The organism is Cerasicoccus frondis, from assembly GCA_031296915.1.
In the GTDB taxonomy this organism is placed as follows: Bacteria; Verrucomicrobiota; Verrucomicrobiia; order Opitutales; family Cerasicoccaceae; genus Cerasicoccus; species Cerasicoccus frondis.
Map to the genome: position 1 here is coordinate 1 of JAVDPC010000002.1, position 57,671 is coordinate 57,671.

At 53.8% G+C, this 57,671-nt stretch carries 39 protein-coding genes and 1 tRNA gene (1 of these 40 running past the window's edge); 16 read left to right on the top strand and 24 right to left on the bottom strand.

Annotated elements, in window-relative coordinates; translation table 11 throughout:
• The first annotated feature begins 510 nt into the window (after positions 1-510).
• The 4 genes from RBB63_RS01535 to RBB63_RS01550 are packed head-to-tail and all read left to right on the top strand — an operon-like array spanning position 511 to position 6,414.
• Positions 511-3,435, top strand: a complete 2,925-nt coding sequence (locus RBB63_RS01535) for an ABC transporter substrate-binding protein (RefSeq protein WP_309380400.1) — start codon at positions 511-513, stop codon at positions 3,433-3,435.
• 6 nt (positions 3,436-3,441) lie between these two features.
• Entirely contained in the window at positions 3,442-4,638 is a 1,197-nt protein-coding gene (locus RBB63_RS01540; RefSeq protein WP_309380402.1) for an STAS domain-containing protein, read from the top strand.
• A 15-nt stretch (positions 4,639-4,653) separates the two neighbouring features.
• Positions 4,654-5,583: an ABC transporter permease gene (locus tag RBB63_RS01545; protein WP_309380404.1), complete on the top strand. Its 930-nt coding sequence runs from the start codon at positions 4,654-4,656 to the stop codon at positions 5,581-5,583.
• Between the two features lie 18 nt (positions 5,584-5,601).
• On the top strand, positions 5,602-6,414 hold the full coding sequence (locus RBB63_RS01550) for an ABC transporter ATP-binding protein (protein ID WP_309380406.1): 813 nt from the start codon (positions 5,602-5,604) through the stop codon (positions 6,412-6,414).
• Between the two features lie 24 nt (positions 6,415-6,438).
• On the opposite strand, the gene RBB63_RS01555 is transcribed toward RBB63_RS01550, so the two are convergent.
• Positions 6,439-8,646: an Lcl domain-containing protein gene (locus RBB63_RS01555; protein WP_309380408.1), complete on the bottom strand. Its 2,208-nt coding sequence runs from the start codon at positions 8,644-8,646 to the stop codon at positions 6,439-6,441.
• 218 nt (positions 8,647-8,864) lie between these two features.
• On the opposite strand from RBB63_RS01555, the gene RBB63_RS01560 reads away from it, so the two are divergent.
• Together RBB63_RS01560 and RBB63_RS01565 are read left to right on the top strand one after the other, a co-directional pair.
• The gene (locus tag RBB63_RS01560; RefSeq protein ID WP_309380410.1) at positions 8,865-9,521 is read left to right on the top strand and encodes a response regulator transcription factor; all 657 of its coding nucleotides are present in this window, start codon (positions 8,865-8,867) and stop codon (positions 9,519-9,521) included.
• Between the two features lie 13 nt (positions 9,522-9,534).
• Complete coding sequence (locus RBB63_RS01565) at positions 9,535-11,052, top strand: sensor histidine kinase (protein ID WP_309380412.1); 1,518 nt, start codon at positions 9,535-9,537, stop codon at positions 11,050-11,052.
• 858 nt (positions 11,053-11,910) lie between these two features.
• Here RBB63_RS01565 and RBB63_RS01570 read toward each other — a convergent pair.
• The 5 genes from RBB63_RS01570 to RBB63_RS01590 form a co-directional block, all read right to left on the bottom strand.
• Complete coding sequence (locus RBB63_RS01570) at positions 11,911-12,054, bottom strand: hypothetical protein (RefSeq protein WP_309380414.1); 144 nt, start codon at positions 12,052-12,054, stop codon at positions 11,911-11,913.
• A 209-nt stretch (positions 12,055-12,263) separates the two neighbouring features.
• Positions 12,264-13,121 (bottom strand): sugar phosphate isomerase/epimerase family protein, encoded by an 858-nt coding sequence (locus RBB63_RS01575; RefSeq protein WP_309380416.1) that lies wholly within the window; start codon positions 13,119-13,121, stop codon positions 12,264-12,266.
• Complete coding sequence (locus tag RBB63_RS01580; protein ID WP_309380418.1) at positions 13,111-13,872, bottom strand: type II secretion system protein; 762 nt, start codon at positions 13,870-13,872, stop codon at positions 13,111-13,113. Before RBB63_RS01580 ends, RBB63_RS01575 begins: the two co-directional genes overlap by 11 nt.
• Positions 13,859-15,340, bottom strand: coding sequence for a sialate O-acetylesterase (locus RBB63_RS01585; RefSeq protein ID WP_309380420.1), 1,482 nt, complete (start codon positions 15,338-15,340; stop codon positions 13,859-13,861). The genes RBB63_RS01580 and RBB63_RS01585 overlap by 14 nt, the downstream gene beginning before the upstream one ends.
• Positions 15,337-16,461: a class I mannose-6-phosphate isomerase gene (locus RBB63_RS01590; protein WP_309380422.1), complete on the bottom strand. Its 1,125-nt coding sequence runs from the start codon at positions 16,459-16,461 to the stop codon at positions 15,337-15,339. The genes RBB63_RS01585 and RBB63_RS01590 overlap by 4 nt, the downstream gene beginning before the upstream one ends.
• Positions 16,462-16,529: 68 nt before the next feature.
• Between RBB63_RS01590 and RBB63_RS01595 the strand changes: the two genes are divergently transcribed.
• Positions 16,530-18,332, top strand: coding sequence for a sodium:solute symporter family transporter (locus RBB63_RS01595; protein ID WP_309380424.1), 1,803 nt, complete (start codon positions 16,530-16,532; stop codon positions 18,330-18,332).
• Here RBB63_RS01595 and RBB63_RS01600 read toward each other — a convergent pair.
• The 3 genes from RBB63_RS01600 to RBB63_RS01610 form a co-directional block, all read right to left on the bottom strand.
• Positions 18,301-19,683 carry a polysaccharide lyase 6 family protein gene (locus RBB63_RS01600; protein ID WP_309380426.1) on the bottom strand — a complete coding sequence of 461 codons (1,383 nt, stop codon included), beginning with the start codon at positions 19,681-19,683 and terminating at the stop codon, positions 18,301-18,303. The two genes, RBB63_RS01595 and RBB63_RS01600, sit on opposite strands and share 32 nt — an antisense overlap.
• 108 nt (positions 19,684-19,791) lie before the next feature.
• On the bottom strand, positions 19,792-20,637 hold the full coding sequence (locus RBB63_RS01605; protein ID WP_309380427.1) for a PEP-CTERM sorting domain-containing protein: 846 nt from the start codon (positions 20,635-20,637) through the stop codon (positions 19,792-19,794).
• Between the two features lie 42 nt (positions 20,638-20,679).
• Positions 20,680-21,354, bottom strand: a complete 675-nt coding sequence (locus RBB63_RS01610; RefSeq protein WP_309380429.1) for a hypothetical protein — start codon at positions 21,352-21,354, stop codon at positions 20,680-20,682.
• 29 nt (positions 21,355-21,383) lie between these two features.
• Here RBB63_RS01610 and RBB63_RS01615 point away from each other — a divergent pair, with 29 nt between their 5' ends.
• From RBB63_RS01615 to RBB63_RS01630, 4 genes are read left to right on the top strand one after another with little or no spacing between them, the layout of a single operon-like run.
• A complete protein-coding gene (locus RBB63_RS01615) occupies positions 21,384-22,397 on the top strand; it encodes a hydroxyacid dehydrogenase (protein WP_309380431.1) in 1,014 nt (337 codons plus the stop codon).
• Complete coding sequence (locus RBB63_RS01620) at positions 22,381-24,240, top strand: DUF2264 domain-containing protein (protein WP_309380433.1); 1,860 nt, start codon at positions 22,381-22,383, stop codon at positions 24,238-24,240. The genes RBB63_RS01615 and RBB63_RS01620 overlap by 17 nt, the downstream gene beginning before the upstream one ends.
• Positions 24,215-26,317: a heparinase II/III domain-containing protein gene (locus tag RBB63_RS01625; protein WP_309380435.1), complete on the top strand. Its 2,103-nt coding sequence runs from the start codon at positions 24,215-24,217 to the stop codon at positions 26,315-26,317. The genes RBB63_RS01620 and RBB63_RS01625 overlap by 26 nt, the downstream gene beginning before the upstream one ends.
• A 54-nt stretch (positions 26,318-26,371) precedes the next feature.
• On the top strand, positions 26,372-27,463 hold the full coding sequence (locus RBB63_RS01630) for a LacI family DNA-binding transcriptional regulator (RefSeq protein WP_309380437.1): 1,092 nt from the start codon (positions 26,372-26,374) through the stop codon (positions 27,461-27,463).
• Positions 27,464-27,473: 10 nt separating this feature from the next.
• On the opposite strand, the gene sigJ is transcribed toward RBB63_RS01630, so the two are convergent.
• The 5 genes from sigJ to RBB63_RS01655 all read right to left on the bottom strand — a co-directional run bounded on the left by sigJ (position 27,474) and on the right by RBB63_RS01655 (position 35,313).
• Positions 27,474-28,346, bottom strand: coding sequence for an RNA polymerase sigma factor SigJ (sigJ, locus tag RBB63_RS01635; protein ID WP_309380439.1), 873 nt, complete (start codon positions 28,344-28,346; stop codon positions 27,474-27,476).
• A 4-nt stretch (positions 28,347-28,350) separates the two neighbouring features.
• The gene (locus RBB63_RS01640; protein ID WP_309380441.1) at positions 28,351-28,884 is read right to left on the bottom strand and encodes a hypothetical protein; all 534 of its coding nucleotides are present in this window, start codon (positions 28,882-28,884) and stop codon (positions 28,351-28,353) included.
• Positions 28,885-28,965: 81 nt separating this feature from the next.
• Complete coding sequence (locus tag RBB63_RS01645) at positions 28,966-29,520, bottom strand: outer membrane protein (RefSeq protein WP_309380443.1); 555 nt, start codon at positions 29,518-29,520, stop codon at positions 28,966-28,968.
• A gap of 137 nt (positions 29,521-29,657) precedes the next feature.
• On the bottom strand, positions 29,658-30,305 hold the full coding sequence (locus RBB63_RS01650) for a PEP-CTERM sorting domain-containing protein (RefSeq protein WP_309380445.1): 648 nt from the start codon (positions 30,303-30,305) through the stop codon (positions 29,658-29,660).
• Positions 30,306-30,342: 37 nt separating this feature from the next.
• Positions 30,343-35,313, bottom strand: a complete 4,971-nt coding sequence (locus RBB63_RS01655; protein WP_309380447.1) for a hypothetical protein — start codon at positions 35,311-35,313, stop codon at positions 30,343-30,345.
• A gap of 530 nt (positions 35,314-35,843) precedes the next feature.
• Here RBB63_RS01655 and RBB63_RS01660 point away from each other — a divergent pair.
• A complete protein-coding gene (locus RBB63_RS01660) occupies positions 35,844-38,180 on the top strand; it encodes an endo-1,4-beta-xylanase (protein ID WP_309380449.1) in 2,337 nt (778 codons plus the stop codon).
• 397 nt (positions 38,181-38,577) lie between these two features.
• On the opposite strand, the gene RBB63_RS01665 is transcribed toward RBB63_RS01660, so the two are convergent.
• The 3 genes from RBB63_RS01665 to RBB63_RS01675 all read right to left on the bottom strand — a co-directional run bounded on the left by RBB63_RS01665 (position 38,578) and on the right by RBB63_RS01675 (position 44,717).
• The gene (locus tag RBB63_RS01665) at positions 38,578-39,933 is read right to left on the bottom strand and encodes an acetylxylan esterase (protein ID WP_309380452.1); all 1,356 of its coding nucleotides are present in this window, start codon (positions 39,931-39,933) and stop codon (positions 38,578-38,580) included.
• A 118-nt stretch (positions 39,934-40,051) separates the two neighbouring features.
• Positions 40,052-40,726: a hypothetical protein gene (locus RBB63_RS01670; RefSeq protein ID WP_309380455.1), complete on the bottom strand. Its 675-nt coding sequence runs from the start codon at positions 40,724-40,726 to the stop codon at positions 40,052-40,054.
• A gap of 22 nt (positions 40,727-40,748) precedes the next feature.
• Positions 40,749-44,717, bottom strand: coding sequence for a hypothetical protein (locus RBB63_RS01675; protein WP_309380457.1), 3,969 nt, complete (start codon positions 44,715-44,717; stop codon positions 40,749-40,751).
• A 278-nt stretch (positions 44,718-44,995) separates the two neighbouring features.
• Between RBB63_RS01675 and RBB63_RS01680 the strand changes: the two genes are divergently transcribed.
• The 4 genes from RBB63_RS01680 to RBB63_RS01695 all read left to right on the top strand — a co-directional run bounded on the left by RBB63_RS01680 (position 44,996) and on the right by RBB63_RS01695 (position 51,610).
• On the top strand, positions 44,996-46,078 hold the full coding sequence (locus tag RBB63_RS01680; protein ID WP_309380459.1) for a LacI family DNA-binding transcriptional regulator: 1,083 nt from the start codon (positions 44,996-44,998) through the stop codon (positions 46,076-46,078).
• 157 nt (positions 46,079-46,235) lie between these two features.
• The gene (locus RBB63_RS01685; RefSeq protein ID WP_309380461.1) at positions 46,236-47,597 is read left to right on the top strand and encodes a hypothetical protein; all 1,362 of its coding nucleotides are present in this window, start codon (positions 46,236-46,238) and stop codon (positions 47,595-47,597) included.
• Positions 47,598-47,835: 238 nt separating this feature from the next.
• On the top strand, positions 47,836-50,049 hold the full coding sequence (locus tag RBB63_RS01690; RefSeq protein WP_309380463.1) for a glycosyl hydrolase family 8: 2,214 nt from the start codon (positions 47,836-47,838) through the stop codon (positions 50,047-50,049).
• A gap of 64 nt (positions 50,050-50,113) precedes the next feature.
• The gene (locus tag RBB63_RS01695; RefSeq protein WP_309380465.1) at positions 50,114-51,610 is read left to right on the top strand and encodes a sulfatase-like hydrolase/transferase; all 1,497 of its coding nucleotides are present in this window, start codon (positions 50,114-50,116) and stop codon (positions 51,608-51,610) included.
• Between the two features lie 184 nt (positions 51,611-51,794).
• On the opposite strand, the gene RBB63_RS01700 is transcribed toward RBB63_RS01695, so the two are convergent.
• The 7 genes from RBB63_RS01700 to RBB63_RS01730 form a co-directional block, all read right to left on the bottom strand.
• Positions 51,795-51,871, bottom strand: a tRNA-His gene (locus RBB63_RS01700).
• A gap of 358 nt (positions 51,872-52,229) precedes the next feature.
• Positions 52,230-52,979 (bottom strand): ParA family protein, encoded by a 750-nt coding sequence (locus tag RBB63_RS01705; RefSeq protein WP_309380467.1) that lies wholly within the window; start codon positions 52,977-52,979, stop codon positions 52,230-52,232.
• Positions 52,976-54,628: a CHAD domain-containing protein gene (locus RBB63_RS01710; protein ID WP_309380469.1), complete on the bottom strand. Its 1,653-nt coding sequence runs from the start codon at positions 54,626-54,628 to the stop codon at positions 52,976-52,978. Before RBB63_RS01710 ends, RBB63_RS01705 begins: the two co-directional genes overlap by 4 nt.
• Positions 54,625-55,110, bottom strand: coding sequence for a CYTH domain-containing protein (locus RBB63_RS01715; RefSeq protein WP_309380471.1), 486 nt, complete (start codon positions 55,108-55,110; stop codon positions 54,625-54,627). Before RBB63_RS01715 ends, RBB63_RS01710 begins: the two co-directional genes overlap by 4 nt.
• A gap of 184 nt (positions 55,111-55,294) precedes the next feature.
• The gene (locus RBB63_RS01720; RefSeq protein ID WP_425503858.1) at positions 55,295-56,470 is read right to left on the bottom strand and encodes a pyridoxal phosphate-dependent aminotransferase; all 1,176 of its coding nucleotides are present in this window, start codon (positions 56,468-56,470) and stop codon (positions 55,295-55,297) included.
• Positions 56,471-56,611: 141 nt separating this feature from the next.
• A complete protein-coding gene (locus tag RBB63_RS01725) occupies positions 56,612-57,073 on the bottom strand; it encodes a hypothetical protein (RefSeq protein WP_309380475.1) in 462 nt (153 codons plus the stop codon).
• A 468-nt stretch (positions 57,074-57,541) separates the two neighbouring features.
• Positions 57,542-57,671, bottom strand: the end of a protein-coding gene (locus tag RBB63_RS01730) for a histone deacetylase family protein (RefSeq protein WP_309380476.1). Its footprint extends 815 nt past the window's final position; the window shows 130 of its 945 coding nt (coding positions 816-945); the start codon falls outside the window, past its right edge — the gene reads right to left on this strand; it ends in the stop codon at positions 57,542-57,544.

The following is a 57,671-nucleotide window of genomic DNA, read 5'->3' on the forward strand; positions in this document are numbered from 1 at the left end:
GGCTTGTTTCATCCAGCGGGTTGACGGAGAGGCAATACCAAGCCCGGTAGGGACACCGGGCTCCACCTTTTCGAACAGAACCTAGGGCAGTTTTCAGCTTCTAGATCTACAGGAAGCATTACCTCAATGAGAGGTTCCATGCGCCCCTAATTGGCATTCAACCATACTCCCCAAAAGAAAATTTTGAAATAACTACATTTTTTTCCCGATGTTAATGCGTCGTTAACATTCAATATGCTAAAACTAATGCAGACTGTTCGACATAAGCTGAGACGAAGCGATGCATCATTTGCTAAGGATCAGTTTACAAGAATAGCTAGCAGTAGTAGGAAACACATGTCCGTAATAGCGTGACAGACGCGCCCCTTTAGCAGGGGGGCGCGTTATTTTTGCCCAAGTGCGCCGATTGGCCTCAAACACGAGCTTGCCTGATCGGCCTCATCCGTGTCTAGTCGCACGTAACTGCGCCGCAAACCACACTCGCACCTGCGGCGCCCATCCTTCTCCTAAATGCTGAAGATTATCAAAAGCCTTTGGCTCGGCTGCGCCCTGATAGTGGCGGCATCCGCGCTGCTCCTCTACTCAGACTTAGACTCCCGCGAATCCGGGGATTCCGACATTGGCGCCACAACGAAACGGGTCGCCATCCTACAGCACGCCTCTCAAGAAGTCTTAGACGACGGACGCCAGGGCATGCTCGCCGGTCTGCGCAAGCGCGGATGGATTGAAGGCGAGAACCTCGAAGTCAAAGTCTTCAACGCTCAGGGTGACATGCCCACCGCCCACACGATGGCCGCCGCGATGGTCGGTGGCGGCTACGACCTCTTGCTTTCCATCAGCACGCCATCGCTGCAAGCTGTCGCCAACGCCAACACCGATGGCGACACGCCGCATGTCTTCGGCTTGGTCACCGATCCCTCCGCCACCGGAGTGGGCATCAGCGCGGACAACCCGCTCGACCACCCCCCTTACATGGCAGGCTACGGCACGATGCAGCCGGTCGAGCGCGCCTTTGACATTGTTCGGCAAATGAACCCATCGATCAAAAGGATTGGCGTGGTTTACAACGCATCGGAAGCCAACTCCATCAAGCAAATCGAAATTGCCCGCGCCGTTTGCGATGGGCTCGGCATCAAGTTGGAAGAAGCCATGGCGGAAAACTCAACCGCCGTAGGCGAAGCGACTGCCGCTTTGGTTGCCCGCGGCGTTGAGGCAATTTGGGTTCCTGGCGATGTAACCGTGATCGTCGCCATGGACGTGCTCGTTGGGGCAGCGGGCAATGTGCCGGTCTTCACCGTCATTCCGCCAAATGTCGAGCGTGGCGCATTGTTCGACATCGGCGCCAACTACCGCATGGTTGGCGAGCACACTGGACTCCTCGCTGGCGACATTCTCAATGGCCGCGACCCCGCCTCCGTGGAGATCGTCAATTACATGCCCGAGTTGCTCATGATCAACGCACAGGCCCTGAACAAAGCCAAGGGTAAGTGGAAAATTCCCGCCGAGCTCAAAGACAATGCGCAGCTCTACATCGACAAGGACGGCAAACGCACGGAGAAACAACCCGCCGACGCCACCCAGTATTCCGCCCAACCGGGAAAACAATACAAGATCGCCCTCGCCTATTATGCGCCCGAGGAAAGTTGGGAACGTTGCGTGCATGGGCTTTTTGACGGCCTCAGGGAGCTTGGATTTGTGGAAGATAAAAACCTCGAAGTGAAGCGGGCTCACGCCCAGGCGGAGATGGTCAACATCCGCCCGATGCTCCTGAACTTCGATAGTTCAGACGTGGATGTCATCGTTACCTTCACCACGCCAGTGCTCCAGTCCGCCAGCACCGCGGTGGAAAAGCACCCAGTCGTCTTTACTTACGTAACCGATCCCATTGCCGCAGGCGCGGGCAAAAGCTTCACGGAGCATAATCCCAACCTTACGGGCGTTGGGTCCATGCCGCCGCTCGAAGACACCGTCAACCTGACCACATTGCTCCTGCCCCGCGTCAAGCGCATTGGCACGCTCTACAACAGCGGCGAAGCCAATTCCGTCAAAGAAGTCACGGTGCTCGAAGCAGAATTGAAAAAGAAGGGCATCGAGCTGGTCGCCGTCACCGCAGGCAACAGCAATGAAGTCATCCAAGCCATTCAAGCGCTCGTGGGGCGCAACATCGACGCCGTCTATTTGCCCAGCGACAACACCGTCTACCAGGCCTTTCAACCCGTCGCGGAAATCGTCGCCGAAGCCGACCTGCCCCTCATCAATGGCGACCCCAGCGTCGACGGTCCCATCCTCTCCGTCGGCCCCGGCTACTACTACAGCGGCTATGGCGCCGCGCCACTCCTGGCCCGCGTGCTGCTGGGCGAAGACCCGGCGGACATTCCCATGGAGAACATTTCCGTCAACAATGCGCGCTTCAATGAAGCCGTCGCCAAACGCCTCGGCATCCCGGTCTCCGACAAATTCCTGCAGGCGATGAAGCAAGCGCAGGCGCAGATGACTCAGGGACAGGACCAGGAATATGTGAACCCTAACCCCAGCGGCAAAAAATGGGAAATAACTATTTTCTCCTATGTTGAGTCGCCCCCATTTGAAGAGGCCTACGAGGGCATTCTCGACGCCCTGAAGCAAAGTGATCTTCAGGAAGGCAAAGACTACGAGATCACCTTTAAGTCCGCCCAGGGCGACATTGCCGCGCTCAATGGCATCGTCGACACCGCGCTCACCGACCGCGCAGATATGATTGTCGCTCTCTCCACCCCAGGTCTGCAAACCGCCATGCGCAAGACAGAAAAAACGCCCATCGTTTTTGGCGTGGTTTCTGACCCGATCATCGCTGGCGCCGGCAAGAGCTTCACTGACCACCAACCCAACGTAACGGGCGTCTCAGTCGCCCTGCCCGACCAGGAAATGCTCGATGTGCTGCAAAAATATTTTCCACAATACAAACGCATCGGCACGCTCTTCTGCCCCAACGAAGCCAACAGTGAAAACTCTAAAAGACTCTTCACCGCGGCCTGTCAGGAACGTGGACTTGAGCTGGTCACCGTCGCCGTAAACAGCTCCTCCGAACTCAGTGACGCAGCGCTCGCGCTCATGAGCAAAAAAATCGACGCCGTCGTGCAGATCCCCGACAATCTTTCCTCGGCTGGCTTCACAGCGATCTCCGCCGCAGCGCGCAAAACACAAATGCCGCTGCTCAGCATGAACAGCGTGACCGTCGAATATGGCGCCGCTTACGCCATGGGCCGTGATTACTACGAGGCTGGTTTTGAAACCGGCAAGACGATGATGCAAGTCATCGGCGGAGAAAGCACCGCCGAGATTCCCTTCCGCGTCTCACCTCAAATCGTCTCAGCCGCCAGCGAGAAAAACGCCGAACAACTCGGCATGACAATTCCCCCCGCCCTCCTGAAAACTGTCGGCAAAATTCAAGACTAACGCGCCATGCAAATTGAAACAATCAAGGACGGCAGTCTCACCCTGCTCAAACTCGATGGCCGCTTCGACGCCAGTTGGTGCGAACACTTGAGTTCCGTGTTTGACGAAACCATTCGCCGCGGCGAGCACCATGTGCAGCTGGATTTGGCGGATGTGCATTACCTGAGCTCCGCTGGCATACGCTTATTGCTCAAGACCTTCAAACAGCTCAAAGCCATCGAAGGGAGCTTTCACATCGTCAACCCTTCGGACAACGTCGCCAATGTGCTGCGCCTGGCCGGGCTCCAGCCATTACTGGCAGAGGTCGCCCAACCGCAAGCGGCTGGCGCCGCAGTCAGCAGTTGCGAGTCTGACTCCGCACAATTCGAAATACATGGCGCAACACCGCCTGCCGCCGTGAAGGTCTCTTCATTTGGCGACGAGTCAGCACTCACCGCTGGGGCTGGCCAACTGCATGATTTTGAATCACCTGCATTCCTCATTGGCGTCGGCGCCATCGGGCGTAATTCGGTGGATAACCATGATCGTCTGGGCGAGCTGATCGCGGTCGCAGGCAATGTCGCCTACCAACCGACGGATGGCGCCAAGCAACCAGACTTCATGGTGACGCATGGCGACCTAAAAGCCGACGCCCAGACAATCTCCGCCATTGCCGCCGACGCGCTGCCGACAGGTCTTGCGCGCTTCGAGGCCCAAGGCGACCATGGAGTGATCGGCATGGCCGAATTGGCCGAGCAAATACTTTGCATCGCAAAGTCAGACGCGGCGATTCTCGTTGCGATGACCGAGACCGCTGGGCTGATTGGAACGACTCTGCAAAAGTCCCCGATTGCCGCTGGCGGCGATGATCGCTTTCGTTTTCCTGCGGTTCGCGATTGGCTTTCCTTCAGCGCAGACCGCATCCACCGCGATTCGACCACACTGGTCGTTGGCGTTATCGCCCGCCCAGGCTCGCCGATTGAGCCGCTACTGCGACCGCTCGACGCCAAGAGCGCCATCCTCGGCCATTTCCATGCCGCCGTCTTCCCCTATCACCCATTGCAAAAAGGCAAAGTCGACCTGACCGACATCGTGGAAGAGGCTTTTGAAAACCGAGGCATCCAGGCCGTGCTTCACTTGCTCGCCGATTTACGCCCCGTCATCGGTGCGGGCGAAAGTCAATTCTACCGCGGCGCCTGTTGGTATGCGCCCGCACAATTTTAATTTCGCAACACCGCAATGACTCTCCTACTCGGTTCACTCACCATCGGCCTCATCCTCGCCCTGCTGGCGATGGGCGTGTATGTGTCGTTTCGTATTTTCGACATTCCGGACATCACGACGGACGGCTCCATCACCCTTGGCGCCGCCACGGCGGCGATCCTCATTGTCAATGGGACACACCCAATCCTCGCAACCCTCGCCGGCGCACTGGCAGGCGCGGCGGCGGGCGCCATAACGGGCATTCTGCACACGAAGTTTAAAATCGACGCGCTGCTTGCCGGCATCCTCGTGATGACCGCGCTTTATTCAGTCAACCTCCACGTGATGGGCCGAAGCAATGTGCCGCTCCTGCAGACGAGCAACGTCACCGATTACGGAGCGGACCTTGGCAATGCCTTAGTCGGTGAAGAAGACATGGACCTCTTCGGCTGGGAAACTGACACGGCGGATTTCTTCGTGATGGTGCTCGCTGGCGGCTTTGTTTGCTTCATCGGCGGCCTGCTTTACTGGTTCTTCCGCACCAACGTCGGCACTGCGATGCGGGCCACCGGCAACAACCCACAGATGATCCGCGCGCTGGGCGCCAATGTGGAACGTTATGTGGTGTTCGGCCTCGCCGTTTCCAACGGCCTCGTGGCGCTGGCGGGCGCCATCCTCGCCCAATACCAGGGCTTCGCCGACGCGCAAATGGGCATCGGCATGATCGTGTGGGGGCTGGCGAGTGTGATCATCGGCGAGGCGCTCGTGGGCGCACGCAGCCTGGGGCTCACCATCATTGGCGCGGTCATGGGGTCCGTGCTCTTCCGCTTACTTGTGGCCATCGCCCTACGCTGGGGCCTCAATCCCAATGACCTCAAGCTCATCACTGCGGTGTTTGTTTTCGCCGCCCTCGTGCTGCCTGGCTTCATCAAGAAGCTGAAGCCCAACAAACCATCGGCCACTTAAACTTTGCACTACAAAGCTATGCTCGAAATAAAAGGCATTCGCAAAACATTCAACGCCGGAACGGTAAACGAGGTGCGGGCGCTGCAAGGCGTTGACCTGACTATTGACGAAGGTTCCTTCGTCGTGGTCCTCGGCATGAACGGCTCTGGCAAATCAACGCTGCTCAACGCAGTGGCTGGCTCATTCTTTGTCGACCAGGGCAAGATCAGCATCGCTGGAAAAAACGTAACGAAATGGCCGGAGCATCGCCGGGCGCAACTGATTGGCCGCGTGTTTCAAAACCCCTTCAGCGGGACCGCGCCGGATATGTCGATTGCCGAGAATTTCGCCATGGCCGCCATGCGTGGCAAAAAGCGTGGTCTTGGCTGGGCGCTCTCGCCGGAGTTGATGGACACTCTGCGGGACAAAGTAATCACCTTGAAAATGGGGCTCGAAGATCGTCTTGAAAACGCCATCGGTTCCTTATCCGGCGGGCAACGCCAAGCGCTGACCTTGCTCATGGCCACCTGGCTCAAGCCATCGATGCTCCTGCTCGATGAGCACACCGCCGCCCTCGACCCCAAGAGCGCACACCAAGTCATCACCTTGACGGACGAGGTCGTGAAGCGCGATAAACTGACCACGCTCATGGTTACCCACTCCATGCAGCAGGCCGTCAACCTCGGCGACCGCATCATCATGATGAACAAAGGCAGGATCGCTTATGATTTTTCCGGCCCCGAAAAGAAACGTCTACGCACGGAAGACCTGCTCGATTGCTTCGAGGAAATTCGCCGCCGCGAACAACTAGATGAAAGCACTGCCGCCATGCTCGAAGCACAGTACGTGTAACGCAGTCCCAAGCGCGCGCAAACGCTATTCATCGGCAGGGGGCGGAGGCGACCCCGGAGCTGACACGAGTTCAACCCGATAGAATGTCGCCTCGCCATCCGGTTCGACCTCAAAGACATTGCTCGGCGGAGCGCCGGTTATCACATCTGAAATCGGCGTGAACTCCACCAAATCAGTGGATTCGAAAACGACGTAATAGCGGTCCAGCGCGGAGCGCCAACTGATCGTCGCGCCAACATCACCCAGCGTAAACCCACTGAGAGCGAAGTAGCTCTGATTGTCGTCAGGCAGCGTGCCAGCACGTAGCTCCATCAGATTGCTGAATAGATCGCCATCGTCATCGGCGTCGGCTTCCATCGAAGTCGTATCGCCCACGTAGTCATACTCGTACCAGTCGGACAAACCATCCTCATCCATATCCCGGCCAGGCGGGAGGGCGCCGCCACGCACACAACGGGCAAAATTAAAAATGCGAACCGCATCCCCCTGAGGAGCCATGGCAGAATAGTAGCCATCAGGCGCGTAATCGTAGTCGGTCAGCTCGCCCGTTTTAGGGTCGCTCCGCTGTGCGCCAGCCCCATGAACATCGAGCCAAGCGCCATTGTAATACCCCATCCCTCGACCAAAGCAGAAGTAGACTGCATTGACAGCGGGTTGCTGAGGCGATGGGACGAGAAACGTCGTGCTCGACCAATACCACGGGTAGTCTGTCTGACCTGCTTCATTGCTTATCGCGGTCGAGGTAAAGAGCGGGTCGATTGCCGGCGACCCAGTCACATCCGGCGCACGGCTATAGTCGATGATGCTCTGCAATTCCTTGGCGTTAGGCAGGCGCCAATCCCGGTAGCCCGCAGTTTCAGAGGCCATGCCATAAGCCAGGGCGTCCTCCCAAATCAGGCCGACGCCACTGTCCGCTTTTTCCCACATGAGGCCAGTCGCACGGTCCGTGATCGTGCCATCGCCGTTATCGACAAACTGATTTACACCGTATTGCGGATTACCACGCACTGGCAGCACATAGAAAGCCAAGTCCGCCGGGTAGCCCTTCACACGGCCATCCGCCAGGTTTAGTCCAAAGAACGCCTCTTCATCCTCAAAGACGGTGGATACGTATTGGGTCGCGGTCATGTATTGCGCATCGATGCGGCGTTCACCGTTGGTCTCATCCCCATAAGCAAAGGCAAAGTAATCCGTGTTGATAAACGGTCGCACGCCACCGGGCGTATCGCCGCTGGCGTCAACGCCGGTGAAATCAATCAGCGAGTAAATTTCCTTCATCGTCGGCACGCGCCAATCGCTATACCCCCCATAGACGTCGTTGTTGAGTGAGTCGATGTAAAGCGCTGCCTCCGCAATCGTGAGCTTGTCGTTGGCATTGATTTCACCATCCCGGTTGGTGTCGGTGGTCTGAAGCCAGGTCAGGCGAGTCACGTTATCGTAAACCGTTAGGCCGTCGCCGTTGAGCGAGTACAGCGGCTGATTGCCCGTAAATTGTCCATCCTGCCCTAGAAACGGGTTTCCAGGCGATGGCTGGTTAATGGGGTCCCGCTCCCCGTAGGTATCCGTTTGGTTCGTGTCGACAATGGCATAGGGCGGCAAGTATCGATCGGTGAACAAAGTCAGCACGGCAAGATTGGTCTCCACGAAGCCAAACGCATTGGTGATCACACAATAATATTGGCCACCGCTGGTTTCCTCAACGGGTTCGACAACTAGCTCAGCATTCACGGCTCCATCGATCTCATCGCCTTGGTGAAACCACTGGTAGGTGACGGCGACATTGGACGTAACGGCGCAGTTGAAGACGGCTGACCGCCCCAGTGGCGCCGTCAGCGATTGCGGGTGCTGCGTCACCACCGGCGGAGACTCCGCATCCGTCACGGTAAATACGCCGACGCCCGTGTAGGTAATCGAACCCATTGGCGTTTCGAAGGCGACCATTACGTCATACTCACCGGGTGAGATATCGTCCGGGATATCAAAAGTCGCCGCTACATGGTTTCGGTTATCCCGGTAATAATCCACCCCAACCAACTCGCCAATCGTCACGCTGAGAGGCAAATTTTCCGTTCGGGGTGGCTGAGGCGTATTCGACATAGTAATATCGACCGTCACCCCACTCACGCCGACATCGGCAGAAGCTGGCGACACGCTGGTCACCACCGGCTGGGCTACCAACCAGCTCGCGAGCGCGATATACAGGAAAAAAAAGCGAATAGTAGATTGAAACATACGCATCATGATGGAAACAAAACCTATAATACCAAAAGAATAGTTAATATTAGATTAAGAACCCTTAATGGAGCAGTGCCCTTGACATCAGCATTACGTTCGAAGAGGCCCTAAAATTATAGGGTTAATAATCCAGATAAATTCGCCGCGAACACCCAACATTAAGGAATTGTTAATCTTCCGCATGTTATTATGCTAGCATGGTAAAACTTGGGGCATTGAAAATTTTAGTTATAGAAGACGACTTCGACGTGAGGAACGGCTTGGTTCAAACTTTAACCGAGGAAAACTTCAGCGTGGACGCAGTCGATAACGGTCCTGAAGGCCTTTACCGCGCGCAGGAGTGGGATTACGACGTGGTGGTCCTCGACGTCATGCTGCCCGAAATGAGCGGCTGGAGCATTCTGGAAAAGCTGCGGCGCAAGAAGGCCACCCCGGTGCTCATGCTCACTGCGCTGGCGGACATCGACGACCGCGTCAAAGGCCTGAACAGCGGGGCCGATGATTACTTGGTCAAACCCTACAACGACCGGGAGCTGCTCGCCCGCGTCCGGGCGTTGTCCCGGCGATCCATGGGCCTGGCGGAAAACCAGATCGAGTTGGGCCGCGTGTTCATCGACATTGCTGACCAAAGCGTATTCCTCGACGGCGAGCCCATCCGCTTAACCGCAGCTCAGTATAAACTCGTGGCTTACATGGCCCGGCGCGCTGGCACCGTCGTATCCCGCAACGAGCTTTCCGAAGCCATCAGCGGCGAGAACGACGAAACCATGTCCAACGTGATCGACGTGCAGGTGCACCACGTCAGGCGCAAGCTCGGCAAAGACTTTCTCCAAAATCGCCGTGGCCTCGGCTACATAGTCCCCAAGCCCTAGCACTGCACCTCCCATGGCGATTTCGCTCAAATGGAAAATCCAGCTCTGGCATGCGCTGATTCTGGGAGTGGTGCTCATCGTGCTGGGCACTGGATTCTACTTCTACGAAAAGTCGCGCCGACAGTCCCAGATCGATCAGGAGCTCGACCAGAATGTTCCCCCTTTAATTGGAGCAGCTGCGAACGAATCTCGTGGCCCAAGAGGAGAACAGCGCATGAGAGGCGCAGACCAGAGGCCCCGCCCTTTGGCGCAGGGCCCAGCTTACCGCGAAGGCGCCTCCAACACGGAATCGCCCCCCTGGGAATCGTTGCGCAATTTTCATCTGCCCGATGGCTTCTACGCCACCCTGATTGACAGGCGCACGGGCACTGTCAGATACCAGTCGTCAAACTATCCAAGCATGCTTTTGCCGGAAGTGCCGAATGGCGGCTACGTATTTCGCACCCGAGATGGAACCAAGCGTGAGCTCTTTCATTCGCACCCGTTTTACACCGTGGTGATTGGAACCGACCTCGCCGTTTTTCATTCCGGATTGACCATGCTGATCTGGCAAATCGTCGGCGCGACCTTGCTCATTTTTGGTTTGGGCCTCGTGGTCGGGTATTTCCTGATCAACCGCGCGCTCAAACCCCTGCAGGACATCGAAGTGACCGCCGAAAAAATTGCCCGCGGCGAGCTTCATGAGCGAATCCCCACCCCCAATAAAGGGCAGTCCTCTGAAATCATTGAACTGACCAACCACCTCAATGAGACCTTTGCCCAACTCGAAGCGCTCGTCGATCGACAGGTGCGCTTCACCGCCGACGCCTCACACGAGCTGCGCACGCCACTCACCGCACTGATGGCCCAAATTGCGCTCGGACTCAAGCGCACCCGCACAACCGAAGAATACACGCGCCTCTTCGAGGTCTGCCAACGCTCCGGCCAGCGCATTCAACGCATCACCGAGCAATTAATCGAGCTGTCGAAATTTGATTCCGGCCGAGTTGATTTGGACTATGAAGAGCTGCCGCTCGGCGGCATGTTGATGGAGCTGACGGAAGAGCTGCAAGCCTACGTGAAGGACCGGGGCAGTGAACTGAAAACGGACCTCTCCGCAGGCGTCATTCGCTGCGATCCATTCCGACTGGAGCAGGTCATTACCAACCTCGTCAACAATGCGATCCAGCACAACATCCGCCCCATCACCATTACCCTGCGTGGCTGGTTCGATGGACCAACCGCGATCATCGAAGTCAGTGACGATGGCAAGGGCATCCAACCGGAAAACCTCGATAAGCTATTCGACCGATTCTTTCAGGAAAGCGTGTCTCACACCACTCGCCATAACAATGTCGGATTAGGCTTGGCCATTTCCTCAGCCATCGTCGAAGCGCATGGCGGCAGATTATCCGCCGCCAGCCAACCTGATGTAAAGACCACCTTCCGCATCACTTTGCCGCAAGTCATTCCCCCTGGTAATGTAACCCAGCAATTCCCCACCACGGCGACAATCGCCTACTCCGGCACATCTGCATCAGCGGCAACTTAGAGCACTTTTCATCTAGATTGGCCGAAAATCACTGCGGCCTGATCGGCCAATCTAGATGAAAAGTGCTCTAGGATAACTAAACCTCTTCGAGGGTGTCTTAAAATTGGATGACCGGCGCCGAGGGGGGCCGGGGGGGGTAAATCCGCCTCAAATCGATATCAAAGAACATTGCCCTACCCGCCCGCTCGCCGGGACGAGGCGCAGGTGGGACGCAGGCGGCTCAGGGGCCGCCGGCCGGAGCGATGGATGACTCCATTGCTCACACGTCGACGCAGCGCTGACCAGGCTGGCATAGGGCGTCATGCAAAGGGTGGGTCGGGAAAAGCTGGGCGTCGCGGACTGGTTGCTGTCACCAAGTCAGCCCGCGAATGAGCCCGTTAACCCGTCACACAATGCACGCGGCCCGAATGGCCCCGCATGGCGTCGACTGGGATACCTCAGCAGCGGTAGCTAAGGCGGATGTTGGGGGGAGGGGGAGTTCATGGGGTTGAAAGTTCGAATGTTTGGAGGTTTGGAGGTTCGAAAGTTGGAGGGGTAGGAATGTAGGTAATGTGAGTAAGGTGGGTAGAGTGGGTAAGGTTTGGGGAGTTGAGAGTTAAGGATTGAGGGTCAGGAGGCGTGATGAATTAGCACAGGCGTCTCGCCTGTGTCCCGATTCCCAACTTGCTGAATACACAGGCGGGACGCCTATACTACGGCGATGTGCATGGCACAGCGAGATGGGGTAGAGCACAGGCGGGACGCCTATGCTACGTCCGGGGCAACGCCTAAAAAGTGATCAATACAACACTAATCACTCAACACGCTGCGCCAAACAAAAAGTGAACACACGTGCATTTTATTAGTGAGTAGCTTTCACTAATAATCCACGCTGGTCATCAACGACTTACGCACGTAAAACTGGCGCTCCAACCAACAGCGAGGTATGCCAACCATAGCGCATTCACCGATCCGGTTCTTGGAAAACACGACCTCATGTGGCGACCACGAAGTATGGTTCATTATTCTTCCTGTTTATAGGTGGAGCCTGGTGTCCCGACCAGGCTTTATTGCCACACAGTAAACAGGATGAAACAGCCCGGTCGGGACACCGGGCTCCACCTTTTCGAACAAACTCTAGGTGCGCCTGGACATTCAGCTTTCAGAGAATTTTAGCCCAACGCCGCTAAAAACTCGCCCAGTCCAAGGGCGATTGCGTTTTGAGACACTCCCTAAACGGCGCGCTTAGCACAAGTAGAATCGCGCCGATCCACCAACAGCTTGCCCATGGCGTCCAGCGCCGCATCGAGCGACGGCATGTAGGGATGCCAAAGGCGCTCCCACTCCAAACTGACCGGCCCGGCGAAGCGATCTCGCGCCAAACGATCCAGCAACGGCATGAGCGGGAACTCTCCTTCGCCCGGCAACACATAGGTATACGGGTGCCGCGCGCTTGCCCGGCTGATGCTGTCCTTCACGTGGATATGAGTCGTCCACTGGCGGACGAACTCCCAAGTCGCCAGCGGGTCGGAGCCCGCTTTTTTCCAGGTGTGGTGTGAATCCCACAGCAGGCCAATGTGTTGGTGGCCGCGTGAAAAAAGCAGGGCAATGTTCTCCGGGCTCAGCAACGAATCATGCGTCTCAATCGCCAAGCTGAAGCACCAGTCGTTCGCTTCGCGCAGCGCCTCCCAGGCATCCAGCCAGCGCCAAACGCCATCCCAACCAACGGATGCATCCAGCGCGCCGTCAAACACGCGCAAGCTGACCGCGCCAAAGTGCTCCAACAGCGGAGCGAAGGCTGTAATTTCACGCGCCGCTTCCTCAAAAGGCTGCGAGAGCTTGGCGGAGGAATTAAAGCCCGCGATGGCCACATCATTCCCGCCCAATAGTTTCTCCGCTCGCTCATCCAGCCAGCGGGCCTCAGCAGCGTGAGCAGGTATGTCGATCTGGTCGCCCACTGCGCGCAGCTCGATCTGCCCCACGCCATGTTCACGGGCAAGCGCCGCGATTTCCGGCAAAGTCAACTCCTGGCACCCCATGCTCGAAAAACACCAGGCCAGAGGCGACACATCAGATAGCTTAGTTTTCACGACCGCTCCATTGTTGCTCAGTGATCTGCTTAACTTGGTCGAAGCTCCGCGAGTCGGTATGCCCATCCACGTAAAGGACGTTCATCAGGCTGCCCGGTTGACGAAAATCGAGATCCGCAGTGTCATCTTCCGACTGAACGGATACATTGGACTGAAACTGCGACCACACCACCGAAGACCGGCAACTGGCGTAAGTCGTGCCATTTTGTTTCGCATCCACCAACAGGTATGTATCGGCCGGAGACGCGATGGTGGATAGGCTACGTTGCACATCACTCGGTGCGCGCTTGCCATTTTGCACCCCCCACATGGCGTCGGTCGCCGCGTAGGTCAGCGACATGTCGTCGTCGTCAAACAACTCACCGCCAGAGGTGTAATACTCGGCATTCGGGCAGATGAAGACAACGTGCCCTTTCGATGTCAGGCTGCTGCCCTGCTGGGGCAGATAGTCACGCAACTGTTTGTGCCATTGCTGGTCGCCCGTCACTTGATCTTCGGGGTCAGGGTGCGCCTCATTCCAGTCGTCCTTTTTGATCGTGGCGTAGGGCAAGAAGTTATTATTTTCCGAGCGGTAGAGCGCCACCGCCGAGCCGATGCTCCGCAGGTTGCTGATGCCCTCAGCCATACGCGCTTTCTCTCGGACAGAACCAACGACTGGCACCAGGATGGCCGCCAAAATGCCAATGACCGCTACAACGGTAAGCAACTCGATCAGGGTAAAGCCGGGGTAGGTTTTTTTATAATGTTTCATTCTGTTGTGCGTTGATGGATTCCTTAAAAGGGGTAGCGGGCAGGCCAGCCTCGTTGTAAAGGTCGACCTTGGGAAACCCAGTCCAGGCGTAGCGAACAGCCGTGGCCTGATCAACGTCTGGACTGGAGATTACGACGGTATTGCCCGAAAGGCGAGCCTGACCGACATGGAAATTTCCATCAGCGCCAGCCACCTCAAAGCCCGGCAAATCGCCGCCGTCTTTATCCACAAGCTGCCCGGCGCCGGTGCCGAATTCGACAATGACTTTGCCGCCATCAGCCGTCACGCGCCTCGGCTCAGGCCCATGATAGGGAATGTCCTGCCCATAAACTTTCGCCAGAGCAACGCGCGACAAGCGCTCGCCGACCGGCTGCTTGTTGCGGGGGTGGATGTCATCGGCCTCGCCCACATCGATCGCCAGCGCCAAGCCGTTGTTGCCCTCCTGCGACACGCGGCGCTGGATTTCACGAATTTCCGGGTAGTTCTCATCGACGCCTTTCTTGCCCTCAAATCCAGCCAACTGCACAATGATGAATGGCATGTCCGGCTCATCCCAACCCGCGCGCCAATCCGCAATCAAGTCGCGTAAAAAACGGTCGTAGTCCCAATGCTTCCAGGAATCGGATTCACCCTGATACCAAATGACGCCCGCCACGGGATACTGAAAGAGCGGCGCGAGCATGGCGTTGTAATAGCCCGTGGGTTGGCGCTTCGTCGGATCGCGCGGCTTCTCCGCATCGGGGTTTGTTTTCACGGCTTCCTTGTAAGCCTTCATGAGGTCTGGGTACTCAGCTCGCTCGCGCTCATAGCGCTCGAAATAAGACTCCGATGCTGGGTTTGCTTCCAGGACTTCGCGGCTCGTCCAGTTGTTGGCCAGCGTGCCCCCAACCGTCGACATGATCAGCCCAATCGGGATGTCCGCCTTGGGTTGCAGCGCTTCACCAAAGAAATAACCGACCGCCGAGAAGCCGCCCACCGTGTAGGGATTGCAGGGCAACCAGGCGCCCTGTACGCTGTCTTGCGGTTCATCCGCCGCTGCGCGCTTAACCGTGAACAAGCGCAAGTTCTCGTTCGCGGCGTTCTTCACCTTGGCTTCGTAATCCGTGGTGCGGTTGACCGGCCAATACATATTGGACTGCCCAGTGCAAACCCACACGTCACCGACCAAGAGCTTATCAACAATCTGCGTCTCCTCGCCCGAGCGCACCGTCAGCGTGTAAGGGCCGCCAGCATCCTTGGCTGGAAACTCGATCACCCAATGGCCATCAGCGTCCGCAGTAGCGGTTAAATCTTCACCCGCAAACTCAGCATTGATCTTGGCGCCGGGGTCACTCTCGCCCCAGACCTTGATCGGCGCCTGACGCTGCAGAACGGCGTTGTCACCGATCAACGGGTTTAAGATCAGCTTAGACTCGGCGCTCACGCAGAGCAGACAAGTCAGCAACGGAAGGGATAGGATGTTTCTCATTGGGTTAAAGTTTCAGTTTCCGGCTGTGCGCCAGGAGGATAACACTCAAGCAGTTGGCACTCGTCACTCGATTCGAGGCTTAGCTCTTTCAGACCATGCGGTATCAGCACCCGGTCATATAGGCCGAGTTCCTCGGTCCAGCCATCAGGACCGCCCAAGCGGCAGGAGCCCTGCACCACAATTGCAATGCTATAGGACTCAACACTGCGCCGCACTCGACCAGACCAACTGGTTTTGCAGACCTGAAAACAGTCCGTATGCGCAGGTCCGATTAAGCGCTCACGGCGCGCTAACTTTGTCTCGCAAAGTAACTCTGCGGCGCAAAGGTAATTTTCGCGAACGTAGTCCACGCTTTTCTCGCGCAGGTCAAACATATCAAGTGCGAAGTCAAGGCCACGGCCCATAAAACGGTCCTTCTCGGGGAGAACAAAATTTCCACGCTTGAACTCAAAGCGCGCCACCCAGTCCGAAGGCTCCAGAATCTCCACCAACAGCACCCCCGCGCCCAGCGCGTGGGACACGCCGCCGGGCACCGTGATCACATCTCCCGGCTTGACCGGAATCGCGTCGAAGCAATCACGAATCGCATCGATATCCTGCCGCTCGATCATGGCCTTCAGCGCCTCCCTGGTCGGCGGGCGCTGGAAACCGACGTAAACCTCGCCCTCTGCCCCAGGCCTGACGGCGAGCACATAATAAGCCTCGAACTTGCCGTATCGGCTGTTTAGTCTTTTCAGCGAAAACTCTTTGCTTGGATGACACTGGAAATGCAAACGCTCGGCCGAATCAATGTACTTAACCAGAAATTCCGGCTGAGCGCCATAGTGCGACACATGCTCACGGCCAAAGAAAAATTCAGGAGCTCCGGCAAACAATTCATCGAGCTTGATGCACTCATCGCCGATCTGAACGGACGCAACGCCTTCGCCATCCCGCGCGTGTTCAGCAGGGTTAATCGCACGCACCGCCGAGCCAATCCAATCTTCCGGGTAGTGCGCATCGGTCGGCGTGGCAACGCCAGCCGCCTCATCCAACAAGCGTCCACCTCGATAGGAACGCCAAACACGGTTGGCTCCCAAACGAAGTGGCATGGCGGGAATCGTAATTTGTGGGGTGGACATGGGTAGTTTTCTCTTGCGCCTATGTTTTTAATATTTATTAAATCCTTCTGTCAAGCGACAAAATCCCCGTGAATTCTTCATTTTCTACCTACGACCTCATCGTCCTGGGCGCTTATTTCGCCTTCATGCTGCTGATCGGCTGGGTCTTCCGCCGAGCAGTCAACAACACCAGCGATTACTTTCGCGGCGGCGGCAGTATGCTGTGGTGGATGGCGGGCAGCTCCGCCTTTATGACGCAGTTTAGCGCATGGACATTTACCGGAGCCGCCGCCAAAGCTTACGAGGACGGCGCGATTATTCTGGCGCTCTACTTCGCCAACGGCCTTGGGTTTCTGGGCAACTATCTGGTCACCGCTGGCAAATTTCGGCAAACGCGCGTCATCACTGCGGTCGAGGCGATTCGTCGCCGCTTCGGCAAGGTGAATGAGCAGGTCTTCACGTGGCTACAGATACCACTAGGCACCATTTACGCCGGCATTTGGCTGAATGCGCTAGGCTTGTTTTTCGCCGCCGTCTTCGGGTTCGACGTGAATACGACCATAATCCTAACTGGTGCTGCAGTCTTGGCCGTAAGCCTGTTTGGCGGCGCCTGGGCAGTCTCGGCGAGTGACTTTATCCAAGTCGTGGTGCTCATGCTGATCACCGTTGTCGCGGCCATTTTCACCTTGAGCAAGCTAGGCGGGCTTGAAGGTTTTTTCGCATCGGTTCCGCTATCCGGAAAAAGTGGCGGCGTAGAAATCCGCTCCAATATTATCTATATTTGGATCATCGCCATCATCATCAAGCAGGTGGTCAACGTAAACAATCTGCTCGACTCATCCCGCTACCTCAGCGCGCGTAACACCCGAGAGGCGCGCAAGGCGGCCCTGCTGGCCACGGTGCTCTTTTTCATTGGCCCGGTCATTTGGTTTATCCCGCCGATGGCGGCATCTTCGCTCATTCCAGACATGTCCGCAGTGTTCCCCAATCTTGAGAAGCCGGACGAAGTGGCCTACGTCGCGATCTGCCTGGAAGTGCTGCCAGTCGGGATGATGGGCATGCTCGCCTCCGGCATGTTCGCCGCAACCATGTCGTCAATGGACAGCGGCCTTAATCGCAATGCAGGCATCTTCGTTCGCAATTTTTATTACTCCGTTTGTCGCCCCCATGCGGACGAGAAAGAACTGATGCTGGCGGGTAAAGTAACCACGATAACCCTGGGCATACTCATCATCCTGATCGCCCTCGGCCTGAACTTACTCAAAAGCATGTCGCTGTTCGACATCATGCTGCAATTTGGAACGTTGGTCGCCATGCCGTTGATCATCCCCGCCATGCTCGCAGTGTTCGTGCGGCGCTCGCCCGACTGGGCCGCGTGGTCCGCGATCATACTTGGCCTAGTGAATTCCCTGGCGGTGAAAATGCTCATGACCCAGCCTCGGCTTGAGCAGTTCATCGGTGGAGATCTCACCGGACGCGAAATGAGCGACATCATTCTGATTGTCGGCGTACTCAGCAACCTTGCCGTCGGCATTGGCTGGTTCTTCTTCGCCACTGCAATCGACAAACGCCTGTCCACAAAGCGCGAGCAGGAGATCCAGTCATTCTTTGAAGACGTAGACCAACCCGTACTTGAAGGCGATCGGGACGCTGGCCAGGACGACCCAAGCCTTCAAGTAAAACTCATCAGTCGGGTGGCGCTGGCCTATGGCGGATTCATGCTCGTCATGGCCTTGATTCCCAACCCCTGGACCGGCCGCCTGGCGTTTATCTTCTGCGGCGGCTCGCTCATCATAATCGCGCAACTGCTTAAGCGGGGCGCGAAGTCATTTACTTTGCAACACAAAGCGTCAACGGCAACTACCGCCACGCAGGACCAGACTTCTGCTTAATATATTCAGCACGCTCGCGGATCGCATCTGAGTCCACATTTGCGGCGTTCAATGGCTCAATGGCAAAGCCCTCAACAGATCCGGAAGCCCAGGGAATATCCACAGAAGACGCCGGAGTAAACGCCACGTTTCCTTCTAATGAAATGCCTGGCTCCGCTCCACTGAAATACTGAAACACTGGCCTATCGCCAACAATAACATTATCCGTGATGGACACCGACTGAGGCGGCACGTCATTTACTTTTCCATGCTTCGCCTTACGTCCATGCATTGCGCCAACCACCATTGGTGAACGACATCCAATGATCACGTTGGCGCGAACATGCGCATTCGTCACCGGGGTATACTCGTTAATCAGGCCACCATTCACGCCATCCGTCAGGACCACCGCGCCACGCGTGCCTTCGCCATCTAGATCGAGAAACGCATTGGCTACAACAAAGTGGTCAGGGCCAATAATGCGCACGCCACTCTCTTCCGCATCGTTGTCCGGATTTCCGATGAAGATATTATCCGCAACAAGGCAACCGAAGCCATGCCGCAATGTAAGTTGCCCGGCACACTCAACGAATGCATTGCCGAGATAGGTATTGTTGCCGGACTTGTTGGAGATGATCTCAATTTCCCCATTGCAGCGCTCAAAGTAATTACGCTCCACTCGACACAACGCACGCTGCATCGATGTTTTACTGTCGCCAATACGAATAATCTCCCAGCCGTTCGTCGTCCCTCCCGCCAAGGCGCCATCGCCGCGATTGGCAAAGTAGTTATGATCGATCTGGTGATGCGCGGGCAATGGGTTCGCCGATTCATCGAGATAAACCGTCATTAAATTATCATGAGAACGCTTTCCGGAAAAATAACAGTGATCCACGCGATTATACTGCCCGTACAACACCACCCACTTGGATTTATTGAGAACCGGAGGCCCTGCCTCAGACTCTTCGATGACGACATCTGTTAAGCGCGTAAAGTTCGCCGAGTCGTTATTGGCGCCGCGGAAAGCGATTACTTTGTCCGGCAAAGCCTCATCGCACGTCGCTTGAAAATGAAACCCGGACACCACCGCGTAGTCAGCACCGATGCGCAGTTGGCTTCCGCCCGTAAAAACAACGCCTCCAGCAGTCTCCGCGCGAAAAGTCACCACTTGCCCGGGACGGCCATCAACACCGGTTAGATCGATGCTCACCTTGGCGTATTCGCCATTACTCCAAACGATTTCATCGCCGGGGGCGACTGCATCGGCAGCGATCAGTTGCGCCAGTTCACCCGACGATGAGATGGTATGCACCGCCGCGCCCAAGGCTTGGGCGGACAGCAACAGTAACGACAGAGAGGCAACGTTTTTCATAGAGTCTGGATATTCAGATACAGCGATGCCGCCCGGCCAATGAGGAACCCTCACCTTCAGCCGGGCAGCATCATCCTAATCGTAGGATTATTCCCCCAAAAATCTACATTATTTGCGACGACGCTTCAGCGCAACGAGGCCGAGTATCGCGGCGCCCGCGAGCAGCGCATAGGTGCTGGGCTCAGGAACAACCGTCGACACCAGATAATTATCGAACGTGTAGTCGATGCCCGTGTGGCTGGTAAAGGAGTCGATGCCAAAACGACCTAGGTTGTTGTCGCCCGACAAAGCCGCATTCACCAGACCATCGAGACGCACCAGTGAATCATCCAAATAAACTGCAAATGTATTCGCAGCCAAAGTAGAGGCGGCTCCATCTGGCGCCGTATAGTCCAAGCTATCGGTGTCTGAGTCGTTGATGAAAAGATCGAAAGCGTAGGCCTGTCCAACCGTTAAATTGACAGGCGTATTGCCTTCGCTCCCCACAACGCGGAAAATGCCGTCGCTGCCAAAACGAATTTCCAGGAAAATATTGGCGCTCGTATTCAACGTCGCAGCAGTTGACGCATCATACGCGCCGACCCCAAAACGACCGTAGCTTCCAGTTACTCCCAGATCTGACTGCCAAGCGAAATCAAAACTGATTTGAACCGCAGATTGCTGACTCGCGGTATCGGCGACAAAATTATTTTCAAAAACGAAGGCGCCGCCGCTTCCAGATTCATTGTCAAAAAGCTCAACGCCATTGCCTGCGCCGCCACCAGCGCCATTGCCTGCGTTTGCCACCACTTCCGCAAACACCGTAGCGCTGTTGGTCGATGGGCGAACTGCGGTTCCAGTGGGTTTATCGCCAGGGGTTTGACCTTCGAAGTTTTCGGAGAATAGGATTTGTCCAGAAACAGTGCCTGCACAAGCCAGGCCCGCGATTGATGAGATGAGTAATGCTTTTTTCATGGGTATATGAGGGTTTGGGATAATCTAATTTTTGGGTGAAAGTTAGCTGCGCTTAAGCGAGAGATCGCCGATGTAGAACTCTGAAATTTCAGTCTTCGTGTCCGTCGTGATCATGATCGTATCGATCGGGTGGGCGCTTGGCTCAGTAGTGCTGTGAATCAAGTGCCGACCAGAGGTGTCGTTAATGTAGACGTCGATTTTCTCGCCCGCGTCCGTTGCATCGAACTCGATGTCGAAGCTCATGATTTCCGGGCCAGAAACTTTGACAGGCAACTTCTGCCGGTTGCCGTTGGCGCCGACGTAAATATTACCCGATCCTTCAAGCGACTTAAATTCAACGATGTTGCATTCGCTTTTATCCAGCTCGCTGTAGCGCAGATAGATGCCCACCGTCGCATCTGGATTGGGAAAGAAAACGCGAAATGAGAGAACGCCCCGACTGACCGACGGCACGTCCATCTGCATGTAGACCTTTTCGACGCCGTCATAATCTTTGATGTAAACCCAGTTCTTGGAGGAATCATTTTCCGGAGCCTTGGCAAGGATAGCTGTCTGCTCGCCCCTGGCGCGAGTCTGCCAAGGTTCACCGATGGCCGTGCCAGGCGCCAGCTGGTCGAAACCAGATGATTGCAGCAAATTATCCGCATTCGAGCTCAAGGGCAAAGCGAAGAGCGAAATCAAAATTGAAGCGATTGGGGTAAGCTTTTTCGTTGACATTGGAGCGATTAATAAAAATTAAATAGAGCATGTCAACGCAAAATTTACTCGTAGTATTGAACGAGTGGGAAAAGTCAGACTTCCTCCCTGCCCCCCTCTGGAACCGCCTCGAAGGCATTGCCCCAAACCTCAAACACTTAACGCCCGATGATGTGGCGGCGAAAGGTTGGGCGACCATCTTCAGCACTTATAAACCCACAGTTTTAGTCACGGGATGGCGCACGCCCCCGCTCCCTTCCGAAGTGGGTCTGGCAAAAGAGTCAGGCCTGCAATACCTCTGCCATTTGCCTGGGTCGGTCCGTAAACTCATTCCCCGAGTCTGGATTGAGAACGGATTAATAGTTAGCAATTGGGGCCGCTCAATCAGCCACGTCGTGGCGGAATGCGGACTCATGCTAACCATCGCTGGACTACGACGCGCGGGCTATTGGAACAACGCCATGCACCAAGGCCCAGCATGGAAAACCGACACCCTTGACACGCAGTCGCTTTTTGGCCGCAAAGTGGGCATCCATGGCTTTGGCGCGATCAGCCGTTGCCTCGTCAAGTTGATGGAGCCATTTGGCGTGGAAATTTCCACTTTCTCGCCCAGCGTTTCCGATGAAGGCTTGGCCGAGTACGGCGTCTCACGCTGCACTTGCCTCGAAGAACTGTTCGCCGAAAACCATGTGGTCATCGAACTGGCGCCTTACACACCAGAAAACGAAGGCATCGTGAATGAACGCCTGCTACGCATGATTCCAGACGGCGGGCTCTTCGTCAACATAGGCCGTGGAGCAGTCGTCGATGAAGATGCGTTGATTCACGTGCTCAGAGATGGAAAGATTCACGCAGCGCTTGACGTTTACACCATCGAACCCCTGCCCGCCGATTCCCCATTGCGGACTTTGGAAAATGTCCTGCTCCTGCCGCATCTGGGTGGCCCAACGGTAGACCAACGCCAGACTGCGGGCGCCTATGGCTTGGCCAATATCGAGCGCTACCTCCGCGGAGAAAACCTCGAGAGCATCGTTACCCTGGACATCTATGATCGCGCCTCCTGAACATGCCGTCGCTTCATCGAGATGGCTGACTGATCGCGCACTGCGGTTGCTCCGCCCTCTCATGACGCGCATCAACCCCGGCGAGGCCAAGCTGGACTTGCAAGGCCGCGCATCCGATCACGATGCCCGTGCTGATCGCCTGGAAAGCTTCGCCCGTCCGTTTCATCTCTACGCTCTCCTACTGGGACACCTGGGCGAGAACATGCCGGACGAAGCAGCCAACTGGCGCGACCAACTGAGCCTCGCGCTGCAAAATGGCGCCGATAAAAACCACCCAGCCCATTGGGGGCCATCCACAAACTTTCATCAGCATGTTGTGGAGATGGGCCTACTCGTGCTAAGCCTCGAGATCAGCCGCGAGCACTTTTGGAACAAGCTAAACTTTGCAACGCAAAGCTTGGTGCTTGATTGGTTGGAGACTGCGCGCAGCGTGGCCATGCACTGGAACAACCACATGTTCTTTGGCGTTTATACGCTGGAATTCCTCCGCAAAGAAGGCCGTGCGCGCCGAGGCGATCAAGCCCTTATCGACGGATGGATGCGTGAGCTGGAGACCATGTATCGCGACAGTGGCTGGTTTCGCGATGGACTAAACGACTCAGCTGATTATTACAACGCCTACGCCTTTCATTACTATGGACTCAACTGGGCGCTCTTCTTCGGCCAGGACCGCCTGGAGCAATGCGAGTTTTGGGCCAGCCGCGCCGATGAGTTTTTATCCGGATTTCACTACGTATTTGCGGAGGACGGCGGCGTCCCCAATTTTGGTCGTTCGCAAACCTACCGTTTTGCCACCCTGGCGCCCTACGGGCCCGCCTTGATGCTGGATTGCTGCCCCACACCACACAGCCATGTGCGCCGACTCAGCGAAGACCACCTCGACTTCTTTCTCGATAAAGAAATTTTCACGCCGGAGGGCTGGCTCAACATTGGCTGGACCGATGAAAACCCCGCCATCGCCGAAACCTACTCATGCGTCTCCAGCACCTACTGGGCAGCCAAAGGATTCTCACTGCTGCTGCTTCCGCCTGATCACCTATTTTGGCAATCCGAGCCAGCAAGCAAAGAATCGGTTTACAGCGATGGCCATACTCACACCAAAGGCGTAGGCCTGACAATCAGGCGATTCGCAGGCGACACAGAAATCATCAACAGTGGCTCTGCCATTGCGTTGATGAATCTGCGGTATTTCGCATCCAAGTGGTCCAAGCTCGCCTACCGCGCCTCAGCGGGAACCGTCCTGCCAGATCGCAATAATCCACATCCGCTGGACCTATCGCTGGTCGCGGAATTCGGTGACCTCCGCCTCGGCCGTCACTTGACGAATCCCACCGAATACGGCGATGACTTCATACGCTGCGCCTACACATTGGGCCAAAAAACGTTCGACGAAATGGTCGCGGTCGAAACGCACATTGCCTGGAAAGGACCCTGGCTTTACATCGAACACACGATCCACGCCAGCGCGCCCTGCACCCTGAAACAAGGTGGGTTCGCACTAGGCTTTGATGAAATTGGCTCAGCGAAAATCGCTAGTCATCAGAGCGACCAGCTTATCCTTCGGCGAGGCAAAGACACTGCCGCCCTGCAAACAATCACCGGCTTCTCATCACTTTCCGCAACACCGGATAGCTCACACAACGAGCGCCGCCACACGCTCTATCAACGACACTTAATTCCCGTCGCTGAAACTGAGATTGGCGCTGGTGAGACCAAGCTCGCCTGCCTGATTTATTACGGCCCCAGTGATGAGCGCGCACGCCCTTGGACCGCCTTGGGCAACAAGGAATCTTTACACCTAAACCACCCCTTTTATAATGATTGGCATCCCTCTCATGCGTAACCCCATTCTAAAACGCAGCGCCCTGGTCGCCGTCCAATTACTGGCTTCACTATCCGCCTTTGGACAGACGCAGTGGACTCGCCCTACGGCCCTGCCGGAAATACCGGCTGAACCGCCGCGCACCTGGATTTTGACAGACCAGCAAAGCGCCTTTCGCGACTATTGCACAACCGGCGAAGGCCAAGCGTTTTATGCGCGCATCAAACAGGGCTTCGACGGAAAATACCTGGCAATGCCCTTCCCGGCGGAGCCCGAATCCTTTGGCGACAGCGATCCAAAGAAGCGCACCTCGGCGAAAATCGACGCCTGGCGGGAAGCGCAGGACACTTCGAACGTCGTGGCAGGCATTGCTTCAACGGCGACGATTATTTGGCGCGTCAACGGCGAGCAGGCATACCTCGACAAGGCGCGCGAATTTCTCGTGAAACTGTGCGATTGGGACCCCGAAGGCACCACCGGCATCGAGTACAACGACGAAACGAACTTCCGCCTCTTGCGCCTCATGCCCGAGGTGTATGACCAGATTCGCAACGAGCTCAGCGCCGAGGAAAAAGCAAAAGTCCTGACAATGTTTCAACGCCGTGGGCAAACCAGCTTCGAGCACATTTTGCGTAAGCGAACTGGTCAGCTAAAGCGTAACTCCCTGGAGGTTGAGCCTTCGAGCCATCCCGTTCGCTTCATGCCGATGCTTGGCATGATGGGGCTCGCACTTTGGGACGATTTGCCCGAGGCGCGCGACTGGTTCGCCTTTGCCTATGAATTCTACGAAAACCGTTTTTCACCCTGGGGCGGAGACGATGGCGGGTGGGCCGAGGGCATGGCCTATTGGCGAGGCGTTATTGAGCACGCATCTTTTCAAGACGCGCTCCTGCTCATTGATGCCCCCGAAGCTTATGCACAGCCCTTTTGGCGAAACACCTTTTACTTCCCGGTCTATTTCCTGACTCCATGGCGCTCAACCGCCTACGGCGATACGCCCGTTGCTGGCGTCATTGGAATGGAGCCAGGCATGCGTGACTTCATCATCCACGGCGCCAAGGTCCAGCAGGACGGCTATTTGCGGGCTTACGCCGACCTCTATGAAGACTCACGCGCACTGCCCGAAGAAGAACTTGAATTCAAGCTCTGGCGCAAATACCCAACGCCAATCGAATACCTGCTGCGTGATTTCCTCGTGGCTGACAGACCCTTGCCCGCTGCGAAAAACCTCAGCAGCCTACCACCCAGCAAATACCTCGAAAGCATTGGCTGGGTTGCGATCCACACCGACTTAGGCAACCCGGACAACGACATATTCTTGCAATTCAAGAGCAGCCCCTACGGTTCATTCAGCCACAGTCACGCCGATCAAAACGCCTTCATCCTGAATGCCTTTGGCGAGTCGCTGGCCATCAATTCCGGTTACCGCGAATACCACCGCAGTCCCCACCATAAGGGCCACACGCGACAAACGCTTTCCAAAAATGCTGTGCTGATCGGCGGGGAAGGTCAGCCCGCACAGGATGCGAGCGCGACGGGTAAAATTACGCAGTACATCACCAGCGATAGCGCTACCTGGATTCGTGGCGACGCCACGGAAGCCTACCGCGCCAACCCGAAACTGAAGGGGCTTGAGCTCGCACAGCGCGACCTGATCATGCTCAAATCTGGCGTCGTAGTGATCCGCGATGAAATCCGCACACCGCAACCGACTCCGATCCAATGGATGATCCACAGCGTCAAGGCGCCAGAATTTAATCAAAACTCAATAAAGATTACTCAGAACGGCGTGGAACTACTCGTGGCATTGGATTCACCTGATAATTCGTTTGCTGTGTCGGTGTCTGAGGAGTTCGCTACGCCAGTCGATCCCAAATACCTCAGCCAAGGCTATGACCTCCAGTATCACTTGACTGCGACCACGCAAAAGCCGCTCGAAACGACCGTTATCTACGCGGTAATGCATGCTAATAAAGGAGATACCCCTCCTCTCAAGATCATTGATTCACAATCAGAGTCAGTCGAATTCACGCTGCCTGACGGGAAAACCATGAAAATCGATTTCGCGCCCGGCCAGCCAAAGATATCTCAGTCGTAACAAAGTAGCGCCTTGCATCAGTCGTTAAATTTGCTTTAATAATTATTCAAAGCAATGAAGACGACACCCCCCAAGAAAACCAAACGCCTGTCCCAAAAGCAAATCGCCTCGGATCTGGGGGTCTCGCAAACGCTGGTTTCCATGGTCCTGAATGGCCGAGCAGACGGCATTGCCAAGTCATCGTTTGAGCGCATTTGGAATTACGCATTGATCAATGGCTATTCGCCGCGCGGCATGAAAATGGACGCCGTGCTTTCGAACAGCTTGTCGATGGGCATGGCGACCGTGGGCTACATCTTGCGCGCGCCACTCCGTCTGGCCAACAAGAGCAACTTCTTCAGCCATGTGCATCAAGGACTCCATGACTGCCTGACCGAGCATGGCGCCAAGACTGTTTTCCTCGGCTCGGAAGACATGCTGACCGAAAAGGATTTCGAGCAATTTGCCAAAACCCGCATCCACATGCGCGGCCTGGTGATCATGGGCGAAGTCGAAGAAGATGTCGTGCGGCGCTTGGCGGATCTGTTTCCCAAGGTGGTTTACACGGCCGCTCGTTTGCCGGGTGTCTGTCACTCTGTGGGCGCCAATGAAGCCGACGCATCGGAAAAACTGGTCGATCACCTGACCAAGCTTGGCCATGATCGCTTTGCCTGGCTCGGCGGCTCGCCTGGCACCATGCGCCACAATATTCGCTACCACTCCGTGGAAGCCGCGCTCAAGCGGCGCAACCTCAAACTGGAGGCCATGGAAGACGATAAGACCGGCGGCGCTGACCGGCGCGAAGGCTACGACTGCGCGGAGTCCCTCCTCCAGCGCATGGGCGATAACCCACCCACAGCCTGGATCTGCTTTAATGGCCTCATGGCTCGCGGCGCCATCAACTGCTTGCTCAAGCATGGCGTCGAAGTCGGCCAGGACATCAGCTTAACCGCATTGGACTACACCCGCGTGCGCGACACCGAGTGGCCAACGATCACGTCATCCGGCTCGGCCCCGGAAGAGCTCGGACGCGTCGCGGGCGAGCTGATTTACAGTGAAGCCGAAACGAAATATTTTCAGGACATCGTGGTCCCGGCACAATTTTATGAAGGCGAAAGCACCGGGCCCTGCCCCACGGGCAAACGACCGACCGAGAAGCTCGTTTAGCGGCGACGCGTCAATTCCCCAGACCGATTTGCGCAAGCTTGTCTGGATTGCGGTGCACAAAAACGCTTTGGATTTTTCCATCCACAACTGAGAGGCTAAAGGCCGAATGCACCCCGCCATTGTGCACCAAGTACAGCGCTGGCAGCCCGTTAAAGGCAGTCCAATGCGCCTCGCTGACCATGCCGCGCTTGTGCGCCTTCGCAAAGACGCCGACAAAAAACCGCCCAGCCTTATCTGGCGTCTCCAATACCCGACGCGCCGATAGCACTTTGCCTCCACTGTCGCTGACTACGGTGACATCACTGGCCAATAACGACTTTAACTGCTCCAGATCTCCGGACTTGCAGGCTCCAAGAAAGGCCTCCAGCAAATGCGCATGGCGCTCAGAGTCAAAGTCGTACCGAGGTCGTTGTTCGCGTAAGGAAGCCCGGGCTCGCGTGGCAAGTTGACGGCAGGCCGGCGCGGACTTCTCCAGCACTTCAGCGATTTCATTGAACGTCAGGCCAAAGACATCGTGCAGCAAAAATGCCGCGCGCTCTGCTGGGCTCAGACGCTCCATCGCCAGCATCAGCGCAATCGTCACCGTATCATCCACCATGGCCTGCTTGTCCGGCGAGGCCTCATCGACCAACAGGGGCTCGGGCAACCAAGGCCCGACATAGGCGACACGTTGGCGCTGGGCGGACTTCAAGCGGTCGATCGCCAGACGGGAAGCAGTTTTGAGCAGCCAGGACTTCATGGATCGCACCTCGGTCGGCTGACTATTTCGCCAACGCAAATAAGTGTCCTGCGCGATGTCCTGAGCGTCGGCCCGTGAGCCAAGCATACGATAGCCCAGGCTCTCGATCGTTCCACGATACTGCTCAAAAGCGTTCCCGTCCATAGCATCACTCAAAGTCAAATTGCATGAGTTGGCAGCTCTCAAAATAGCCCAGCACCCGCTTTGTGCGCGGAAACAGATAAGCCGCCGTGACCACGAGAGCGATCTCGATCAATGCGGCCTCGCCATAACGCGCGCGCAAGGTCTTACGCAGGTCGTTTGTCTCCGCGCTGTAGTCATCCAGCGACTGCACGAAACGTTGCACATCCGCCAAGTGAGGCGGGAGCGCGGGCGTGCCCTTAACCGCGCCGACAACGATGTCGCGGCTTACGCCCGCCTCCAGCGCCAGGCGAATGCTCAATTGCAGGCACGCCCCGCAGTCACTCTGTCGAAAAGCGGCGAGCTTCGCGACAAAGAAGACATCAAGCGGGGCGTGCTGCCGGCAGTTCGCCAGCGGAATGACTTGCTGAAACAACTGCAACGCAGCCGGGTTATGCTCCAGCATGTGGAGCATGTAGCTGACATCGTAGTCGTATTTAGCCGCATAAGCTTCGATTGCTTCGCGGACTGCTTGGTTTGGGTCAATGGTTGTTGCTTTCATCGCCCTTTACGACGAATCAGCAAGCGCCAGTGTGACACCAGCTGGCAATTTTTCTAAAAAATTTTGGTCGGCTCTCTTCGATTAAAACTCAAAGCGGATGCCAGCCTCGACGGAATGAAACTTCGGCGCTTTGATGGAAATCCCGCCCATGTCCTGATCCTCCGATGAGAAAAAGCGGTAACCAACCTCCAGGTGAACGCCTTCGTCCACAATGAAACCAATGCCCGCCATCGCCTGGTAGGCAAAAACGAAGTCATCGCCCAAGCTAGGCAGCATGTAATAGGCGCCGCCCATGCCAAGACCGCCATAGACGTAGGAGCAACCGATAAGCGGGTAGTCAACGAGCACGTTGCCCATGAAGCGACCGATATCGCCTGCGCCACCGGGACCACTGTGCGAATTGGTTTGGAAACCAGGGTTAAACTCAAAGCGAAGCGAAAAGGCGTTCTCGGAGTAATATTCCTCTAAGAGGTAGGAATAACCAATCGCAGCGTCGAGCTGCCAGCCGTCGTTTACGTAGCTTAAATCCGGAAAATTGGCGCCCGCCTTAATCGAACCGTACCAATCGCCCTCAGCAAAGGCGTTGGTACAGGCAAGCGAAGCAGCGAATGATAGAACAAGAGAGATTTTTTTCATTTAGGTATTAGGTTTTCAGTGATCAACAATGCTCGAATGGCATTGAGTCATTGCTCGCCACCACCTCAGTGAACGACGAGCAACTGAATGTGACCTTATCACACCTAGAGTTAACGATTAATTAATCGCCGATCCCATTATCGTTCAGCCAAGCACTTTCTTGCGCGACGACGATGCAGGATGAATAAGCCCAACCCCAGCATGCTCGCCATCCCCAGGTAAGTGGACGATTCCGGCACACTGACAATGCCCGTTCCCGCAGTGCTTTCGTAAACCCAGCCGAGGATAGAGCCCGGGAGCATGGCGTCCTGGAAAATGACCTGCATGTAGCCATAGATTGGCGTGCCCGTATCATAGGGATCATAGGCGAAACCCAAGTACCCGATTTCACCGACTCCAAATTGTTCGGCGCCATCTCCGACATGCGCAAACGGATCGCCGATGTAGCCGCCGGACACCAAGAGCGCCGAGTCATACACACTGGTCGAATCGACCGTCAGATCGCCAGCAAGATTGGCAACCGGGCCGCCAACTTCTGTTCGAACGAATTGTATCGAGCTGTCATTTAAAATGCCCAGTCCGGAAAAAAAGAAGTTCACATCATACGAACCTGGAGACGACGTATAGGTGTCGACCGAACTCAGATCGCCACCAAAATCAAGGTAGACGCCTTCAAAGGTGGTCGGAATCTCAATTGGCGAACTGGGCGTCACGCTGACCAAAGCCGCACGGGCGGTCAGCGTGAGCATGGACGCGAGAGTCAGAGCATGGAAAATGTGTTTCATAACGCGGTGCGCAAACTTGCCTGTTAAGGAATTGGAATTACTCGAATACGATGTTTAACCGGAAGAAGAGCGCCTTGCCGTTGCCCACAAAGAATGGACGCGGCACCTCAACGACTTCGTAGTCGCCACCAGCGTCGGATACGACGGTTGGCGTAGCGGACGAGGCATACCAAGTGGCGAGGTCCGAACTGAACTCCACCGTGTAAACCAGCCCTGCGCTGGCGTAGTCCTTTAACCGAACAAAGCGTGCGCTGAAATTAAACGGACTGGTACTCAAGTAAGGCGCCTCAAGGCCAGGAGTGAAATTCGCGCCATCCACCACGATTAACTGGCTGGCGCCCGCTTCGTAGGGGTCAAGGTCAAAGGCGAACTTGATAATGTTCGGAATGCCATCGCCTGCGGGATCATAACCGGGCGCTGCGTCAACGCCCAGCGTAAGCTCATTATCTTCAATCCACCCCAAGTAAGCTTGCGTGATCCCCTGCCATTGTAGCACCGGATAAGACGAGCCTTCGTCAATCTCCCAAACGCTCTCAAAATCCCAACCAGCCGCCAGGAAGTTGGTTTCCATTTGCATTTGCGCAGTGGAGAGACCGATGACGCCAGCGTCGGAGTCATCTGTCGCCTGGCCGGTTGTTTCAATATCCCAGAAGCAATTTTGCGCACCCGTTGTGGCGCGGGAAATATCGGCAACGAAACCTTCGGCTCGATCAGCGTTGATGGAGGTCACCAAGCCAGCGCCATAACACCGCACAATGCTGCCGTCACTGCTTAGGTCGCCACAGAATGATGCGATGCGCGCATCGTCACTACCGATAAAATCAGCAACGGATCCAGTGGCGTAGCAATCCAAGATCAAACCCGAATCGAACTCGGCGACAAAGCCGCCAACGTATTCGCCGCCGACCACATCGACCGCTGCCGCGCATTGACTGATGATGACGTCGTCATCCACCTTACTGACAAAGCCGCCGGCTTCGCCAGAATCTTCGGTGCCGGTAACTGAGCCGGAAACCGAGCAGAATTCAACATAGGAGTCCCCAAGAATTTCGCCCGCAAACCCACCAACATTATCATAGGCGGTGACGCTGATGTTTTTCAAAACAACGTTTCGCACGATCGCATCGTCCACCACGGCGAACAAGGAACCGAGCTCATCCTCCGTTGGCCGGTTCACCGTGAGGCCATCGATCACATAAAAGTAGCCATCGTAGACACCGGTGAAATACTCGATCGGGTCAAAGCCCTGGCCGTCGTTCAAACTTGCGGAAGCCGAGGCGTCGATGTCGGCGGTTTGAATAAATTCCCGATCCCAAAACTCACTGTTTTCAGAAATGAGAATCAAGTCCTCCAACGAATCGATTTCATAAGGCGAATCACTGGAGCCATCCCCGGAAAACGGTAAGAGGCGCACGCCGTAAAACATGCTGTCCGAGGTAACGCCGTCACTGGCGAAAACCTCGACGACGTAGTGATTGTCGCCATTGGCGTCGCCCGCAGGATCGTAGACGGGCTCGGTGATAAAGCTCAGCAGGCCGGAATTTTCGTCGATCGTGAACAGCGCCTGGTCTGCACCTTCGCCACCCGCTAACGAGTAAGTAATGTTAGCGGGGATTGGGCCGCTCGCCTCGACATAGACAACCTCAGTCCGACCGAGGGTGGCCAAGAGAAGATTTTCAGTCTGCAAAAGCACATCGCCATCGGGCACAAACTTGATGCCGTCAATCCAGGCAGCGTCTTCAAATCGCGGGCCAGAGTCATCCGTCTTATCGTAGCTCCAAGTAACGGTGTCGCCCGCCGAGAGCGTCAACCGGACCTCATGCCAATCAAGGAGACCGGAAATCGAATTACCACTGAACCCTGAATCGTTTACGTAGGTTCGCAGGTAATGGTCACCTTCGTTGGAAGACACCTTTTGGTAGTAGATCAGTTCTCCGTCTGCGGGAATTGTAATCGTCAACTCGGCATACTCCTCACGGGGCGCCTGCCCCTTCAGGCTGAAATTACGGCCAGCGGGACGGGAGTCATCACGCACGAGTTCCCACGTTCCATTACCCGCCAGAGTATACGGAAGCAAATCGACCTGGATCGGATCCTGGCTAGGCGCCAGTGTGACTTCAAAAGTGCGGCTGTCGCTCGTAACGCCATCACTGGCGATGACTTCCACCTCATAGACATTGTCCTCATCGGCGTCTCCTGCGGGAGCGAACGTTGGAATCGAAACAAAGCTCAGCACGCCTGTGCTCGAATCGATGACGAATGCTGACTGGTCTGCCCCAGCCCCGCCAACCAACGTATAGGAAATACTGGCGAGGTTCGGGCCAGTTGTCACCACGGTCGTTACTTCAGCCACGCCCTGTAAGATGGGGACATCTGTATCGGGCTCGGCGATCTGAACCACCGTGGACGGTTCGAAGGTGATGCCATCGACCCAGCCTGCGTCGTCATTGTCAAACTCATGACCGTCTTTAACGTAAGTCCAGGTGACCGTGTCACCGGCTTCCAACAAAAGGGAAATTTCTGCCCAGTCCACAATGCCGGTAATCTCAAATCGAGGGAACGCTTCATCGTTCACGAAGACCTGCAGGAAATCATAATCCTCTTCGGATGATACTTTCCAGAAAAACGAGAGATAGCCATTCTCCGCCGCAGTAACGGTGATCGACGTGCTTTCATCATCATCTATGGCGCCGCTCTGCAGGCTGTAGATCCCTCCGTCCGAGCGCGTTGCATCCGAAACCACCGCCCAGTCAGCATCGCCACTCATCGAGTAAGGAAGCAAGCTGGCCTGAATGGGGTCCCCGTCCGGAATCAGCGTCACTTGGAAAACTTTGTTGATCGTCTCAATGCCGTTTGCCACAAAGACCTCGACTTCATACACATTGTCGGCGTTGGCATCGCCTGCGGGGGAAAATACGGGCGCCGTGACAAAGCTCAGTTGACCGGTATTCACATCGATCGTGAAGGCAGACTGATCGGCCCCGGTTCCACCACTCAGTGAAAAGGTAAAATCTCCGGCGCCACTTGCTTCGATGAGTGGTCCGGCAACGCTGCCCTCAACGCCATAGACGACCGTGGGGGAATCGAAACCCAGCGCTAACGGCTCGAAGGTAATGCCATCGACCCAAGCTGTATCCGAATTACGGGATCGCTCATCATCCTTCTCATAAAGCCAGGTAACGGTGTCTCCGGCCGACAAGGTTAATGTAATTTCCTCCCAGTCTTCATCTCCGGAAATTTGGGCGCGCGGATCGCTCTCCGAATTGACGAAATACTGCAGGTAGTCGCGTCTTCGTTCGGAAGAAACTTTCCAGAAGAAAGTTAAATCGCCAGCACTTGGAACCGTCACACTCATAGCGGCGTACTCGTCGTGGTCAATTTCGCCGGCTTGGAAACTGTAATCGCCTCCACCAGAACGCGAACTGTCTTCGACTACGCTCCAGTCCGCATCCCCGCTGAACGCAAGCGGCAGCAAATCGCTGTCGATGGGATCGTATTCGGGAACCAGCGTCACCTCAAAGGTTTCATTAATCGTCTCAGCGCTGTCGGTGGCGAATATTTCGACCTCGTAAACATTGTCGCCGTTGTTATCACCCGCAGGCGAATAGGCGGGGGTGGAAATAAAGCTCAGTAAGCCAGTCGTTTCATCGATCGAAAAAGCAGACTGATCCGCTCCCGAGCCACCAGTGAGTGAGTAGCTAACAGCGCCGTCGCCGCCAGCTACAATCGTTAGCCCAGCGATGCTGCCCTCAAATGCGTAAAGGGCAGTTGGTGAATAAAAATCTAAACCAACTGGCGTTAGAGTAACGCCATCAATCCAAGCCGTATCCTCACCACCATAGTCGGCAAAATCCTTTTCATAAACCCAGGTAATCGTGTCGCCCTCTGAAACCGTGAGCGTTACTTCCTCCCAGTCTTGGTCACCGGAAATTTCTTCGATGAATTCTGAGTTAACGTAGTATTGAAGATAATCAAATCCGTCCTCGGAATCAACTTTCCAAAAGAAGCTAAGGTCGCCGTAAGAGGATACCGTCACACTGATTGCGGAAGTTTGATCGTCTCCGATTTCTCCCGCCTGCAAGCTGTAACTCCCTCCGCCAGACCGCGAGTCATCTGGAACAAGCATCCAGTCCGCATCCCCACTAAAAGTGAACGGGAGCAGACTCGCGTCAACGGGATCGAATTCGGGCGTCAAAGTTACTTCAAAGTTCTTGCTAACGGTCCCAACCGAATCCGTCGCGAAGATCTCGACCTCGTAAACGTTATCACCATTGGCGTCGCCAGCGGGCGAGTAAGCTGGCGGCGTAGTGAAGCTCAGCAAGCCGGAATCCTCGTCGATGGTAAATGCCGATTGATCCGCCCCCGAGCCAGCGGCCAGCGAATAAGTAACGCTGCCGTCGCCGATCGTTTCAATCGATTGCACCGTTGCGTATTTTTCGAAGCCATAGACCTCACTGGACGAGAGAAATCTCAGTGAGTAAGCCGAAAGGGTGATGCCGTCGACCCAGGCCGTATCGCCTCCCTCAGAGACCGAACCATCTTTGTAATAGACCCAGGTAATGATGTCGCCCGCCGAAACCGCTATCACAACTTCCGCCCAGTCTTGATCTCCAGAAATGTCTGTAACCGGATCAATTTCGAAATTCTGAAATACCTCGAGAAAATCATAACCATGCTCCGATGAAACTTTCCAATAGAAGCTGAGATCGCCATCTTCAGGAATCTCCAGTGACATGGAGGTGTATTCATCATCGTCAACATCCCCGCTTTGAAAACTGTAAACACCGCCGCCAGTTCGCGATGTGTCCGTAGTCACAAACCAGTCCGCACTGTGGTCCGGGTCATTTTCGGGCGGTCCAAGACCAGTTTCAATCGGGTCGCCGTCTGTCGCATCGCCAGGTATGGTAAGCGTTTGAGCGCCAGCCGTAGTGGCCAGCAGACTCGACAGCGCCAACAAAATCGTCAGCCGCAACAGCCTCAGCAATTGGTTTATCCGTAAAATATGCATCACGTTTTGGAATGGAAGAAGTTTGCGAACAGTGGTTTTCAAGTAAGCAAAATGGATTCGACTCATACACAACGCGCCTTGCCCATCTAGATCAAAATGATGACAATGTTGTCAGAATAGATTGGCATTAATTTCCTGTAATTTAGCCACGCCCTCCCCAATTAGCAGCAGATCAGAACGCCCTTGAGGGACGTTAATCGACATGCATACATCCACATTTTGAATTTCCGGACAATACCTAGTCTAAGTAACACGGCTAGTGACGCGTAGCCCCCTTGGGGTGAATTGACTGAAAGCTGGAAGAGGACATTTGCTGCCTGCAGGAGTCAGCTTATCTTATTTTTATAACTGAAACCGTATATATTTTTGGAACTGTCCAATTTTAATTGACTAAGCAATAGTGACCTCCAAAAATCACCGAAATTCTCCACACGAGACAAAAGGTTAGCCCTCCATATAGATATCGAAAAGAACGATAGCAGGGCCATCGACCAACTCACAGACACCCAAAAATACCGCAACCCTGACCAATGAAACCACTCTATCTCGTCATAGTCTTTTTGCTAAGCCCGATTTGGGTCAACGCAACAGTCCTTGAGCCCAAGAATCCAGATTTTGCCGAAGGCCTGCAAGCATGGCCAAATCGCATGGATAATACAGAAGCGATCACGATCCAATTGAAGGAAGGTCCTGCACCAACGGCTCTACAGTTAACCGTTTCTCCAGCCCCCGAAAAACCTTGGTTTACGCATATTAGGCAAGCAATCAAAGCAAAGTTCTATCCAACTGAAACTATCGAAGTCTCCGCGATGATGCGTAGTCCCGACAATTGCACAATCGCCATTGCGCTCCAGTCTACGCGTCCTCCCTTCGCCCCCATATTATACAAGCGCGAGGAACTAACACCAGATTGGAAGAAGGTCACTTTGAAGGGGAAGACTAATCAGCCGCTGGATGCTGGCCAAGCACAGTTCAACTTCACTTTAGGTTTCGATGCGGGCGTTATCGAAATGACAGATGTACAGCTACGTTTCCCTGAAAGAGAAAACATAGACGATGTGCCCTCATCATTTGGAGAATTGTCCTGGAGCGAAGATAAGCTTCCGGTCGTTCTCTCTCAAGATTTCCCCATCCCCAGTAACGGAAGGCTCCCTGAGGGCGAACTTCGCTCAATTGTCGACGGGATAAATGATTTTTCGTTGCTCGGTAAGCGCTTCGGAGAGATGGAGACGGTAGCGGTAACCGGGCAGCATTTTGATAAAGCGATTCGCCTAACTACACTCAAGGACACGCCCAAGCCCTACTCTATTCAAATCGCGGAGCCCCTCATCCACTCAGTTGATAAAGGCGATACTCTCGTTGCACTATTCTCCTATAGAGTCGTTGAGCCAAATCCTCACACACACTATGGCGCTTCACAGTTTTCAGTAGAGAAATCCGGCGGTAAATATGAGCGCCTAATCAGTTGGGGCCTAAGTTCTGACGACACAGAATGGCATCACTGTGTGCTTCCGTTTAAAGCAGACTTTGAAGTCCTTGCAGGTGCTTCACAGATTATTTTCCGAGGTGGTTATGGCCCTCAGACCATTGAAATTGGCGGCGTCGCACTACTCAATCTGGGCAAAGGAGTTAACTTGAGCAAGCTGCCCTCTACCCCGATGGATTACATCGGTTCAAGTCCAGACGCCCCGTGGAGACAGGAAGCCTTGTCACGCATTGAGAAAATTCGCAAAGGTGATTTCACACTAAAAATCACAGACTCCAGCGGCAATGCTCTTACAGGAGTAAAAGTTGTCGGAAAACTAACCAACCATGCTTACGGCTTTGGCTCGGCTCTAGGCGCACCCATTTTGCTGCCAGACTCGAAAAAATACGACGAGCAGTTCGGCATAAATGCAGCTCAATTGTTCAACGCAGGCTCACTAGAAAACGCCATGAAATGGAAACGATCCACAATGCCAGGAGTGGACCAACAGATTGAAGATGGCCTGGCATGGATGGAGAAACAAGGGTGGCGCATCCGCGGACACACTCTCGTTTGGCCAAGCTGGCGATACAACACAGCAGAAGTCAAAAAGCTCAAGGACGACCCGGAGGCTCTCCAGGCAGCCATACTTGAACGCATCCATGACTTCACCACTAAATATGCGGGTCGCATAAAGGATTGGGATGTCATCAATGAGCCCTACACGAACCATGACTTTATGGACATCCTGGGTGAGGATGCCATGGCCACTTGGCTGCAAGCTGCTCGCGATGGAGATCCCAACAGCAAGCTATTCATTAACGACTTCGACATAGTCACTCGCTCAGGCAGCGGTAATCCTAAAATAGACTACTACATGCAGTTGATTGAGCGTTTCCAAAAGAACAACACGCCAATGGATGGCATTGGGCTTCAATCCCACTTCGTAGGCTCGCTAACTCCCATTCCACATGTCTATGAAATCATTGATTCCTTTGCCCAGAAAGGTCTCACAGTCCAATTAACCGAACTCACTGTCAACATCCCTGACGAGGAAACGCAAGCCAGCTATGTGCGGGACTTTATCACCATCGCATTCAGTCACCCCTCCACAGACTTGATACAAACCTGGGGGTTCTGGGCAGGCTATATGTGGGAACCAGAAGCAGCAATGTTTCGTAAAGATTGGTCTCCCAAACCACTCGCAGAAAGCTACCGAGCACTCGTTCAGGAGACATTTTGCACGCAAGTAGAAGAGACCACAAACAAGGCCGGAGAAATTTCATTCCGCGGATACTATGGCAAGTATACATTCACCGCGCATATTGATGGCAAGCCGGTCACGTTTGATGCGACATTCGGTCCTGAACAGCTAAATGCTAATGAGGCCCTGGCCAACTAGCCCTCTCTACAAAACAGCATTTCAAATCAAGCGCCCCTTCCAATCAGAGGGGGCGTTTTTCACTGTCCACTTCAACTGAGACAAGCACGTTTATTGAGCAGAATCAGCAAAACGGCGCAGGCAAATCATATCATTGCGCCCATGAAAGCCATGGGAGAGGTTTCAACATAAATAACCCCTTTTGAAGGTCAATTATACAGCCTCAGCAGCATCCATTTTGCGCTTCACTCCTTTATTGATTCAGTCGATGCAAGGACCCGGTTCTGACTGCTTGCTAAACACGATCAGACGGGTTTAGCGCCCGCTGGGCATCTATTCGGATTTTCAGAGATCATTTACTTTGTCGCTGGCCCCACCTAACTGGGCTTACATGACGTAATGGCTCGGAGGTTGGTTTCTAGTCCTTTATGTGCTCCTTAATAAAAGACTCAACGGGCTCACGGATGCCGGGCTTAAGACTGGAGCCACCGATATGGCCTGTATTTGGCATTGGGATAATGAGCTTGGGCGATGCTAGCTGATTGTAGGCAGCATATACCCCCGGAGGCGGACATACGGTATCGATAAGTCCGACGGTGATCACTGTTGCTGCTTGTGAACGCTGGCAGAAATTAGTCGCGTCGAAGTAGCGCATGGTTTCGACTACTTCTGGTTGGTAAGTGGATTCTCCCCAATCTCGAGCCGGCCAGCCTCCTGGTGTGCCTCCAATGTCACAGGTTGCTGGCACTAATGCACAGGCGATCGAGACACGCGAGTCCAGACCGGCGGCGGCCAATACTTGTGCACCGCCCTGACTGGGGCCGTAGCAGATTAGATTCTTGCCGTCCCACTCCGGCTGATCGCATAGAAAATCAATTGCGCGCATCAAGCGCAGGTACATTCCCAGAAAGTAAGAGGTTTCCCGATCCTTCATTCCTCGGTGTTGGTAGTCATCCAATTCCTTTGCCAGCTCATCATAGTAAGACTGTGGCTCGTCATTGAGCATTCCGTGTGCATTGATATCGAGCACGATGGCGTTATATTTTTTTGCATAGAGAAGCGCATTGTTGAGGTTCGAACGACACCATCTGCCGCTTACCCCCGCAGCATGAAAAATCACTATCGCCGGACGATTACCCGGCTCTGAATTTGGCGGCATCACATAGTAGCCTCGAACGGGCCTGTAATCCAAACAAGGGATTTCAACGTTGAAGAATTGATACCCCTCGGCGCTCATATTGGTGATATTCTTCTCCAGGTAAGGCTTATCGGTGGCAGAGTCCATTTGCTGGGGGGAAAGCTCAGTGAGGATCGGTTGAACTGGATTGGCCGCTAGTTTGCCTTTCTGGGAATCCCAGAACTCATCAAAATCATCTGGCATGGGATAGGTCGGTTGAAAGGCTTCTGGATTATAGACCACGCCACTAGCGCCGCTGCTTCTTTTTTGCTCAGGCAATTTAGTTGAGCAGACAAACCATCCAGGCTCGGTCGCGGTGAAAGGTAGGTCGAGTGAAGCGGCGCCTTGGGCGAAGGTAGAACTTGCGAGCGGCGGCTCGCTAAAGTCGCGTAAAATCTGGACCGATGCGGTGTTGCTGGCTTCTTCGCCTGATATGGGCTGGACGGTGAAGATGGCTTCCTGTCCCGTGGAATAGACGCCAGTCGCTTCATTGCTTTGTACAATAAAATTGGGCTTGGCGTCCAAGTTGAGCGTGCAGAGCAGCGCGGTATTTACCAGAATCAGAAATGCGATTCGTTGGTATACTTTTTCTAGCATAACGAGTGGACAGTTGGGGGACTTCATTCTTTGATTCTCAGTACATTAAATGCGGAGATCAAGCGAAACTTGGACAGTTCCAAAGTCGTTTTAAAAAACTCTCCAGTTCCCATACTTTCTAGCCATCGTCACTGAAACGACGGATGGCAATCTTTCCCATCGGATTATCGTAAACGATAACAAAGCTGCGAGCCGCACTACTCAGCATCCAACGGACATTCAACACCTGATTCCACGTGTCTGATTGCTGCTCAGCAGCCCGAACGACGATGCTGCGACCACCGGAATCCAGGTCAATGCCTGTAGACGACTCATTCATAAATTTCTTATTCTGCCCCGACTCCAAATAAAATGCACTCTCGCCGATTTGAAACGCTAGCTGACGCGTCGTCATGTTAACAAAACAGAATGCGCCTGCGGGCAGTGCGTCTAACCCAATATCCAATGGGTAAAGCCGATACTGGTTACTCTCAGGAACCTCGAAGCAGATCAGTCCAATGGTTTTAAAGTTTGGAGTTGGTTTCAAAACTGCGATCGGCTGATAGCTGACAGTTCCCACTTCCTCCGATAGCTCTTGCCGAAATAACTGCAAAGGCTCCTGACCCGTGTAGGAATAAGTCTCGGAAAATCCACGCTTCCCAGCCTCGATCTCGAGCATTTGATCACCACCACTCTGGAAATAGATACCTGACATATCGCCCCCCCAGTTCAACACGCGAAAATCTACCGCACACTCCGCTGAAGTGGCGAAAGCCAGACTGAGGCAACAGAGGGAGCAGATATATAAATTCATACTAGACGGACAAAAACTAACGTTAAATTTCGCTCTCATTGAGCCAGCGAAAGGAGACGATTCGGTATCGGCGACCAACTGAAAAATTAGCATCGCTCAGCGTATCAGCAGAAGCATCATCCGCGCTTGAGGCCTTATTTGCCGTCAACACATCGAGCCGCTCTCCCGAGGGGTTGACGGTGACCAACCAAGGCTCAACCGTTGGGTCCGGATTCGCCCTAGCATCCACGTATTCAGGCAGTCGCTGCACAACGGCCTCACACCAAGCGCGCGAAATGGTTTCTCCTGCAAGATTGGTCGTATCACCATAGGCTCGAATTAGAAAGGTGTCGGAGCGCGCCTGCATGACTGGAGCTAGCGATTTTAAAATATCATTCTGCAATATCCATTGAGGCAGTCCCGCTCCTTGCTTTGGCGCAAGTTGTTCGGTTCGCAGCAAGCGATTACCCTGCCTGTCATTCAGCCAGAAGGAACTATCCGCATGATCGGCGTCTCCCAAAGAAACGGATTCGCCATAGCGCACGTTGTCGGCGTTTACCGTTCGATCAAGTGCTGCCTGCAGCGCGCCTTTGTATCCTAAATCTGAATCCTCCAACCGGCGGTTGACGAAGTCGGACAGGCTCAAGAACGGTCCGCGCAATTTCACCTCTTCGACTACAGCTTCAGCTAATGCCTGAATCTGCTCATCGTCGAGTGAGGCATGCCCGGAAAAAAGATTCTCCACCGTCAATTCGTCGTCCCCAACGGACGTCGCAACACGCGGGAATGGCGTCTGCCCCACTTGCCCAGCCCCGTTTACTTCGCCAGTGGACGATGGGACCGACTGGTTACGCAAACTGGAAAGGACGGTTTTCCAAGCCTCTACCGAAGTCGAATTCACATTGAAAGCGCCATCAACCAGGAGCAAAGATGCAGCCCCATCATAGTCTCTCAGTTGATCCAACTTGGTTTCGTAATCAATGTCGCCTTTATCCTGCAGAACTTTCATTCGCGGGTTTGGCAAGCTTGTCTCTGCTTCAATATCGTCTGCGGTAAAATCTCTAAATGGCGGGACTTCACTGGAGTCATAAGTGCTGCTGTAGCCGGGGCGACTCGAATCACTATTCTGGGGAGGCACTGTGGAAAAGAAAAAGTCGTCGTATAGACGTTCATTGGATAGGAATGAAATGTCCATCGCAAGCGCGGCGGATGCACCGACACCGTTCTCGCCAACTGTTTGGTTAAAGCGATTTATCACCTGATCCGGGGCAACCAGTGGAGGCGCATAGGAACTGCCCACTGCATAGAGAGGATCCCAATCGTTCACCGATATGCCCGCACTCATGAGTTGAGTCAGCGATGAGAGCGGCTGTCGGGGAATATCTTTCAACACAATATTATCCACATCGTTCCAAACATCTGAGCCACCGTCCCAGAATGGAATCTCGGAACTCTCCACGGCATCCAGAAACTCTGGATCGGAATAGAATTTGTTCCTCCAGAGCAGACCACTCATTTCCAGATCAGAAGGATTTTCGCGCTCAGCCACACGGGTCACATTGAACTGACTGAAAAGCGGCACGCCCCCTTCCGTTTCATCAATATCTTTGGTTTGCGCCCCTATCACCGCAAACCACTCAACATTACTAAACCACTCGCTGAAGTTCACCCCATTGGATCCGGTTGGGACGGTCATGTCATCGATATTTACTCCAACATCAAACTCATGCTTCTCAGCCCAATCTCCGCTCGATGCTGCATTCGGAGCAAACTGATCAAGCTGAGCCAATGATGCGCTCGTTCTCGTACCGGGCGCCCAGTTTTGATCCTGATAGCGAATGTCTAATTTCATCGAATTCTGCCGACCATCAACTTCATTTGAATTAGGCACATTCTCCGGATCGTAGAATAACTGAACAGAGTTAATGCGCGTGCCTGCGGGAAAGTCATGCTTGAGAGGCGTTCGGCGCATGACCACCGCGTCGGTATTCACACCTGCGACCATGGGGATGTCTGCATTGGCCACTAGTTGATGGTTGGAGTTCGCAGAAAACACCTGAATCTGCCCTGGCGCCAGGACGACATCGTTTATTTCAATACCCGCACTGAATTCCGCGCCCGCCATCAGCGCATCATCCGCCAACAGAAAACGATCATCCTGTTCCGATGCATTATTCGACTTAGGCCCCACATCAGCGCTACTCGGCAAAATTGCATGAGGATTATCCTCAACAACCCAAAATTTCTGCGTCGAACCGCCCGAAGTGTAGTTCATGTATTTCTGTACTTTAACCGGCTTAACGCCCGAGCCTGTTCCATCATTGAAATCAATACTCACCCATGGCTCAAAATTCGAAACGATCTTCAAGCCATTGACCTCAAGCGGCGTGCTGTAGGGATTCCAGAGCACAACCACAGGTTGCAGAGCAAAGAACATACGGTAGTATTTTCGAGGTGTTCCTTGCACTGCATTTGGCCCGGTAGCGGGACGACCTTCCCAGTCTGCAGGCAAATCAAGCGGATGGTCTCCATATCCTCCACCATTAGGATTATCGTAGATAATTTCATTAGCCGTGCGGTCGTATTGAAGTTGATCGTAGTAGTCTCCGCTATGTTCTCCGTCAGAACTGAAATCACTGCTCTGACTATAGTTCAGCAAATCAATAGAACCTAGGCCAACGCGCCAAAGACAGCCAAGGACGACTGGGTTAACCGCATTCCACACTGGGCGTCCAGATTTGGGCGTACTTTCGTTAACGCTCCAATGACTATCCTGATACTGGTTGATAACCTGATTCACGTAATAAGAAGACGTGCCCATCTGCTTGCCCAAGCGATTAAAGGACCCTTGCCCATTCGTTGATTCAGGGCCAAAAAAACGAAGTGGCATTGCAGCGGTCGGATCGCCCGGATCACTTATCCCACGTGGACCGGTCTGAGCATGATGCACATAGCTGTAATCATAACCTGAGTTATTCACGGAACCCGAGAACTGCCAGGCCGGATAGTCACGATAGAGATTCGCATAGTCGTAAAGCACATCCCAAAGCTCCCCCTTGATTACTTTTCCGGTAACAGGCTCCGGTAGCCACCAAAGCGGACGCCCGGCCAATTTTTCCGGGAACTGATCATCCAAACCACGACTAAGATCTTTTTTAAGCCCGCCGTTTCGTTGATTCGACAATACACCGTATGAGTAGAACGTCATATCGTGAAAACTTTCCTTACGAAACGTGTCCAAAATATCCGAGTCTACGCCCTCAGCCAAAAAGTTTAAATTCTCAGCGTTCGATACGCTCCTAAGTTCAGAGGACGATAAAGCGCTATAATCGAACAAATCAGGCAGCCCCGAAAAAGCTTCCATCCCAAGCTGATGCGGCGCTTGAATTGCCGCCTGCGCCAGCAACCAACTCTCAGCAGCGCTATTGCCCTCCTCGTAACTTGCAGGCAGATTGAACTTTGCCTTGATCCCCTCATCTCCGACCCACCATGCATAGTGGCCGCGCGAAACGTCGTCCTGTAATATTGAGACGCGGCCAGCTTCAACGGACTGTTCGGCAGCGGTTTCACGGTCGATGAAATTGACCAACGGCACAGTGTCCGTAAGCTGTTGAGTCGGCGTGGGGGAAGTCATTGAGCTGACTAACCAGTCCACTTGCCCCGAAGCGGTGCTCCATGCTCGCAAGGCTTCCAACCCCTGACTGGGATTCGTTTCATCAATAGTCTTCCAAACTCCGGTCCAATAGCGATTCTCCGGTAAGGTCTGAGACATAATGTCAGCACGGGCGGTAGCACGCTGATCAGGACCAGTAGCGCTCTGCAAGCGTCCCAATGCCATCAATAGGCCAAAGCGCGCATTGTTGCGAGCTTCCTCCATTGACTGTTTCGTACTAGTTAATTGTAATTCCGTTTGAACCAAAGTGGAAACCGTGACCAACAATAAAACAATGAACCCCATCAGCATGATGGCAACGACGAGGGCAAACCCAGGCTTAGAGTTAGACAATTTCATTAATAGGGGTAAGTTCTGAAACGCTCACATTTGGAACTGTCCAATAGCTTGGCGTTTTTCCGCCTCATGCCAAGCTTGAAATTGCAATTATTTATGAGGCAAACAGAAGAACGGCTTGTTTATGCGTATTGAGAAACTTTTGCAATGGCATGTCAGGAATCATGACCCAATCGACTCCGAATCAGTCCGCTTCCCTTACTGATTGACACTCAGGCTCTGGTTCGCCTTAGAACTGTCCAAGCTAAAGGTAAAAATAGAATACTAAATCTGCGATCCACATGAGTAAGACTCCACCGAAAAAGAGGGCGACCGTTGCGAAGAAGCGAGGAGGTCCATCGATCCGCGTGATCGCCGAACGACTCAACATCTCCAAGTCTACAGTGGCTCTTGCCGTCAGTTCTTCCAAAGAAGACTGCCCCCTGGCTCCCGCCACGCGTGAACGTATTCTTAAGGCCTGCGATGAGATGGGCTACCGCGTGAATTCGATTGCTCGGACCATGCGCACGGGACGATTCAATACGGTTGCAATGATCTTGGGAAAGAACAGCCCCTACTTCTTGCCGGCAGAGCAAGTGTACGGAGCTGATGATGCACTGGAGTCACAAGGCTACCGACTTAATCTGACTTGGCTGGACAAACAACACCTGAGCGCTCCCGGCAATGTCCCAAAAGTACTGGAAGAATGGTCCTGTGACGGCTTGTTGATCCACTACCCAGGCTCGCTGCCAAGCAAGATGTTCAACCTGATCGAACGCCACCAGATTCCAACCGTCTGGATGAACAGTAAACTTCCCTGTGACTGCGTCCACCCCAATGATTTCCAAGCCGCGCACGACGCAACGGAGCGCCTCATTGCCCTCGGACACAAGCGCATTGGCTACCTACACCTCTATCAGTTCGACCATTACAGCGAAGTTGACCGGTTCAAAGGGTATGAGCGCGCCATGAAGAAAGCCAAATTAAGCCCCCTAAGAGTCCGTGTCCCCTCAAGTGAGCCAATCACCGAAATCAAGTTGGATAAGCGCCACGAATTAATGCGCCAGATATTGCAACGGAACAACCGCCCGACGGCCTTCATTTGTTACGAGACCGCCGAGGTCGCGGCCCCGCTTTTGGTCGCAGCACTGAGCATGGGGCTCCGGGTTCCAGAAGACTTTTCCTTGATCGCGTTTGGCCGCTATAACCGCAATAGCACCGGCATCACCATTTCCACCATTCAGCTCAACTTAGAGGAGGTCGGACGGCGCTCTGTCGAAATGCTGCTGAAGAAAATTGAGAATCCCGCCAAACAATTTCCCCCGGTAGCACTATCATTAAAAGTGGATAACGAAGCTACGTTGGCGCCGCCCCCCAAAGGCTAACGCACATTCAGCTTTCAGTCAAATTTGCCCCAACGGGGCTGTCTTGGAACAACCAAAGTGCAAAATGAATGTCCTTCACCATAGCATTCACTCCAAAAATTGGAACTGTCCAATTTCTTTCTTGCTCTTTGCTTGATTTAAGATCAAGTTGGCCGCCATGAATCAAAATCTACCCACCCCTCCCCTGTCTTCCAACGTTTCGAAACTCCCAGGACTTCTCCTGGCTAGCTTACTCATTGCGCCGGTTGTTTCAGCCCAAACAACGTATTACTGGAAAGTCGGAGAAAATGCGAATCTCGCCAGCAGTTGGGGCGTCAACACCGATGGATCAGGCGCGACTCCGTCTTCCATGTCCGCCGACAACATTCTTCTGACCGTTCAAAACGGGCAAGATCTCAATACCTTCAGTTCGACAATGGCCGTCAATGGCGCCAACTCCTTTGTTGTACTCGAGAGCGGCGCCACCGTGACTGCGGGATCATTTAATCACAACATTACACTCAATCTGGAAAGCAACTCCACGTATTCAGTCACCAGCTCGTATAGTAACTTAAATTTTAATTCCATCGCCACCGACAGCAATTTTGTAGTGGGAGGAAGCTTAAACACTGTTCGCGACAATCCCTACGGGAACCTCATCTATGACTCAACGGGCAATTCGAACACTGGCAGCCTGACCCTAACCGGCAATCTGACCCTCAACCAAGGCTCCATCCGCGCCACGTCCTTCAATAGTAATGGCTTCAATACCATCGGTGGTGACGTCACGATCAACAGTGGAGCAACCTATCAATTCGGGACTGCCAACACTCCCATAACCGGAACGATCAATGTTGGTGGCGGACTCAATAACCAAGGCTCCCTCCAGAACGCAGGTTCCTTTGTCACCGCTACGCTGAACTTCGATGGCTCAGGCTCATCTGCGGCAACTTGGGGAAACCATAGCGGAACGTTCTCAGTCAATATCGGAACCAACAAGACAATTACCTTTCAGGACACGCTCACGACTACCAATGGAAACGTCGATGTTGACGGCGCGCTAATTGTAGCCGATGGACAATCAGTAATAACTGGCAATGGCGACATCACGATTGGCGGCACACTTTCGAGCGAACCCACTGCCGGCTCTACAATCATTCTGAATTCCGATAGCGGGATAACCTTCGCCGACGGCTCCACCATCTCACTAGCCTTGGGCGCAAGTGGAACACACTCGACACTCGTCCTATCCGGCGCAGGCGCCACAAATTTTGATAGCGATCAAAATTTTCTATTCCTGGATGATGGCATGACTCCCGGGGAGTATGACAACCTCATCACTGGCCTTGCATCAGACCCAGGAGTGGGAAGCTGGATCATTGCGAATAGCGGATGGACCGGAACCTTTACTTTCGATGGCGGCAACATAGACCTGAATCTCGCCGCAATCCCTGAGCCTCGCACAACCGCACTAGCGATTGGCGGTCTGTTGGGCACACTCACATTTTTCGTTCGTCGCCGCAAGGCCGCCACCGCTTAAATCAGTCTAGAAAGACACACTGGCCGACTTGCGAAAATCACTTTAATCCGGCCTTGGCCCATGATGTTCCGCACTGGCGAGTGAGGTAGCCACCCGCCTCTACCATCAACTCAATCCGTGATCATCCGAACGTAATTTTTAGGCAATAGGCATCCTGCACGCCAAAAATTGGAACCGTCCAAACCAATTTGGATACCTTAACCTAATGAAATAAATCTATGAACCCACACAATACCCCATGTCTCACTACACTCTTCCAAGCCTCTCCCCCACAGCCCTTCTACTCGGCATCTGCCTGAGTAACGTCGCCTCTGCACAACCGACAATCAGCAATCCCGGTTTCGATAGCGCCATCGGGCAAACATACCTGGTTGGCCAAAGCCATGCCGACCAAGGTTGGTATGCCCCCAGTGACGGTAGTTGGACATGGAACACCATCGATAACGACGCCGTTGCAGTACGCAATGCCAGCGTATCGACCACGAAAAAATCGCTGATTCAGGTGATCACCGACGGACAAGCGACAACTGGCGGAGCTGGACTAATTTTCGATGTATTCAGCACAGATACTGGAGACAACAATAGCTTGGAAATTCAAGTTTATGGAGTCGATTCCTTCAACTCTGGCTTCACCACTGGTGGCAACGGCATAGATGCCAACGCAGTTCTGCTCGACCACACCAACGCCCGTATTGAAAGCGAAACCTTCAATCGAACGCGCTATTACATGCCAGTCGACTTCAGCTCTGGCTACAATTACATCGTGCTCAAAGTCACCGGTTCATTAAGCAACACCAACTCAGGCTCGGCGGTAGACAATTTTGAATTCATTGCGCCAGCGACAACCGATAACCCAGCATATCCCTTCCCGCATGCAGTTGAGTATGCCTATGGCCTGAAAGCGAATAACTACTCTCAAGTATCCATGAATACCCATGTGCAGCAGCGATGGGATGACTACAAGGGCAATTTCATCACACAAAGCGGCGCCACTGCCAACGGCGAATGGCGAGTATTACAGTCCGGAAATAAAACGACCTCTGAAGGCATTGGTTACGCTATGCTCTATTGTGTCTTCATGGATAATGCGAAGAACAACACACGCCCTATCTTCGACGGTCTCTTCAATTACTACATGCGTCGTTTGAACAACAAGGGAATGATGCACTGGACTGTACAACCAAACCAAGATCCCGACACTCTGAACTATGCTTCAGCCGCAGACGCCGAACAAGACGTTGCCCTGGCCTTGATTTTCGCCGACCGACAATGGGGCTCAGAGGACGGCATTCCATACATTGATCATGCCAAGACTTTGATTCACCGAATAGAAGTTCATATTTGCCGCCAAAATGCCTACGACCTGCTTGGCGCTGGAACAGGATCATCTGGCGATGAGATACAAAACATTTCTTACTACGCACCAGCCTGGTATAAAATTTTTAGCTCTGTCACCGGTTCGAATTATTGGACCGACTCAGTTATCCCCGCCTGCTACAGCGAAATCGATTATTTCTATAATAACAACACCATCTACGCCCGAGGCCTACTCCCAGACTGGCACGACCCTGATGGTCACGGCGTGCCTGTTGGTTATGGTAATATCGATGAGGATTCTTACGCCCATGGCTACGAAGCCTGCCGCGCTGCGTGGCGCATCGGCACAGACTACTTATGGAACGGCACATCCCAGGACACCCTAGCCTACGATAACACCTACGAAATTGCTGACTTCATGAAGACAGCGAGCAATAGCACGCCAACAGCCATAAAATCCTATAGCATCCCGGATGGCGCGGTAAAGCTCAACTACAACTCCCTGTCTTTCACCGCGCCAGTAGGAGTCGCAGCGATGGTGTCGAGTTCATTCAACACTTGGCGCAATCAGATATACACTAGCTTAATTACCAACTACCAAGGTTCCTCCTACGATAGTTATTTTGCCCGTTCGCTACAACTGTTTGCCCTGCTATCCATGACGGGCAATGCTCCTAATCTCTTCGAACTTGAGCCCAGTCTCGTTAATGACGGAGGCTTTGAAGATGGCGGCGCTTCCTGGAGCTTTCCCGCCAACGGCTACGTCGTCTCATACAACAAGAATTCCGCCTACAACAGCGCGCGAATGAACGCCGTAACCGGAGGCTCATTGACCTACGCAAGCCAAGTCGTCCCGGTCACGCCCAACACCGCTTACCACTGCTCCGGATACCTGAAGACGGTCAACTTGGACAACGGCCACTCCGCTCGCCTGCGAGTGCAATGGCTGAATAGCTCGGGCGTTTACATCTCAAACTGGACCGTTGGCGACGTCGGCTCCAACGACAACTACACCTACACGGTTGATGAGGCCACTTCGCCGTCCAACGCTTCATTTGCACGCGTAGACTTAGTGCTTACCGCCACGACCACAGGCTCAGCATACTTCGATGACATCTCTCTACGCCAACATTAGGAACTGCATGATGAGGGCATCACGGTAGTGACGGACATCTGCTGATTCCTCCCAGACACACATGATGAATATAGTGCTCATTACTGCTGATGAATTGCGCGGCGACTGCCTCGGCATTACTGGAAACCCAGACGTAAGAACACCTAATATAGACTCCCTGGCAAAGCGTGGCGTTGTTCTGGATCGACACTTTGCAGTCTTTCCCAAGTGCGTTCCATCACGCTGCTCAATGCACACCGGTCGCTATACCCATACAGACGGCTTGCGCACGGTAATGGGGCCGAACCATTTACCCGAAGGAGACCCGAACCTCGCGACCTTCCTGCGAGACCATGGCTACGAAACAGCTGTATTCGGGCTCAACCACGTTTGGATGAAAGAATGGTTTTCCGGTGAAGGTGAAGAGAGTAATAAAGTAGGCGCTGGCGCAGTTGATTACACATCATTCACCGAAGGCCCCCTTGCGGACATGGCTTTAAGGCCAGAGACATTTCCCTCGGGAAAGGCAAGGTCAGGCGGGCACATCGAAGCCCTGAGAACCATTCACTACGAAGGTTTGGAAGAGGGTGAAGTAACGGACTTTTCAGACCAAAACCGTGCGAACCAAGCCTGCTATTATCTCAATGAACTCCGCACGCCAGATAAACCTTTCTTCATGGAGTTGAATTTAAGTAAGCCTCATCCACCTTACCAAATACACGATCCTTTTTACTCAATGTATGATCCGGCAAACATTGCCGCCTTCCCCCATCAGCTACCAGAAAATGCCAGTCTGCCGCTCGTAGCGCAACGCAGATGGCGCCTAGGCAACGACATCAGCGAAGCATCTCTGCGCGAGATACAGGCGGTTTATTACGCCATGATCAGCTTCATTGATACGCTCGTAGGCCAAGTCCTTAACACCCTTGAAACACAAAACCTAACTGAAAACACCCTCGTTATTTTCACATCTGATCATGGCGACTTTGCCGGCCAATACGGCATCAACGAAAAGTGGGACGCTTCGCTTCAAGACTGTCTACTACGGGTGCCATTCATCATCGCGGGCCCCGACATACCAAGTGGTCAACTCATCGAAGAGATGACTGAGCATGTTGATCTGCCAGCAACGATATTAGACTACCTCCACTGCGAACGGCCTCAAAAATGGGTCTGGCATGGTTCTTCCATGTTACCGGTCATCCATGGTCGACCGGGAAAAGATACCGTATTTGCTGACGGAGGGCATGAAGCTTCGATGCGAGAGCGATTTAACGCGCCAACCTGGCAGGAGCATAATGGTCGACAGGTCAAAACCGTTGGCGGCAAGCAGCTCACCTACAAAGAATGCCCAGACGCCATGGCGCGCTGTAAAATGGCGCGCACCAAGGAATGGAAATTAGTTATCCGCGAAACTGGAGGCAATGAACTCTTTAATGTCGCCAAGGATCCCTACGAATTAAAAAACCTGTATGGCTCGTTAGAACATTCAGCCATCGCAAGCGATCTACAACTAAAGCTTATCGAATGGTCGCTAAAGACAGATACTGATCGCCCTTATTTGGAAGAATTTGGCGCTTGATTGATTTATTAAACCAGCGAGGAGAGGTCTCTTACACAAACTGAACCGAGGCATCCCGAAGAGCGAATTTTCTTGGTCTGAAAGTGAATCCTCTCAAGCTCCCCCCCAAATGCCACTTGTGCATACTTTCAATGGCGCGTCCGTTTGTAGCTCTGCCTCACACAGACTTGGCAACCTAAATAAATGGGGTGGAAGACGGGACTTGAACCCGCGACCCCCGGTACCACAAACCGGTGCTCTAACCAACTGAGCTACATCCACCAAGAAAGAGAAGCGAAGAGAAAACGAATTATTTGCCCCACTGTCAATACCCTCTTTTCGAGAATTTTCAACGGATACGAGCGGGGCACTGGAGCACTTTTCATCTAGATTGGCCGAGTCAGGTGGGGGAGAGATTGGATGCAGCGCAAGGCGGCTTTGATTGAGCGGGCTGGAAGCCCGTGATTGAAATGCCAACGCCGCGAACTTCCAATCTGGCCCCAAGCCCAAAACCGAGTGCTTTTCCGCGCCAGCGTTGTTGGCTTTTTGCTCACAGGCTTCCAGCCTGCGACGCTCAAGCCGCCTTGCTGGACACGAAAAAGCACTGCGGCCTGATCGGCCAATCTAGATGAAAAGTGCTCTAAGCTTCACGCAGCAGCATGGACGCATCTTCCCATAAGTCGCCGTAAGCTTTGGCTGCAGGAGAGCGAGCGTCAAAGGCGACCAGAGGCTCACGGTGCAATCCCATTTTCTCGACCGCCGCCGCCATCGGGATAATGGGCTGAAGGAACCGCTTATCTTTCTTCCGAGCCTGCTCCATAGTGTCGACGTGCATTTTTTTTCGCCGTTCCACCATCGAGAAAAAAGCGCGGAGCTTTTGGGTCTTTAAGCCTTCCTTTTTAAAAAAATCGATAATTTGCCCGTAGGTGAGCATCGATAACGTCGTGGGAATGACCGGCGTCAGGATGACATCCGCCGCACGGAAAATATTCTCACTCAATAAGGTGACGTTCGGCGGCGAATCGATCACCACCAAATCATAGTCCCCGACCAGACTCTTCAAGGAATCACGCAGCCGCTTTTTTGAACGCTTCGAGTGATCCAGCTCGATGTCGAGATTCCGATACGCCATTGCCGAAGGCAGCAAATGCAAATTCGGGTAGTCGGACTCACGAATTTCGCGATCCAATTTCTTGCCCCCCTGGAGCAGCTTTTTCGGGCCATGCTTCTTATCAGGCCGAACGCGAAAATAAAACGACGAGGATCCTTGCGGGTCCAGATCACAAAGCAAAGTGCGGTTACCCGAGCGCGCAGAGAGATAAGCCAAGTTAACTGCTGCTGCGGTTTTTCCCACGCCGCCCTTGATGTTGTAGACTGCCAATACTTTCATGTCGCTGATTTCTTCAATGCTCTCTTTCGTGGTTTCGGTTTTGGGGTCTTCTCAGCAGCAGGCTCAAAAGGCGGGTTCGCTCCTTCATCCGTCACCAACGGATGAAATAAATGATCGGCCACTGCCAACACACGCGACTCATCGAGCGTATTAAACGCCGCCTTAAACTTTTTGCGCTCGGCATGACGCTTGCGCTCCAATTCAGCCACCAATGCTCCAAGCGCCGCGCATAGCTGTACTGCTTCGGGACGCTTCAAGTTGATCGTGGACAGGTATTCGGAGATCGTATCCTGCTGCACGCAAACGTCATTAAAAGAACCCAAAACATTTTGGATTTTACGCGAACGCTTAATCAAAAACTCCAATTCGTCGCTGTCGTATAGAGACCGGAAAAACTCCAGCAAGTAGCGAAATTTCTTAAATTGAATGCGCAAATCATGGACAGCATAATCCGGCGTCTCATTCGTTATCCTACGCCCATCTTTGATAATTCGCTTAAAGCGCTTCAGCAATAGGCGGTTCGCCAACTCCTTTACCGGACGATCACCATCGGGACAATCAACACAATGCTGACGCGCCTCCGTGCGCACGAACCGTTCCCATGCCTTGAGCTTGTTTTTTACTGTCGCCGTCTGAAAATCGCGGGCAAATTTTTTAAAGACCGCATTGCGTTCCTTGGCTAAGTCGGCAAAGAAAAATGCTAACCCCGGGCGCAAGCCTTCGGGTAACAGCTTGGCGTATTTGTTCTGCTCGAGCAGATAAACATCCAAATCCCGCAGTCGATTGGTGCGCTTCATCACATCGCCCAACTCTTGCTTGAAGCGAAGCACTTTGTCTTCGGCGTACACCCCCTTGACGAGTTGCAGCAGCGATCGAGTCCTCCGCAACGAAACGCGAAAATCATGCAGGAACTCGGAGTCCACATCCGCCAACATACCCGAAACATTAATCTGCATTTGATCGAGCGATGCCTGTAGAATCTCGGTGCATGCGTCACGCGCCGATAACTCCGGCGCAAACTGAAGCTTGATTTTTGAAGCGTAGTCAAACGGCGTAACCCCCGAGGCCTCCAAAGCTGCAAATGCATAATGCCGCGTATCCGTATGCGCTTGCAATCCCAGGCCGGCGATTTTTAGCGAAACATCTTTCGCGTCGCCTTCGTAACCCTTGAGCGCAACAACGCGCACTAAACGCTGAAACGGCAGCGGCTTCTGTCGGACAACCGGACGTAGCAAAGTCTCAAGCTCTAAGCGGACGACTGTTTTACCATCATGATTTTCAATACGATAGCTTTCCACTTCGCGAATAAACTCCGCGCGGGGCATCACAGCGCGAATCGATACGGGACCGCTTACTTTGTCTCGCAAAGTTCCCTGGGGAAAATCCACAGCCGCTAAGTTTTTTTTTGCACCTTGCAATGGCACGCTCGCAATTAGCTCATCACCTGCGCAGCGGTGTAACTCACAAATTTTTCCATCACGCAGCAGCACGCAATTCGCTGACAGCAACCGCCAGTCAAAAGTATCGAGAACAGTCCAACGTCGACGTTCTTTACTGCCACCCTGCAATCCGACATCGGACTTCAAGCCACGCAGCATTTTGCGGCCAGCATCCGTCATGGGTAAGATGAATCCCGAAGTCGTCTTCATGCGCCCGACTTTTCCTCCTCACTCCATTTCGAATACGGGCGCTTCGCCAATGCCGCATTCGCGTATTTCCCATCACTAGTTACCTCGCGGCCAACCCAGGCGGGCAATTCCACCACCTCGTCTTCATCATCCAATTCAACTTCCGCCACAACCAGACCGGCATTGTCGCCGTCAAACACATCAACTTCCCACTGATGGCCAGCATGGTCTATCAAGTGGCGCGTTTTCTCAATGACCGGGCGACGACACAGCAACTCCAACAATTCACGGCCTTCATCAAGCGGTATCGGATACTCATACTCCAAACGGCTTTTGCCCGACACGGCGCCCTTAATTGTCAGGTAACAGACATCGCCACTGACACGCACGCGCACCGTCGCCCTGTCCCGATCAATATACCCCTGCTCCAGCCGTGTGCTCAGTGTTGGTGGCGGGAGTTCATCCTCCCGGGCAATGAATTTTCTCTCGATCTCGATTGGCATGTCGGTTTGGCAATTAGCGTTACGCCAGCGAAACAATAGCGTTTCACCCGTGTAACTAGACCAATCGGATCAGAGAAAATTCCAAGCTATTTAATGTTACATCTAATTCCAGCATCTTCAGAATCGCTGTAACAAAAAAGCGGAAGGCGCCTTGCCTTCCGCTTTTGAGAGAAATGACCGATAACTAGAGGCCTTTGCAAAAGCGCTCAAGGCGCTCAAGGCCCTTCGAGATAACTTCATCACTCGTGGCGTATGACAAACGCACGTAATCATCTGCGCCAAAGGCGACGCCAGGCACAACTGCCACGAGCTCGTCTTCAAGCAGCTTAGCCGAAAAGTCCGTCGAGTTCAGGCCATAGGACGAAATATTCGGGAACAGGTAAAAAGCCCCCTGCGCGCGATCACAGCAAATGCCGTCGATTGCGTTCAAGCCATCGAGCAAGGTGATGCGTCGGCGATCAAACACCTTCAGCATACCCGCAATGGCCTCCCTGGCTTCTACTGGCTTCTCCAACGCCGCAAGGGCGCCCCATTGTGCAAAGGTTGTTGCATTGGACGATGTCTGGCTCTGCAAGTTGGCCACCGCCTTGGCAATCGGAGCTGGAGCCATCAGTGTGCCCAGGCGCCAACCAGTCATGGAGAATGTCTTCGAGAAACCGGAAACGGTGATCGTCAGCGCTGCGGCTTCCTCACTCAAGCTGGCCGGAGAAACAAACTCCACGCCATCATAAAGCAGGTATTCGTAAATTTCGTCCGACATCACGTAGATGCCAGCTTCAATCGCCACCGCCATGATCGCTTCGATTTCCGCTTTGCTGTAAAGCGCGCCAGTCGGGTTCGACGGGCTGTTGAGCACGAGCAACCGAGTCTTCGGCGTAATGGCGGCCTTTAATTGCTCGGGCGTGATCTTAAATCCCTGATCGTCACCAGCAAAAACCGTCTTGGGCGTAGCCCCGGCAAGCTTAACCATTTCCGGGTAGCTCACCCAGTAAGGCGCCGGGATGATGACTTCGTCACCTGGACCACAGACCGCTAAAATCGCCAGATAGCAGGAAAACTTTCCACCTGGGCTAACGACGATCTGCTCGGGCTTTACGCCAGCAACGCCGTTTTCGTTAATGTATTTTTCCGCTAGGGCCGCGCGCAGCTTGGGCAAGCCCGCCGCTGGCGCGTACTTGGTGTCACCACGGCGCAGGGATTCCTCGCACGCTTGTTTAATAAATTCAGGCGTGTCAAAATCCGGCTCTCCCGCGCCAAATCCGCAGACATCCTTGCCTTCGGCTTTAAGAGCCTTGGCCTTGGCGTCGACTGCGAGGGTTGGAGACGGGGAAATGTTCCGAGCCCAGGGGGATAAGATAATCTCTGATGCTGACATTGGGTTTTCTAATATAGGTTAAACCCGGCAAGCTTCAGCATCCTGCCCCGCAAAGCAATCCTTTTCAACACCCGGCCCTAAGGCCGGGTGAGAAAGGAAATTCGCAAGGCTACGAATCAGAGATTCCTACTTCTTGGCTTTCTTGGACTTTTTCGCTTTTTTCTTAGCCTTCTTGACGGGAACTGCCGGTGTAGTCGCTTCAACGACGGCTGCCTTCTTCACCGCTTTCTTCGCAGTTTTCTTCACTGCCTTTTTCGCGGCCTTCTTCGCTGTCGCTTTTTTAGCGGCCTTCTTCACGGCTTTCTTCGCCACTTTCTTTACCGCTTTCTTAGCGACCTTCTTCTTCGCTGCTTTTTTGACTGCCTTTTTCACGGCCTTCTTAGCGACCTTTTTCTTGGCGGCTTTTTTCGCAGGCGCTTTCTTCGCAGCTTTTTTGGCGGCCTTCTTCACCGCTTTCTTGGCCGGCGCTTTTTTGACGGCTTTCTTCACGGCCTTCTTGGCGACCTTTTTAACAGCCGCTTTCTTTGCAGCTGGCTTTTTCGCGGCTTTCTTCACGGCCTTCTTAGGAGCCGCCTTTTTCTTCGCCACTTTCTTGGTTGTTTTTTTCGTAGCCATATTAGGTTAGTCCTTTACTTGGTTTGTAGCTCTCCAAAGGAAGCGATCGGCGCAAAACCGACTGCCAGGTTAGACTGGAGAGAAAACATTGTGGGCTGCGACTTAGCCACGAAACGTGTCGCATACCCGTTAAAGAAAGTACGCACATTTACAGACGAATAATGTGCGCAATCGAGATAAGAGAAAAAATGTTTGCGGAATAGAGCACTGATAAATTGGGAGGCAATTCCCTTCGGATTATGCTTTGAGCAAAATCCTAAATTCATTTTTTGCGGTGCGCTCTGTAAGCGTGTCGGTATCACTTTTATAAAGATCCAAAGGCTTTAAACCCCTTCTGAAAAATGGTTGTTAGCAATATGGTGACTAAATATCAATCATAAAGTTACATTGCGATGGTCTGCTCATTTACTTTGCTCTGCAAAGTCACTTAAAAATAAGCGCTTACTTTCCATCGCAAAGCGCCTTAACGTGGCACACTGCTGAACGAGCTAACGCATCCAGGTTATAACCGCCTTCCAACACCGACACCAAACGACCCGCACAACTTTGCAGGGCAAAGTCTTTAATCAAA

Coding starts and splice junctions, on each gene's coding strand:
- RBB63_RS01580 (WP_309380418.1), bottom strand. CDS start 13,872: ATGAAACATTATAAAAAAACCTACCCCGGCTTTACCCTGATCGAGTTG.
- RBB63_RS01610 (WP_309380429.1), bottom strand. CDS start 21,354: ATGTCAACGAAAAAGCTTACCCCAATCGCTTCAATTTTGATTTCGCTC.
- RBB63_RS01605 (WP_309380427.1), bottom strand. CDS start 20,637: ATGAAAAAAGCATTACTCATCTCATCAATCGCGGGCCTGGCTTGTGCA.
- RBB63_RS01690 (WP_309380463.1), top strand. CDS start 47,836: ATGTCTCACTACACTCTTCCAAGCCTCTCCCCCACAGCCCTTCTACTC.
- RBB63_RS01630 (WP_309380437.1), top strand. CDS start 26,372: ATGAAGACGACACCCCCCAAGAAAACCAAACGCCTGTCCCAAAAGCAA.
- RBB63_RS01535 (WP_309380400.1), top strand. CDS start 511: ATGCTGAAGATTATCAAAAGCCTTTGGCTCGGCTGCGCCCTGATAGTG.
- RBB63_RS01680 (WP_309380459.1), top strand. CDS start 44,996: ATGAGTAAGACTCCACCGAAAAAGAGGGCGACCGTTGCGAAGAAGCGA.
- RBB63_RS01660 (WP_309380449.1), top strand. CDS start 35,844: ATGAAACCACTCTATCTCGTCATAGTCTTTTTGCTAAGCCCGATTTGG.
- RBB63_RS01545 (WP_309380404.1), top strand. CDS start 4,654: ATGACTCTCCTACTCGGTTCACTCACCATCGGCCTCATCCTCGCCCTG.
- RBB63_RS01540 (WP_309380402.1), top strand. CDS start 3,442: ATGCAAATTGAAACAATCAAGGACGGCAGTCTCACCCTGCTCAAACTC.
- RBB63_RS01550 (WP_309380406.1), top strand. CDS start 5,602: ATGCTCGAAATAAAAGGCATTCGCAAAACATTCAACGCCGGAACGGTA.
- RBB63_RS01585 (WP_309380420.1), bottom strand. CDS start 15,340: ATGAGAAACATCCTATCCCTTCCGTTGCTGACTTGTCTGCTCTGCGTG.
- RBB63_RS01565 (WP_309380412.1), top strand. CDS start 9,535: ATGGCGATTTCGCTCAAATGGAAAATCCAGCTCTGGCATGCGCTGATT.
- RBB63_RS01695 (WP_309380465.1), top strand. CDS start 50,114: ATGAATATAGTGCTCATTACTGCTGATGAATTGCGCGGCGACTGCCTC.
- RBB63_RS01570 (WP_309380414.1), bottom strand. CDS start 12,054: ATGAACCATACTTCGTGGTCGCCACATGAGGTCGTGTTTTCCAAGAAC.
- RBB63_RS01625 (WP_309380435.1), top strand. CDS start 24,215: ATGATTGGCATCCCTCTCATGCGTAACCCCATTCTAAAACGCAGCGCC.
- RBB63_RS01715 (WP_309380471.1), bottom strand. CDS start 55,110: ATGCCAATCGAGATCGAGAGAAAATTCATTGCCCGGGAGGATGAACTC.
- RBB63_RS01685 (WP_309380461.1), top strand. CDS start 46,236: ATGAATCAAAATCTACCCACCCCTCCCCTGTCTTCCAACGTTTCGAAA.
- RBB63_RS01615 (WP_309380431.1), top strand. CDS start 21,384: ATGTCAACGCAAAATTTACTCGTAGTATTGAACGAGTGGGAAAAGTCA.
- RBB63_RS01665 (WP_309380452.1), bottom strand. CDS start 39,933: ATGCTAGAAAAAGTATACCAACGAATCGCATTTCTGATTCTGGTAAAT.
- RBB63_RS01675 (WP_309380457.1), bottom strand. CDS start 44,717: ATGAAATTGTCTAACTCTAAGCCTGGGTTTGCCCTCGTCGTTGCCATC.
- RBB63_RS01670 (WP_309380455.1), bottom strand. CDS start 40,726: ATGAATTTATATATCTGCTCCCTCTGTTGCCTCAGTCTGGCTTTCGCC.
- RBB63_RS01640 (WP_309380441.1), bottom strand. CDS start 28,884: ATGAAAGCAACAACCATTGACCCAAACCAAGCAGTCCGCGAAGCAATC.
- RBB63_RS01650 (WP_309380445.1), bottom strand. CDS start 30,305: ATGAAACACATTTTCCATGCTCTGACTCTCGCGTCCATGCTCACGCTG.
- RBB63_RS01590 (WP_309380422.1), bottom strand. CDS start 16,461: ATGTCCACCCCACAAATTACGATTCCCGCCATGCCACTTCGTTTGGGA.
- sigJ (WP_309380439.1), bottom strand. CDS start 28,346: ATGGACGGGAACGCTTTTGAGCAGTATCGTGGAACGATCGAGAGCCTG.
- RBB63_RS01645 (WP_309380443.1), bottom strand. CDS start 29,520: ATGAAAAAAATCTCTCTTGTTCTATCATTCGCTGCTTCGCTTGCCTGT.
- RBB63_RS01600 (WP_309380426.1), bottom strand. CDS start 19,683: ATGAAAAACGTTGCCTCTCTGTCGTTACTGTTGCTGTCCGCCCAAGCC.
- RBB63_RS01620 (WP_309380433.1), top strand. CDS start 22,381: ATGATCGCGCCTCCTGAACATGCCGTCGCTTCATCGAGATGGCTGACT.
- RBB63_RS01655 (WP_309380447.1), bottom strand. CDS start 35,313: ATGCATATTTTACGGATAAACCAATTGCTGAGGCTGTTGCGGCTGACG.
- RBB63_RS01555 (WP_309380408.1), bottom strand. CDS start 8,646: ATGTTTCAATCTACTATTCGCTTTTTTTTCCTGTATATCGCGCTCGCG.
- RBB63_RS01705 (WP_309380467.1), bottom strand. CDS start 52,979: ATGAAAGTATTGGCAGTCTACAACATCAAGGGCGGCGTGGGAAAAACC.
- RBB63_RS01710 (WP_309380469.1), bottom strand. CDS start 54,628: ATGAAGACGACTTCGGGATTCATCTTACCCATGACGGATGCTGGCCGC.